Source organism: Terriglobales bacterium (assembly GCA_035561515.1).
In the GTDB taxonomy this organism is placed as follows: domain Bacteria; phylum Acidobacteriota; class Terriglobia; order Terriglobales; family Acidobacteriaceae; genus DATMXP01.
Map to the genome: position 1 here is coordinate 1 of DATMXP010000047.1, position 57671 is coordinate 57671.

Genomic DNA, 57671 nt, shown 5'->3' on the forward strand with positions numbered 1-57671 from the left:
TCTCCATATATGAAAACAAAGGACTTATAAGTCCTTTGAAATCATATACGTCGAGCCCGACGCTCGCGTAACTGCTTTGTTTTCTTATACGGAGGCAAAACAGGGGGGGAGGGGGGTATGGACCAGGGTATCCCTGGCCGATTAACTATCCTTGTCCACTGTCACTCCTACTCCACAGTCTGTGCACTTTCTGCCACACGCCGACGTCGCATCTCATAGAGTATGCTGCACATAGCAGCTTCTCTGTGACGTTTGAGCAGACAATCCGCCAGCCCGTTTCCGTTTCGGGCGTCGGCCTCCACTCCGGAGTTCCCGTCACACTGCGGATTCTGCCTGCTCCCGCCGGCACCGGCATCGTCTTCCGCCGCACCGACCTCGACGGCTTCGAAATCGAAGCCAACTGCCGCAACGTCGCCCGCGTCAGCTACGCCACCTCGTTGATGAAGAAAGGCGTGCTCATCTCCACCACCGAGCACCTGCTCGCCGCCTGCGTCGGCGTCGGACTCGACAACGCCATCATCGAACTCGACAACCTCGAACTGCCCCTGCTCGACGGCAGCGCGCAACCCTTCGTCGACCTCATCATGAGCGTGGGCCTCCGCCGCCAGCGACGCCCCCGCACTTACTACCGCATCCTCCGCGACATCGAACTCCACGAAGGCGATAAGTTCATCGGCGTCTATCCCGGCACCGGATACTCGGTCTCCTACGAGATCGACTTCCCCCACCCGCTCATCGGCAAAGAAAATTTTGAAGTCGAATTGAGCGACGGCCAGTTCCAGCGCGAGATCGCCGCCGCGCGCACCTTCGGCTTCAAGCACCAGGAACAGCAACTGAAAAACATGGGTCTGATTCGCGGTGCGGATATGACCAACTGCATCGTCCTCACTCACGACTCGGTTCTTAACGGCCCGCTTCGCTACCCGGATGAATTCGTCCGCCACAAGGTTCTCGATCTCATTGGCGACCTCGCGCTTCTCGGACGCCGAATTGTGGGACGAGTTGTTGCCAATCGCGCTGGACACGCAATGCACACAGCGCTCGTCTCGCGCCTGCTTAAAGACCCGTCATTCTGGGAAGAAACTACGGAAGAACACGTAATTCCGCCGTCTCCGATCGAACCTCGACTCGGTTCGTCAACGGTTCCGTAGCCGCTCCAAACCTCTCTGGAGCATCCAAGAAGCTGTTGACCAATAAAGAACCGCGGCAAATCTGCCGCTCGAATCTCGACATGAAGTTCTGGCAGTATTCATCAGGAAGTGTTCAAAATCGGAGGTGATGTGAAACGGTCAGCCTTGCGCATATCTGTAATCGTCATCGCACTCGTGCTGATCGGCGCGAGCTTCTTCGTGCGAACGTCGGCCGACGCGCGCCTTAGGTCCGCCGAAAAGACAGCCGTTGCTGAATCTGCCGCAGCCGCTGCGATCACTCGCCAGCATCACGACGTCGTCTCCGAAATCAAGGTTCGTCCCGGCACGAACTTCACTGAACTTCTGCTGTCCGCAAATGTCGACTCCGAGTCCGCAAGGCGCATCACCGAAGTCGTTCGCCCGGTATTTAAGCCGCGCTCGCTCAAAGCCGGTCAAAAGCTGGTATTTACGCACCGCTTCGATGGAGTCCTGAAGTCGATTCAGTATCGAACTGGTTGGGATTCTGAACTCCAGATCGCCAATCTCGGCCCGGACTTTACGGCAACCGAAAAGAAGCTGGAAGCGAAGACCGAAACTGTCGTCGTAAAGGGAACCCTCGAGAGTTCTCTATTCGAGTCGGTTCTTGACCTTGGCGAAACGCCGGAACTCGCCGTTCGACTGGCCGAGATCTTCGCCTTCGACCTGGATTTCTATAGCGATCCGCAGCCTGGAGATACATTCAAGCTGGTGTTTGAGAAGCGCACCGTTCCCGGCGATGACAGTCCTACTTACGGTCGCATCTTTGCCGCCGAGTACGTGAACGGAACGCATCCTTACACAGCCGTTCTATTCCGCGAGCCGAATGGTCATCCTGCGTATTACACGGCCGAAGGGAAGTCGTTGCAGAAGGCGTTCCTGAAGTCGCCGCTGAAGTTCGCGGCCCGTGTGAGTTCGCACTTTAGTCGTCGGCGGTTTCACCCCGTTGCGCACGTGTATCGTCCGCATTACGGTACTGACTACGCGGTTGGTGTCGGAACTCCAGTGCAAGCCATTGCCAACGGCCGTATTGCGTTCTCGGGATACAAAGGCGCGAATGGCAATCTGATCGTAATCAAGCACAACAACGGCTACGAGTCGTATTACCTGCATTTGTCGAGACGCTTCGTTCGCAACGGACAGAATGTGCAACAAGGACAGCGGATCGGGCTCACCGGAATGACAGGCCTGGCGAGTGGACCGCATCTGGACTTCCGCCTCAAAAGAGGATCGGCATTTGTTGACTTCGAACGTCTGAAACTGCCGCCTGCGAATCCGGTCGACAAGCACGACCTGCCCGCGTTCTACGCCGAGCGCGACAAATGGATGCCGATGTTGCAAGCGCCGGGCGTGCTCGAAACGCATCAGGCGAAGAACGTTGAGCCTGCAAAGCCAGCTTCCGCCGACTAACGTTTTCCGCAACTCTGGAGCGAACGGCTCATCCAAGGAGCATGTCTCGTCAGAACTTCTCTTCCGGTGCTCCCTGGGAGCCGCGCGTCGGCTATTCTCGAGCGGTCAAACTCGGTAATACCATCTTCGTCGCCGGAACCACGGCCACAAACTCCGAGGGTAAGATCGTCGGCGCCGGCGATGCCTACGTGCAAGCGATCCAGGTGCTCCGCAACATCGAATCAGCGCTTCAGAAAGCGGGCGCAAGCATGAAAGATGTGGTCCGTACGCGCATGTTCGTGGTCGATATCGAGAAGCATTGGGAGAAGGTTGGGGAAGCACACGGAGAATTCTTCCGCGACATCCGGCCTGTGGCGACGATGGTTGGAGTGACCGCTCTGGTGAATCCCGACATGCTCGTCGAGATCGAGGTGGATGCGATCCTGGAATAGAAAAGGCACCGGCCGCAGCCGATGCCTTCAAAGGATCGTCGTTCTGTTACTGTGCGGTGGTTTTTACGACATCGCCGACTTTGAAGCCGCTGCCGGAAACGATCTTGGCAATTGCGGACACGTCGTCAACATCGGTGACCTGCAGCACGCCTACCTGCGAACTCAAGCGACGCAGCACCTTTCCGGTTGCGGGATCCTTGATTTCTTTGGTGGTGCGTTCCACGGTGAGTTGCATTCCGTTCTGAACGCCGTTTTTTCCGCCGACATTCAGGATGATGTCGCCGCCCTCGACGGCGGCGATCAGGCCTTCAACGGAAATCACGCGTGCCTGGAGCCTGCTGTTGTTGGCAACGAGCCCGGTGCTGAGTTGTTCCGTGGCCTTGGTGACGGCTTCACCGATGATGGTCTCCTGGAAGTTGCTGCTGCCGAAGTCCACGCCGCCCGCGCCGAATCCACTCCAGCCACCGCCTCCGCCCAGCAGTGAAGTGCTCTGCCGCTGCGATTCCGCTTTGCCGTCCGCGACGCCGAGAATTTCGGCAGTGTCAATGTCGACGATGCGAGCATCGATGGCCACAACGGCCTTCGTCTTCTTTTGACCGAACCCGCCGAAGCCCAGTTTGCCCAGTCCTGCGCCGGCGCCGCCGACATTGGTGTTCTTCGTTTCGCCGCCGAACTGCGTGATGCTGCCGACGATGATCGCGTCCACCCCGAGCAGTTTGCCGAGTTTGGCGGCGCTGGTGGGATTGGCCCGGTCGCTATTGGAGAAGTTCTGTTCGGCCAGAACCTTATCGAGTGCCTTGCGCTCAATGACCGAATACGTCCCGTCTTTGACGAGGTACTTCACCAGCAGGTCGGTGATTCCTTTGCCCACGTCTATGTCAGATCCGAAGAGGGCAGCAACGCCGCTGTGCACCGTCCCGTAGTCAAAATCAAGAATTGCAACACGCTTCTTGCGTCCCTGGGGCGCCGTGGGAGATGCACCCGGAGTTGGTGCAGTTTGGGAGCTTACAGGAAGGCAAACCGCAAAGAGCAGAGCAAACAGCAGTAGTCGCTTCATAACAAGAGTTTCCTGAATGTGAATTTTGGGGGACGGGCTTTGAGAACTGCCGAATCTTAGGATGGGATATTCAAGTTGTCAATTAATGAACAGGTTAACCGTGGTGGAAGTCTCTCCGTTTTTGATGGGGCTGAAAGGGCCGCGCCAATGAACGCCAGTGAAGATCGATGTCCCAACAGCGGAAATATCTGGCCGCATCGGATGAAGCTAGCGATCTGAAACAGGAAAGGGCCCGTCCATTGTCAGACCAGGAGATCATTCGCAAAGCGCAAACTGGAGACGTCGAATCATTAGCCACAATTTTCGATACGCATCGCAGACGCGTTTTCAATCTCTGTTTCCGTATGTTGCGTGACCGCTCAGATGCGGAAGACCTTACGCAGGACGTATTTGTACAGGTGTTCCGAAAGATCCACACCTTTCGGGGGCAGTCGGCATTCAGTACGTGGCTGCATCGGCTGGCAGTCAACATGGTGCTGATGGAGATTCGCTCCCGGAAGACGCAGCGATATTCATTGATTCCGCTCGAATCGAAAAGCGACGAGGACGATTCGTTCCACGAGCAATTTGGCAGAGAAGATGCAGACCTGCGGGCGAGCCTGGACCGCATCACGATCGAAGATGCGTTGTCGGAGCTCCCGCCCGGATATCGGCTGGTGTTTCTCCTGCATGACGTGCATGGTTACGAGCACCAGGAAATCGCCGAGATACTTTCGTGCTCGATCGGGAACTGTAAGTCACAACTGCACAAAGCTCGGTTGAAATTGAGAAGAATGATCAGGAACGCGAATCGCGAGCTAGCTGAAGCGGCCTGACTGGCAAAGACTTCGGGGTGGGAAGCAACAGACTCAGGTAATAGAGCAGGGTCTCGGGTCCCTGCAGCATGTCGATGGTGGCAGTTGCGGAAGGCTGAGGGCCGCTGCCCAGATACCCGAAGTGTAGCCGTATGACGGGTATTCCGCCGGCGCGTGCGCTCAACGTTTTCAGGATCCCGAGGGATTCTTCTTGCGTCACCGTGGCGCAGAGAATGAGTGCGTCTATGTCGCCGTGGGCTATTGCACTGGCAGCGTGTCCGGGGCTCGAAGAGTGGGCGTCGTATCCGGCGTGCCGCAGAAGCGCGCAGTAGGCCTTATTCAATTCGGTGTCACAACCCACATAGAGGATGGACGAATTGGACGGCAACTGCCGCATATTTCAGGTACTTGGATCAGATGCAACATTTCCGGTGAGATAAATCTGCCAAGTTACGCCAGCAGTTGAGAGGGGCATCGGTTGGCGAGTGGAGAGTGTCTAACGCGGCAGAGCGAAAGGAAGCAGCCATACCAAACGGCACCAACCTTCCTTCTTTTTACTGACCAAAAACACTCCCTGCCACGTCCCCGTTCTCGCGAGAGAGCGGGGACGCCCGTCGTTTCCTGTTCGCAGATGTTATCTTCGTTCCCATGTTGCCTTCGCAACTTTCCGCGTTGCTGGAGCTTTACGCACCGTCGCTGGCGGGCGAGCATTTGGAAAAGCTCCAGACATATCTTGATCTTCTATTGCGCTGGAACGCCAAGATGAATTTGACGGCGATCCGCGAACCCGAACAGATCGTGATGAGACATTTTGGGGAATCGCTGTTTCTTGCGCGGCTACTGCCGCAATCCGCGAGGACAGTGGTAGACGTCGGCTCTGGTGCGGGTTTTCCGGGAATTCCTATCGCAATCGCTCGCCCAGAATTAACTATAACGTTAATCGAAGCACAACAGAAGAAGGCAATCTTCCTGCGCGAGGCGGTACGAGCTGTTCGAGCACAGGTGGAGGTCGAGAACAAGCGGATCGAGGAGTTTGCAGCGGCCAAGTCTGGTTTTGCGGATGTGGTTACGATGCGAGCAGTGGAGGCATTTGCCTCGGTGGTGCCGACGGCCGCACGCCTGGTTAGGGGTAGCGCGATGGGCAAAGAGCCGGGAAGATTGGCGCTGCTGGTTGGGATTGGTCAGGAGGCTGAGCTCCGGGATGTGCTTCCGAACTGGTCATTCGCAGCTCCGATCAAGGTTCCAAATGCCGAAAACCGCGTCATCTTGTTCGCTGAACCAAGATAGTTAACATCGCAACTGGAGTACGGAAGCGACCAACTTTTCTGTCGCGCGGCCCAAATCCATTGCCGAAACGGGCTCCACACCGCCTGTGTGGGAAGAGCGTCCCGTTTTTGGCAACGCCGCCAAGTCAGCGAGTGTGATTACCTCTGTGAAGCAGAATTCGTTTTCCACACAATTTCCAACGTGAGTACCACGATGGTCACAGTGGTCTGATTATGCAACGGCCCGCCGTTGGCGGAGTACCAAAGTGGGAATACTTAGCCAAAGCTCAGGGGCAAGGTGGGCTCTGACCGGCGGTTATGAGGGAATTCCAGGCATGACCTTGTAGGTACTTTCCACAGATTCTGCACAGGCGGGAATCTGATCAGTAAACCCCGTGAACCCAGTTGGTTAACAGCGATGTTCCACGTGGAACATTTCCGATTTCAGTCCGGTTTTTGTTCCACGTGGAACAATTTGCACCGAAAAGCGTCCTTGCGCCCTCTGGATGTGTCCAGTACCCTGAGTCTGCTTCCAGATTCTCCAAGAGCCCATGGGACGCATAATCGCAGTTGCAAATCAGAAAGGCGGCGTCGGAAAGACTACGACAGCCATCAATTTGGCGGCCTCATTCGCAGCCGCCGAGGTTCCCACGTTATTAGTCGATTGTGATCCGCAGTCGAACAGTTCGAGTGGCTTAGGCTTTCAGAAAGACCCCAACCGCCTAAGCACTTACCATCTCTTATCCGGAGATACTCCATCCCTACAGATCGTCCAACAGTCGGTTCTAGAGGGTTTATGGGTGATTCCCGCCAGTAAGGACCTGATCGGCGCCAATGTCGAACTGGTCGGTGTGGACGGTCGTGAGTTTCGGATGCGCGATGGCTTGGCCAGCCTGAGAGAGCAGTTCAAGTTCATTGTCCTCGATTGCCCTCCGGCACTCGATTTACTTACTCTGAACGCGCTTGTCGCGGCCGATTCCGTGCTCATTCCCATGCAGGCGGAATACTTCGCCCTGGAGGGCGTCAGCGAGTTGCTGGACACGATCGAGCGCATTAAGGAAAGCCTGAATTCCAACCTGGAGGTCGAGGGGGTGGTGCTTACTATGTACGACGATCGCACCAACCTCGCTCAACAGGTCGCCCAGGAGCTGAAAAACTACTTCGGGGACCGGTTATTCAGCACTACGATTCCGAGAAATGTGCGGTTGGCGGAGGCCCCCAGCTATGGAAAGCCTGCGCTTTCATACGATCCGCGATCCCGTGGTGCCGAAGCGTATATCAAGCTGGCAAAAGAGATCATGGAGAAGATCGTCGGCGTGAATACCCCGGCAGACACGGTTACGGCCGAAGAACAGCCCACCACATAGCCCAAAGGAAATGCCGTGATAGGACAGGAAATGAGTCAGGACAAGAAAAAGCAGGCCCTTGGCCGCGGATTGAGCTCTCTTATTCCCGCAGCACGCGCAACGGCAACGGTCGCTGCCCCCGTACAAGCTCCGGTCGTGACCGGCGAGGCCGTCCAGCAGATTCCGATTGCAGATATAGATCCGAACCCTTACCAGACGCGAATTCAGGTAGATGAGCACTCTCTCAATGAATTGGCGGATTCAATCCGGGTTCAGGGAGTGCTTCAGCCCGTAGTTCTGCGGCAGATTGCTGGAGCAAAACTCCAGCTCGTAGCAGGGCAGAGGCGCTTGCTGGCTTCGGAACGAGCCGGCAAGACGACTGTTCCCGCCATCGTCAGGCAGCTCTCTGACGAGCAGGCGATTGAACTGACGATCATCGAGAATCTACAGCGCGAGGACCTGAACCCTCTGGATCAGGCGGCGGCGTTTGAAAAGTTGTCGTCAAAGTGCGGGTTAACGCAGGAGCAGATTGCGCAACGGACGGGGAAGGATCGCGCGACGGTTGCGAACTACATGCGTCTGCTGCGGCTTCCGGATGAAGTGCGCGACTGGATCCGTTCCGGCGATCTGACCATGGGACATGCCAGGGCACTCATGGCTCTGGACCTTGCCGTCGAGCAGATCGATGCGGCCAAGCGGGTGCTGAAGGATGCGATGTCCGTGCGGCAGACCGAGCAACTGGTTGCTAAGTGGGGGCAGCCGGTAGAGAAGAAAGAGGCGCCGGTAAAGGTCATGGACCCGAACGTCAAAGAGGCGCAGCGCGAACTCGAACGGGCGCTCGGATGCCGTGTCATCATTGATGACAAAAAGGGAAGAGGCAAGGTAGTCATCCAGTACAAGACCCTGGAAGACTTCGACCGGATTGTGGAAGCATTAACGAAATAGTTAGTTGATTGCGGCGGCGTACCTGTGGTTATCCTTGTAGGCATTTAACTATTGCGTTATGTGGCAGCTGGGGAAACCTGTCTCGAAAACTAGATCCAGCCATCAGCATCTCGGGTAGCCGGCAACTAATTAAAGTTCGGCAATTACTTCGATTTCCACGAGCACATCCTTGGGCAGGCGCGACACCTCCACGGTGGAGCGTGCGGGACGGTGCTCTCCAAAGTGCCGGCCATAAACCTCGTTCATCTTCGCGAAGTCGTCCATGCTCTTCAGAAACACCGTGGTCTTCACCACGCGATTCAGGCTCAGTCCGCCAGCTTTCAGGATCGCCGCCAGATTTTTCATCACGCGATCCGTCTGAGCAGCAGTATCACCATCGATGACCTGGCCGGTCGAGGGGTCGATGGCGATCTGCCCGGAGGTAAACAGAAAACCCCCGACCTTCAGTGCCTGCGAGTAGGGTCCGATCGCCTGTGGTGCATCTTTCGTCGCCACAACTTCTGCCATGTACGCCTCCGTGAACTCGACATTATCGCAGATGCGCCGCACCGAGCCGCGTTACACTCACCACAATGGTTGACGATCCTTGCCGGATGACCCTGAAGGAAGCGTCGGAGGCGATCCGAAGCCGGCGCATTTCGCCGGTTGAACTGACGCACGCATGCTTGTCGCGCGTTGAGCGCGAGGATAAGCACATCAATTCGTTCATCACCGTCCTGCACGAGGAGGCGCTCGCCGAAGCGCGCAAAGCCGAAGAGCAGGTCGCATCGGGCGACTGGCGCGGCCCTCTGCACGGAATTCCCATCTCGATCAAAGACCTCATCAATTTGGAAGGGAAGCTCACGACGGCCGGCAGCCGGGTGTTTCTGGACAGGATCGCCATCGAGGATGCCGACGTCGTTTGTCGGCTCAAATCCGCGGGAGCCGTGATCGTCGGCAAAAACAACCTGCATGAATTTGCTTACGGCGGAAGCGGGGTGGTAAGTCACTTCGGCCCGGTCCGAAACCCGAGAGATCGGGCGCGGATAACCGGCGGATCTTCGTCGGGATCAGCCGCTGCGGTAGCGGCGGGGTTCTGTTTTGCGTCGATCGGAACGGACACTGCGGGATCGATTCGTCTGCCGGCGGCGTGCTGTGGTGTGGTTGGGCTGAAGCCGGCGTTTGGCCGTCTTAGCCTGGAAGGAATTGTCCCGCTCGCGTGGTCATACGATCACGTTGGCCCAATTGCCCGCACCGTGGAAGACGCGGAGATCGTGTTCAAAGCATTGGGGGGAACTGTTTCTGCCGAACGGAGGCCGCTCCGAATCGGAATCGCTCGAAAGTACTTCTTCGAAAACGCGGATGCCGCGGTCGTCACCGCAATTGAGAATGTTGTCGAAGCTATTGCGAAACACGTCGCGTCCGTCGTTGAGATCACTGTTCCCGTGGACGAAGACCGTACTGTTTCAGGTGCGGAATCGTGGCAGTTCCACGAAAAGTACGTTCGCGAATGTCCGAGTCTCTATGACCCGAGAACACTGACGAGGATCCGCTCTGGTGAACACTACTCGCCAGAAGCCATCGAAGAGAAACGCCGAGAACTCGAGCGCATACGTCGAAGCGTCCCGGATCTTTTCCGCAATGTAGATGTCATCATCACGCCTACTTCTCCGATTCTTCCTCCGACGTTTACGGAGATCGAAGCCAATCCGGACAGCCTTCGGCCGAAAGAGTTGCTGATGCTTCGCAATACGCGGGTGTGGAACGTCTATGGCGTGCCGGCGATCAGCGTTCCATGCGGCGAGATGATCGGTATCCAGATTGCGGGATTGGACGAAAGCACAGTGCTGGCCGCAGCCAAGCTGGTCGAGCGACTTCAGTAGGCGTAAGGCTCAACCTTCCACTTGTCGAAGACCTTGGCTTCCAGGAACAACTGGAACAACTCGGCATCGAGTTCGCCATCCTTCACGGCAAACCCGAGAATCTGAATGGCGCGCTCAGCGGTAACCGCCTTCTTGTAAGGACGGTCGCCGGCTGCAAGCGCGTCAAAGATGTCCGAGATGGTCATCATGCGCGTTTGCAACGGAATCTCAGGAGCCGAAAGTTTGTACGGATAGCCCTCGCCATTCATTTTTTCGTGGTGGCCTCTGGCGATCTCAGGAATGCTGCGGATCTCAGTTGTCCACGGTATCTGATTCAGAAAGTTGTACGTGTGCACGACATGCGATTCGATCTGGCGCCGCTCTGCGTCATTCAGGGAGCCCTTGCGGATGGAAAGTAACCGAACTTCTTCCGGTTGCAGTAATGGGAACTGCGAGCCATCCATGTCCGTGACCACGGTCTTCGCGATGTCGTATAAGCGATCGAAGCTGCCGTTCGGCAAAACGGTTGGCTCGTTGGAGTCACACACCATTGTGAACTGCTCATCCAAGCTGGCAATCACCTGCTTGAATTCGGCTTCCAAAGTTGGTTCGCTCGCGGCAAACACTTCTTTGCCTCTCTCGAGCAGCACTTGCAGCTTGCGACGCAGCATCTCGGTTTCGGCGGTCCGTTTCGCGAACTGAAACCTGCGGAAAATCAAATCGAGTTGCAGCGGGTAGAGCTTCTTCGCCTTTACCAGGACGTCTTCGCGAACGCCAACTTTGCCGAAATCATGCAACAGAGAGGCGTAGCGAATCTCCTTCATCTGGTCGCGAGTGAACTTTACGTCGCGATAGCGGCCACTTTCGCAGCGATCGACCGCTTCCGCCAGGGCGACCGTAAGATTTGCCACGCGGAACGAATGGCCTGAAGTCGTGGGATCGCGGGCTTCAATCGCGGTTACCGATGCCTTGACGAAGCCTTCGAATAGTTTCTGGATCGCCTCGTACAAACGGCTGTTCTCCAGCGCGACAGCGGCCTGGCTTGCAAGGGAGATGATCATCTCCTGCTGACGGACCGAAAATGGGACGATCTCAGCTGCTACAACCTTCACGGACGTAAGCCTGGAATCGAAATTCCGCTTGGCGTTCAGGAGTTGGACGACTCCGACGATCTCGCCCTTCTGGTTGCGCATCGGCACGGCAAGAATCGATTTGGTACGGTAGCCCGAGTCCTCATCGAACTTTCGGTTGATCTGGAAGGTAACGCCCTCGGGCATGTGATACGCGTCTTCGAGGTTGACGCTTTCGCCCGTAAGTGCAACGAAGCCGGCGATGGAATTCTCGCTGATCTCCATCACGGTTTCGCGGAACGGAACTGGGATACTGTCGTTCTGAGCCACCTTGAAGCGAAGGACCTTCCTGGTCGCCTCTCTTGGGTGGGCCGCCAGCTTCGCGCCGCCAACTTCGATTACCGGCTCTGTCGCTGCCGGGGTATTCGGATCGCGCGGAATCGGTTGATCTTCAACCAGGTAAAGCGATCCTGCGTCCGCACGGGTAATCTCGCGCGATTTCGCAAGGATCATCTCCAGCAGCTTTTCGGTATCGTGTTCCGCAGAAAGCGCCGCCCCGATCGCGTTCAGTTCCCGGATCTCTTTCGTCGCTCCCGCCAAACGCTCATTTACGTCGCGGCGCGTCGCCAGCAGGTGGATGTGATCGATGGCGTTGTCAATAGCACGCTCGACCAACCCGGGCGGCGTCATGACGGGAAGATAAGCGTATACGACTGCATCAGTCCGCGGATCGCGATATCGCCAGTCGGAGAGGGCAATTACGCGCACATTTGGCGCGCGCAACAGGGAGGCCTTTTCAGCGATCATCCGCTCGAGTGAGGTAACGACTACAGTCTCCGAATCGCGATCCTTGCCGAAGTCGTCGAAGTTCAGGCGCAGGTAGTGCTGCAGTCCGGCGAGCGATGCTTTCGCGACATCATCGCCTTCGAAGAACACTACCGCTGGAAGGTTTTGGAATCCGGTCTTTTCGCGAGGCGCTGATACTTTGGCCGTGGTACTCATCGTCCTGCCCGTACAAACAGCGAGCCGTCCTTCGGGGGTAGGTGGCTGAATGCGCGCTACTATAGCGCACCCGTAAGTCGACTGGGTAGTGTCGATCCTGTGGCGTTAGGACAATGCCTGCTTACGGAAGTCGAACGCCGGCCAAGATTTTGACTACTGGGTTTCCCGTCCGGAAAGCGCACTTGGGGCAGTTACGAACTGGTATATAATCCACGCCGCTCCCCCAAAGTTTTCGGAATACGTGTGCGCAATAGATGGCGCGCGACCGCATTCGTTTGGTCATTCCTGCACCGTACACGGGTGTTGCCCTTTAGGAGACGAATATGTCAACGCTGGATCATTCGCTGATCGGAGCTGCTGCTGCGCCTGCCAAAGAGCATGGCGAAGGTGAACCGCAGCACTTCTTACAGAGAATCAAGCTGTTCAGCGCTCTTTCTTCGCACGAATGCCAGGAAGTGGTGAAGCGGATGAAACGCCGCGATTTTCCGCCGCATGCGCTGATTGTCCGGGAAGGGCAACCCGGCAACTCCATGTTCTTTATTACGGCTGGTTTGGTCGAGGTTCGCAAAAAAGACCCGAACACCGGCATCGACTTCCTGCTCAGTGAGATGGGGCCGGGCCAGAATTTCGGTGAAATGTCACTGCTGACGGGGAAGCCACGCACCGCGTCAGTGACGGCGATTCAGCCCACCACCTGTGCGGTCCTCGAGCAGCCCGACTTTCAGAACGTGCTGATGCAGTATCCGAAGATCGGATTGGCGTTGACCACGATTCTGGCGGAACGCCTGGAGGAAGCGAATAAGCAGAGCGGCATTGAGTTTATCAATTTGGCGAAGCTGCAATTCGATCCGCGAGTACTGGCGCTGCTGCCGCAGCAAACGATGCTGCAGCACAAGGTCATCCCGGTGGCGTTCATCAACAACCGCCTCAGCTTGGCCATGGTGAACCCAAACAACATCCTTGCCCTCGACGATATCCGACGCGTGATTAAAGGCGTGATGATCGAGCCGCTGGTGACCACGGAAGATGATTTCAAGAAGTTCATGAGCGCTACGTATCCCACGCTCATGAAGAAAGAAGGCGCTGCGGAAGGAAGACCTCCGGACACGTTCGGCGGAGTCGCCGCAGCCGCGACCGCAAGTGCCGACGTGTTCGATCTACTGCAGTCGGACCTGATCCGTGATCTCCAGATGACCGAGGACACGACGATTTCGGCTGACAACAAGCAGGACCTGATGAGCGCCTCCGAAGACGCGCCCATCATCCGTCTCGCCAATTCCATTCTCGGCCTCGCGATTAAGAAGGGCGCCAGCGATATTCATGTTGAGCCCATGGAGAACAATGTCCAGATCCGCTACCGCCTGGATGGCGTTCTGCAAACGGTTCAGAACCTGCCGAAGAAAGTGCAGTTGGGACTTGTGTCGCGCCTGAAGATTCTGAGCAAGCTGGACATCTCCGAGAAGCGCCTGCCGCAAGACGGCCGCATCAGCGTGATGATGGAGGGCCGTCCGATCGATTTCCGCGTCTCGACGGTACCGGCGAAATGGGGCGAGAAAGTCTGCATGCGCATCCTCGACCGGCAGAACACCACGCTCGGTCTCGACAAACTGGTCACGCACGAAGGCACGCTGAAACTCATTCGCGAGTTGATTAATCAGCCGTACGGCATCATGTACGTGACCGGTCCCACAGGTTCGGGTAAAACGACGACGCTCTATTCAGCGCTGGCGGAGATCAACGATCCGGGCGTGAACATCTCCACGGTGGAAGACCCGATCGAGTACGACCTCCCGGGCGTGGTTCAGATTCAGACGAATAAGGACATCGGCCTGGATTTTGCGCGCGTACTGCGGTCTTTCTTGCGCCAGGATCCCGACATCATCCTGGTCGGCGAAACGCGCGACAAAGAGACCGCGCACATCGCTGTGGAAGCTGCGCTTACCGGACACCTCGTGTTCACCACGCTGCATACCAACAACGCCGCAGGCTCGTTCACGCGTTTGAACGAAATGGGAATCGAGCCGTTCCTGGTTTCCTCTTCCACGATCGGTGTTATGGCACAGCGCCTGGCGCGTCGACTGTGTTCCAAGTGCAAACAGGCTTATGTGGCAGACGACGCCACCTGTGAGTTCATGGGAGTACCGAAAGGCTCGACGCTCTACAAAGCCGTGGGCTGCGATCAGTGCAGCGGCAAAGGACTGCGTGGGCGCGTCGGCATCTACGAAGTGATGAAGATGAATCCCGAACTCCGCCAAATGGTCGCTAAAGGCGCTACTGCGGACGAGATCCACGCCGCAGCGCTTCGCTACGGGATGCTCGACCTGAAGACCTATGCCGGAAAACTGCTGCTGAACGGTGATACTTCGGTCGAGGAAATCCTGCAAGTCGTCAGCGTCCAGAACTGAATTGGTATTGAACCGTCGCGCCAGCGGTCCATGACCCCTATAACATCTGCGTTATTTGTCCAGCCAGTTGGACCGTGTCCGAGCTGATTTTTCGGCATTTTTAGCTGGTTTCCACAAGCAACTGGAGTACACTCGCGTCGGCCTTTCGGAAGCTGATTTTTCGCGCATCCGGCACACCTCATCCCCAAAAACCCTGATTTCCACAGCTTTCATGGCAAAAACAGGTAAAAAACCCGCTAAAAATGCGGCAAAACGCTTTTCACTGAGGAAATCGCTGATGTAACATGGCGTCACTTCGCACTTGAAGACAAGTTCTGAAGGAGGATTCATGGCAGCAGGCATGACAAAGACCCAATTGGTCCGCCATCTCGCTGAGAAGACGGGCACCAACAATAAGACGGCAGCGGCGTTCCTTATGACGCTGACTGACACGGCCATCAAAGAAGCCAAGAAGAACGGTATCTTCGTTCTCCCCGGCCTCGGCCGTCTGAAGAAGTCGCAGCGCAAGGCGCGTATGGGCCGCAACCCGCAGACGGGCGAACCCATCAAGATCGCCGCAAAGACGGTGGCGAAGTTCTATCTCGCGAAGTCCGTGAAAGACTCCATCGCTCCGCCGAAGAAGTAGTTCGCGCAGGATCGAAAAAGCCCGGCCTACTCAGGTCGGGCTTTCTTCTTTTCGTCCCACAAAAGCTTGTTCCAAATTCGTAACAGACTTACGAATTTTCTTGATTTCGAGAAATTTCCTCTAACCTATTCGACAACTGCGAAACACCCACCCAGACGCGGATGTGCTATTCCTTGCCGGCGCATCCGCGTCACCCTTTTTGCTCTACTTCCCCGCCTCGTTCTTGTAGACAACGCCGCCCTTCATCACGAACCGCACATTCTGTAGGACCGTAACATCCTTCGTCGGATCGCCTTCCACGGCGATGATGTCCGCGTACTTCCCTTTTTCGATTGTGCCGATGCGGTCTGACCATCCAAGCAGGTCCGCATCGTTCACCGTCGCCGTCTGGATCGCCTGCAGCGGAGTCATGCCCAATTTCACGTAAACCGCAAACTCATGCGCATTCAGTCCGTGCGGATACACGGCAGCATCCGTGCCGAAGGCAATCTTTACGCCCGCCTGCATTGCCTTCTGTGCGTTCTTTTGCGCCATTGCGCTCACCATCTTCAGCTTCTGTGAAAGGTAATCCGGCAGTCTGCGCGAACTGGCGTTCTCGGCCCACCAGTCAGTTAGATAAAGAGTCGGCACCAGGTACGTACCGTTCTTCTTCAGCGTGGCGATAGCGGCGTCGTCCATCAGGTGCCCGTGCTCGATGGAATCCACGCCTGCGTCTGACGCCCATCGCACACCCTCGGCCCCGTGTGCGTGTGCCGCCACTTTCCTGCCGAGCCGATGGGCATCGGCCACCAGCGCCCGCATCTCTTCCTGCGTATACTGCGAGGCATTCGGGTCGTCGCCCTTCGACACCACACCACCCGTCGCGCAAAACTTGATCACGTCCGCACCGTACTTGATGTCCTCACGCACCATGCGCTGTACAGCCGGCACTCCGTCTGCAACGCCCTCAGCCTGATAGTGAAACTGAAACGGCAGCAGGTTCTCATCGCAGTGCCCGCCGGTGATGCCCAGCGCAGGACCGCTCGCCAGGATGCGTGGCCCCGGCACGTCGCCTTCATTGATGGCGTCCCGCAGGGCAACGTCGGCGAACCCACTTGCCCCCACATTTCGAACCGTGGTGAAACCGGCTTCCAGCGTGACCTTCGCATTCTTGGCGCCGATCAACGCTTCCCGCGGCACGGAAACTCCAAGCGCTTCATAACCGAGCCGTGTGTTCTCGAACGTCAGGTGCGTGTGGGCATCGATCAATCCCGGAAGCAGCGTCAGGTTCGGCAAGTTGATGAGCCGCGCACCGGGCGGAACCGCACCCGCTGCTCCAATGCTTACGATCCTGTCTCCTTCAATCACGATCTGCTGGTTTGAGAGCATTTGTCCAGATTTCACGTCCAGCAGTTTGCCGGCGTTGATCACCGTTTTGGTCGGACCGCTTTGCCCCACGGCTAGCGATACCGCCACCAATAAAGACACCACCGCTGCCATGACTCTTTGCATCAATGTCTTAAGCCTCCGGGCCGGATAATGCCGCGAATTATACACGGGGCTGCTCTGCGAACAACGTCGGCACGCGTCCGGTTCAACCGCGAGTTCGGTCACCACACAAGGATTTTGCTGTAACCATGGCACGCAGGAATACAATCGTCCCGATGCTTTCCGACGCCGAGATTCTGCGGAAAATTGAGCAGCAACCGAAGCAAGCCGCAGGATACAAGCAGTTAGTCCGCGAACTGCGCGTCCACGGCGACGCCCGGCAGGAACTTCGCGAACGTCTCGCCGCCCTGGTCGGGCGCGGCAAACTCATCGCCGATTCCGAGCGCTTCTCTCTCCCGAAAGCCAAGCCTTCTCGCAACCAAATATTCGGACGCCTCAGCATGCACCGCGACGGCTACGGCTTCGTCATTCCGGAGAGCGATGAAGTCCGCACGCGAATCGAAGGCGACATCTACATCAGTCCGCATGGCATCGGCAACGCCATGCACGGGGATCGCGTGCTCGTTGAAATAGGTCCGGTGCGCAACGACGGCCGCGCGGAAGGGCGCATCATTCGAGTTGTCGGACGCGCGCACCCGACCGTCGTTGGCATCTTCCATTACGGGCGCAAGTTCAATTACGTCCGTCCCATCGACGAGAAACTTACGCAGGACATCATGATTCCGCCGGGCTTCGAGTATCCGCCCGACGAAGAAGAGCAGTCCGCGCCTGCGAAGAAAACGAAGGCTGACAAGTTCGAACGTCATCGCGTCATCGGCTCGGAAGCCAAGCGTTCGCTCCAATGGGATGACCTGGAGGGCGTGGTCGTTGATGTCGAGATCACCGAGTGGCCCACGCCGACGCAGCAGCCCAAAGGTCGCGTCGCAGAGATTCTCGGATACGAAGACGATTTCGGAGTCGATGTAGAAATCGTCATTCGCAAGCATCACCTCCCACACCGATTCCCGCTGGAAGTACTCGAAGAGGCGAACTCATTCGATCCCGTCATCACGGCGCGTGAAAAGCGCGGCCGCCGTGATTATCGTGATTTGCCAATTGTCACCATCGACGGCGAAACCGCTCGCGACTTCGATGATGCCGTGCTCGTTCGCAATCTCCCGAACGGCAATCTCGAGTTACATGTACACATCGCCGACGTGGCCCATTACGTGACGGACGGCACGCCCATCGACCGCGAGGCACGTTTGCGAGGAACCTCCGTGTACTTCCCCGATCGCGCTATCCCCATGCTGCCGATCGAACTCTCAACCGACATGTGCAGTCTGCGCCCGCATGTGGATCGCCTCGTTCTCTCCTGCGTAATGGAGATCGATCACCAGGGCGAAATCATCGGATACGAGATTAATGAGGGCATCATCCGCTCGGCTGAACGCATGACGTACACCGCCGTGCACGGCGTCCTCGAGGGCGATGCGAAACTGCGCGAGCGATACTCGAACCTTGTCGCCAATTTCGAACTGATGCGCGATCTGGCCATGATCCTGAATCGCAAGCGCCAGCGCCGGGGCTCTATTGATTTCGATCTTCCGGAGCCGGTCATCGATTTTGACGAGCAGGGCCTGATGCAGGGCATCACGCGCTCCCAGAGAAATGTCGCGCACCGCCTCATTGAGGAGTTCATGCTTGCAGCGAACGAATGCGTGGCCAGTTACCTGGAAAGCAAGGACATCGCTTCGCTCTACCGTATCCACGAGAAGCCCGATCCGAAGAAAGTATTCGAGTTTGAGAATGTCGCTACGGCATTTGGATTCTCCCTCGGCGTAGGTGCCCTGCCCGTGAAACGCATGGAAACTCGCGGAGATCGCCGTGACCGGCGCAGGTCTGGTCGCGATGCTCGCGTGATTGAGATCCCGGAAGACGTGCACATCACGCCGCGGATGTACCAGAAGCTCACGCAGAAAATTGCCGGCACGCCTACGGAACGGATCCTCTCTTACCTGATGCTTCGCTCGCTGAAGCAGGCGCGATATTCCGAAGAGAATGTCGGCCACTTCGCACTTGCGACAGGAACCTATACGCATTTCACTTCGCCGATACGCCGCTATCCCGACCTCATCGTGCACCGGATTCTCAAGCAGGTGCTGCGCGAATCCGCGGAACAGTCGGATGCCGGCGTTCCGGTGGGCATCGGCACTCCTTCCAGCCGGAAAGGAGCATGGGAGAGATCGTTCGAAGCACAACCTGACGGAAAACGTTCACCGTGGTCCACTGCGCGCGAGAACCGTCGCGACCAGCGTGGAAAGCGGCAGGAAGAACAAAAGGAACTATCGGGACCGATTGCAGTCGAAGAGTTGCACAGCATCGCGGAAGAATCCAGCGAGGCCGAGCGTCGCGCCGACGATGCCGAACGCGAGCTGATCGAATGGAAGAAGATCAAGTTCATGGCCGATCGCGTCGGAGAAGAATTCGCCGGCCTCATTATCAGCGTGACAAAATTCGGATTCTTTGTGGAACTGACCGACCTCTTCATCGAAGGTCTAGTTCCCCTCGCCACTCTCAACGATGACCGCTACGTCTATCACGAAAACACCAAGCAGATCATCGGCCAGCGGACCCGCAAGGCCTACTCGCTCGGCGACAAAATCAATGTGCTGGTTGACCGAATCGACCCGGTTCTCAAAAAGATCAATTTCGCCGTCGTGGAGCAGGAGCCGAGCCGAGCCCAGCGCCGGCATAGGAGAAGGTTGTGACCCTGCGGCCGGCGATTGCAGTCGTGATTTGGCTGCTCGCAATTGCAGCGCAGGCACAATGTAACGGCTTCAGTTTCAAAGGTCGCGTCGAGGCTGGACAGGATTTCGAAAAGCCAATCGGAAACGCTCTGGTGTTTCAACTGGAAGCCACTGAGTCCGGATGGATGATCTACGTCGTTCCGCAAAAGCACGCTGACGAAGCGGTGAAGCGTGACTATATCTATCCCGTGAATCCGCCCTTGCGCTCCAACCCGCTTCAGTATCTCCAACGGGCTTTCGATCAGTCAGCTAGAGAACTGCTGAGTCTCGAGCGAGACCTCCGTTTTGTCACCAACCAGTCTGACTTCGAGAAGGCCAATCATGCCGTGCAGGAAGCGCTGTGGCCCGGTTCGGCTGAAGGTGGGGAGCAGAACGCTGCGAAGTATCTGGAGCAGATGAAAGCCCTGCCGCTGGGATCGTTGCATTACAAACCTGTCGCGTTCCAGGTAAGTGAGGAAGATCGGCCAGAGTGGCTGGAATTCGAGATCACGGTGTCGGTTCCCGCCGGATTCAAAATCCCTGCCGGCGTCAGTCGCAGTTCGGTTTCGTGCCCACCTTCGCTGTAAACGCTTAGTCCCGCAGGTCGACCTGGCCGATGTCGACAATTGCGCGCAGCGAATATGCACCCTGTCCGTTCATACGGAAGCTCGGGAAAAATCCTCCATGACTGCGACGCCAGGCGCCAGCATTTACTTCTCCAATCTTGGCTGACGCGTCCAGCGTCTTGATCTGCTTCGGATCGGCGACCACCTTGATCTGCCCGATATTCAAGCCAAGACTCTTGTTCCCTTCCACATCTTCAACACGCAGCTCTCCCATGGTCTGATTGGCAACGAGGTTACTCTGCTTAGGGACATAGATAACGGCCTTGAAATCGTGTGAAGGGCCTTCGATCTTGACCTTGGCCTGCGTTCCCTTTACTGAGATCTCGGAGTGCGCGCCTGACGTATTCGGCTCCAGTTCCACCCAGATCTTGTTCTCCGCCGCTCCGCGAATTGTGAAGCTACCAACAGAAAGATCCAGAACTACTTCTCCGCCAGGCTGAAAGGCAGCCTCAAAAGTATTGGGCCCGTTCCTCTGCCAACCGAGGTAGAGCACCGCGCCGAAGCAAATAATTCCAAACAATATGAGTGCTGTCCTGCGAGCTCGCATCGGACCTCCGAGCGTACGACGGCTTAGACTTGATTACGAGGAAGACGTTCAGAAAGTTCCGAAATTAATCGCGGCGCCGCAAAAGACAGCTCGCCGTTTCCGGCACAAGAAGATTCAATGCATTCGGAAGCATGCGAATCGTAACCGGTAACCGGCCAACCCACTCGCCGTCGGCTTCGGCATACACTGTCTGTCGTCGCTGCCCTAGCCCGGCGTCCTTCGGCCGGCAGCTTACCTGGGAAGCATGGACCATCTCGATGTAACGGTCCTGCCAGTCTCGTCCCACCATTCGCCCTGTCACGAATCTCAGATAACGAGCGCGGCTCGACGTCTTGAACAATACCAACCGGATGTCGTCGCGAAGCAGGTCAGCACCCGGCGCCAGGTGCCGTAAAACTCCACCGAAGTCGAGGATACGCACGGCAAGCAATTGCGTGACCTCTTCTGAGCGATTCTTGTTTCGGTCAGTGTCGAACCAGTCCACCACAAATGGCTGGTACCCTCCTCTCGCCCACACCCGAAGCGACTCCCCGCAATACGCTGCCATACCCCATCGCTTCTTGAACGCAGCGTTCAGCCGGTAAAACAAGAAGGCATCGAGGCCGATCCCAGCCGCCACCGTGAAGTAACGCGACTCACGCTCCCGCGCTTTGTTCTCAAATTCGATCTGGCCGACGGCTATGCTTCGCACAGCCGCACTCGCCAGTTGAGTGGCCACTTTCGCGGGATCGCGCGAAAGGCCCAAATCACACGCGAGCGAGTTTGCGGTTCCGAGAGGGATGACGCCCAGCGCTGCTGGGGATCCCACCAGCCCCTGGAGTACGTCGTGAACTGTCCCATCGCCTCCGCAGGCAACAATGGTGTCAAAACCTTCTGAGATCAGGCGGCGTGTTTGTTGTTCGGCGGAACGCGGTCCGGTCGTGGCTTCCGTAAAGACCTCAATGCCAGTGGACCGAAGCACTGAGGCGGCCCGCTCGACGTCAGCTTGCCGCCGTGCCTGATTCTGTCCGGACCGCGGATTGTAGAGCAGTGCTGCTCGCTTCAACCTGTGACTATTCCTTCAGCGCAGCCAATACTTCGGCCGCGTGGCCTTCCGCTTTCACCTTACGGAACGCCTTCTTGATCTTCCCGTCGGGGCCGATGATGAACGTGCTGCGCTCGATGCCCATCACCTTCTTGCCGTACATGTTCTTTTCCTTCCACACGTCGAACGCCTGTGCGACTTCTTTTTCCGTGTCTGCCAGAAGCGGAAATGGAATGTCGTATTTGTCTGCGAACTTCTTTTGGGCCGCGGGAGAATCAGGAGAAATGCCAAGCACAACCGTGTTGGCCTTCTGGAACTTCTTGTATTCGTCACGAAACTCGGACGTTTCGACCGTTCAACCCGGCGTGTTCGCCTTCGGGTAGAAGTAAAGGACAACGGTTTTGCCCTTGAAGTCCTTCAGCGAAACCTTCCGGTTCTCCTGGTCAAGCAAAGAGAAGTCAGGAGCTTTATCATTAATGTCCATAGAATCCTTCCTCTTGGGAAGAAGATGATAAACCGTCTGGGTAAGATCTCGCTCGTTCTCCTGCTGGTGCTCGCAGCCAGCGACTTTCAATTCGCACAGCGGAGTAAGAAATCGCCGATGGGACCGAGAGCCGTTGCGGCCCTTGAATGGACCGGTCGCGGACTGCGCCTGGTTCCAATCAGCCTGCTTATCGACGGCAAGCTTTACGACGCCAGTCTCTACCGTGCCAACCCCGTTCCATTCGCGCTCGATTCCGGCAATGTGTACGAGGTACAACGTTCCGGAGAGCCAATCGGCGACTTCACGGTTTCTACCGCGGAACAGTGGGCCAACGGTGCGTGGGCGGGCAACGGGAAGTACGTGAGCGAAGCGGACCGTCAGAAAGAGGCGGAACGCCGCGCCAAAGTGAGTTCCCAGCCCAGCAAACCATTGCAGGACGAAGATGAAGGACCTCCAACCCTTCGCCGTGGCGGGAACAAATCTCCGGAGCCAAAACCGGAGGAGAAGCCTACCCCGAAAACCGAAGAGCCTGCCGCTCCAGCCAAGACCCCCGAGTTGACCGAGACCACGAACGACCCGGATCGTCCGGTACTTCGTCGTGGAAAGCCTGGCACCGAACAGGCCGAGAAGTTGGGCAACGAGCCGGTTCCGATGAAGGTGCCGGAAAAGCCTCCCGCAGGTCTGGCCAAGGTTCAGGTCGCTGTTTCCGATCCGGTGAATACCGAGTCGCGTCCGTACGCGTGGAGATGGGCCGACCAGAATGAGGAGGAGAAGATGCGCGCTGCCATCGAGAGGCTGGCGTTGTCGGAACTCCAGGGGTACACGGCACAAGGCAACCGGCAAAAACCAGGCAGGCTGGAAGACGTGGAGATCGCTGCCTTCGATCTGGAGTACAACAACTCGCCCGATGTGATCTTGTCGGCCAAGGCGCGTCCCGCGGCAGAGCCAGCAAAGAAGGGAGCTAAGTCCGGGAACCAGACGGCAAACGCTCCTGCCAACCTCGAGTACTACGTAACGGTCGTCGCGCGGGAAGACATCTACGGGCAACTGGTTAAGAGCTTCTCGATGGTCACCGACAGCCGCCACTTGGACGTATTTCCGCGGATGCACTTGATAGACGCAGTGGACATCGAAGGCAACGGCGCAGGCGAACTGCTGTTCCGCCGGATCTCAGACCGTGGAAGCTCCTTCGTGATCTACCGCGTGTATTCGTCGCGGCTGGACGAGCTACTTCGCGTTCCCGAACCGGTGTTGCAGTAGATCACATACGAATCAGTCCGCCGAAACTCAGGACGAGGTGTCCGAGCAGAATGCCGATCACGAGCCCGAGCGTGATGGCTGCGTGCTTCGACTCCAGCAGGTCAGTGATGACACCTGCGGTGAACACATATCCGAATGGCAGCGCGAGGACGTAGAAGCCGAGTCCGCCCTGATGCGGCAGGGCCATTCCGAGCAACAATACGAACGCAAACACTAACAGCGGCGATGTCGTGCCGAAGAAGCGCGCGCGCTTCCAGACAGCGTAGGTTGCCAGTGCGACCAGGAACAGCAGCAACGACGTCGGCTGGCGCAAGAAGTTGAGCATCACCCGCGAATAGACGAACGGATTCACATAAGCCTCAGGCATGAAGCCGAAGAGGCTTGAGGTCCGGATCCCGTTTACGAGTGCCTGCGCGTGGAAGCCATAAGCGGCGAACAGAACCGCAAAGCCGATCGCACATCCGGCAGCCATGATTACGGTCGCGGCTCCGCGACGTTCCGGAACCAGATACCACATGAACAACAGCGTCACCGGAACCAGGATGACGATGGCGAATTGCGCAGCGCTGCCAAGTCCGATTGCAGTTCCGAGCAACAGGATCCGCTTCCAGTTCCAGAGCACGACTTCCCGCGGAGCGTAAAGAGTGTGTGCGAGGCCGATGGCGGTGAAGACGAGCCCAAACGCGCCCCAATCGGCGATCACGCTGGACTGAACCGTGGAGGCGCGAACCACCGCGAGCGGCGAGAACGCGTAGAGCACGAGCGCGATGTAACCGGCGACGTTGCCATAAAGACGTCGCGCGACGTACCAGAGCGAAGCTCCGAACAGCGCGCCCATGAACATGAATGGCATTCGCGCGAACCATTTCCAAGTGGTCGGGAACGATTCGTGCGTGGCTTTTGCCCAGAGCAACGGGAACGATGCGGCGAGTGCGGTTGCGGGCGAAGGCTGGTCGTTGGAAGTGATCTCCGCGCCGCGCCATTGACGCTGGCCTTGCAGGACGTAAGTAACTTCACGCTCGGTAAGCGGCGCTTTGGCGCAGAACCAGACACATTGGGCGAGAAAGAGGAGCAACAGGAATCCGGCGACGAACTGCGGCGATCCAAAGCGCTCGTGCGTAAAGAAGCGTGTCATTGGGAACTAGAAGTTGTATCACGTCAGGAGGCGACGCACGAAGAATCGGTCACGACGTATACTTCCACAGCTATGAGCAACAACGGCAATCTCAACCCGGAGTTTTCGACGCCGAACGATGCGCAGCCGGCTGCGACCCAACAGTCAGTGATCAGGAAGATTTTTTTCGGACCGAATGGACTGCGGGCCGGGTGGCGATTTGCGATCTACGTGGCGCTGAGTTTCGTGCTGGGGTACGTTTTTCGATATTTGCGGCAGGCGGTGTATCCGTTGCCGAAGCGGGTGCCGGGGGAGGGGCTCGAACCGGTGCGAGAGATCATCGTGCGCGGCAGCGGATTCCTGGTGGCGGCCGTGGCAGCGTGGATCATGGCGCGGATCGAGCGGGAGAAGTGGGAGCATTACGGGCTACCGGTGCGGCGCGTGTTCAGCCTGGACTCTTTTGTCGGCCTGGTATGGGGTTTCGTGGCATTGACGTTCGTGATGGGCGGGTTGTGGCTGGCGGGCGCGTACCGGATTGAGGGGCTGGCGCTCTCGGGCGGAGCGATCTGGAAATTTGCGGCGTTGTGGGGGGTGATGTTCCTGATCGTGGGACTGCTGGAGGAGTTCACGCTGCGCGGGTATCCGTTGTACACGCTGGCGTCGGGCATGGGGTTCTGGCCGGCGGCGATTTTGACTTCGGGGTTGTTCGTGGCGGCGCACCTGGGGAATCCGGGCGAGACCTGGATGGGGCTGACGGATGTTTTCCTGATCGGCGTGTTTTTGTGTTTGACGCTGTGGCGGACGGGGGACCTGTGGTTTGCGGTGATGTTCCACGCGTCGTGGGACTGGGGGCTGACCTATTTTTACTCGGTGCCGAACAGCGGCGCGACCGCGACAGGACACCTGTTCAACGTGCAGGTGCAGGGACCAAAGTGGCTCTCGGGCGGGAGCGCGGGGCCGGAGGGCAGCATTATCAACTTGTTCTTCGACCTGCTGGGATTCGTGGTGTTCCTGGCGTTTTACCGACACCGTAAATGGGTGGGGATGAACGACCGGCGCAAGACGGTGCAGACTTCGGCGAGCGTGACTCTCGACGCGTCGGCGTTAACGGGAAACAGCTAGCAGACCCTGACCACCATATGTTGTATTTGCCGGGATTTCGCTTGAGGGTACCCCCCACCCCCTCCCAAGTTACAAAACAAAGCACTTGTACGACGGACTATGAAAACAAAGCACTTATAAGTCGCTGATTTTGCAGCTAGTTACATTATCAATTTGATAACAAAGAACTTAGCTGTGGGTACAAGATGTTGTGTTCTGCTCACTGCTTTTAGCTGTCAGCTATTGGCTCTTAGTCGGCAAATTCATTACCAACATTTTCAGGATAGCAATTTGGGCGGGGGCAACAAGGTTTTGAAATTTATTTTGCGAGTGTTTTCAGGAGTTTGCGGGGAAAAGGGCGTCGTGACCCCCTTGACACGCTCCGAGCAGGCAGTGCCGAACAGAACAAAAAAGATAACCACAGAGACGCAGAGACACAGAGAGTTGAATGGGAAAGAGTTCGGTGTGAACGCCGGCGGTAGTTCCGGGGACAAGAACCCTCCGGGATCGGAGTGCGGTGGTCTCCCACCCTTCGGCTTCGCTCAGGGCAGGCTCTTAACGTCCCCCAATACGAGACGTGAAGGTGGGGCACGGAAGCCGTATAGCTAGTGCGTTAGGTGTGCCACCAACCCGGTTTTTCCTGCGCGTTGTGATAGCTACGATGAAGACCGATGCAAGTATCCTGAACTCCTGCATTTGTTGGCAGAGCCAAAAAGTTCAGATTGACAATCGCGGGATTGCTGCCGAGGATTAAATTTCAGCAATCAGGTTCGATAATTTACCGGCTCAACACAACATGCCAAGATCGAATTGGAGCAGAGAGGAACTGATCATTGCGTTCAACCTTTACTGCAAAACGCCGTTCGGTCGAATTCACATTCGTAACCCGCACATTATTGAACTTGCTCGAGCACTAGGACGCTCACCTTCGGCAGTTTCGTGGAAGTTAGCGAACTTTGCGAGATTGGATCCGTCCTTGAAGCGTCGGAATGTTTCGGGAGCAAGCCATGGGGCGAAGCTTGAAGCGATCATCTGGCAAGAATTCAGTAATGATTGGGACAGACTGGCCTTCGAGAGCGAAGAACTTCTGAGTAGACTCTCACCTTCTTTAGCTAGCAACTATATCTTTGAGGATTTTCCAGAAGGCATATCGCGTCCGACAACTGTTCTTGCACGTGTAAACCAATCTTTTTTCCGGTCAGCCGTACTTGCTGCTTACCGATGTCGTTGCTGCATTTCCGGTTTGGACGTTTCCAGTTTGCTAAATGCGAGTCATATTGTTCCGTGGCGCGACGATGCCGCGAATAGAACAAATCCAAAAAATGGCCTCTGCCTCAATGTGCTACATGACAAAGCGTTCGACCGCGGACTTCTCACGATAACGACTGACTATAGGGTTAAAGTCTCTCCGGCATTACCTAGAACATGTACCGCGGAAGATCTATTTTTCAAGTATGAAGGTCGGGAAATTTCCTTACCTGAACGGTTCTTGCCTGACCCGAGCTTCTTGGAGTACCACAACAGGCATGTCTTCCAGCCCTAAGAGTTGATCTCCATGAACTTGAAATTAACTTACCTTTACCGGGACGCTGGCAACTATAAGTACTGGGCCGAAGTCATTTTTGGAAACAGGTCCGCCATGTCGCCTGACAGAGCGCACGCTGCGTTGCGAGCGCTATTTCTCATGGATGAGCTATTTGTAGCCGATCAGATTCGACTAAAGGAGCTATTCCCATACCACGAGCATCCTACTGAAGACGACCACTGTTTCCACGAATTGTTTTCTGTCGAAAACACTGAGGCGGATGTTACTGACGCTTTGGATCGAGACTTCCTCGATTTACTTAAAGAGTCGGAACGCGCTAGCCACCAAGGCTGGCGGGGCTTCTCAGTATCTTCGATAGGCAGAGTTTACTTTGTCTTTTAGTCGAAACTGGCTACTCCCTCGTAGGCCGGTTGCGTTACTTATCCGCGTGGCGTCCCGATTCTAATGCCGTTGATCTCCCACAGTTTGGGAAACGTGCCGGTGGAGGTGAAAGCCTGGCACGCTTTGACCGGGCGCGCGGGATTGCGGTGCTGCGTACCGCCTCTGAGAGGTTACTACCATGCCAACCCCGGGTTTCGTGCGCAGAGAGCGCGCACTCCACCCGGGGCTAATGAATGACGTCCGCTACGGCTGGTGGCCCATCCATCACACGGAGTTTCCGTGCCCCAACTTCACGTCCCGGTGTTTTGGGGACGTTAAGGTGGGAGTCCACTGCACTCCGCTCCCGGAGGGTTTGGTCGTGATCCCTGCGTCTCACATGGGTTAATCGATGGGACAGAGACATATTAGTACCCTACTGGCAGTGATTTTGCTCTCACGCTCGCGTGCTGTCCATTCCGATTCGATCTCGACCGGCCCGATTTCCCGAAACAGTGATGCGGCAAGGAGGAGTCAACACTCGAAGACTCTTGCTAGCGTGAACGTCGGTGGAATCCCACATCTGCCAACTGCAGGCAGATGCGGGGCACCAGGCTAATGGGGGTAACATTGGCTTCTCACGCCGGGGAAGGTACCATTTCAGGAAAAGTTGGACCGCAGCAGGTCACGTTCCTGCTTATTGGAGATCGTAAGTGGCTGAACAACTAAACCGTACCGAGCAGCTTGCCGAGCGCCGTAGCGCTCGCAACTGGATCGTGTTCGCTGTGTTCCTTGTTATCGGGATCGCGAGCATTACACGCGGGTTTTATCGGCAATACGACTGGCTAGGCATTTTCCTGGGAATGGGAGTCATTGGATTTGGGTATTCACGATTGCGAAGTGGTGCACATGGCTGACAGAAGTAATCGTGTCCGGGAGACACCTAGGAAATAAGCGGCACATCAGCGGCTCCGACCATTTGTATCGTACGATTTATGCCTGAATTGACTGATACCTGTTCCCACTTCAACTGTGGAATCCCAGATCTGCCAACTGCCGGCAGATCTGGGGCACCAGCGCGCACTCCACCCAGGGCTAATGAATGACGTCCGCCACGCGGGCTGGAATCGTGGTGCGCGCTAAATTCATCCTCATCCCCAACGGGCGTTGTAAATGGAAACGCACCCCGCGTCTGTGGGTAGGTGAACACGAAACGCGGGCCATTCGGCCTCACGCACCATTATCGTCATCGTTCGAACTGAGAAAACAAAAAAGAGAGGATGAGCATTAAGCCCATCCTCTTTGCGCTTTTGCACCTTTTGTAAAAGGTAGCTGAGCGCGAGTTTGGTATGCGGAGCGGTTTGGCTGCCCCGCACGCCTCACTATGGGGGTTACACCCTTAGAATGTGAACTTCACCAGGAAACGACCCTGGAAACCAGGATTGAAGGTTGACGGCTGACCATAGCGCGGATCAAGTCCGCCGGCTTCCGACACCATTCCCTTCCAATCGAAGCCCTTGGTGAGATCCACATGGCGAAGATCCAAGCCAACTGAATCCACCAGTTCTTCCTGGTTGTAACGGTCCATGGTGTAGACATTCGTCTTCTGGTTGAAGAGGTTGATCATGTTCATTTCGAACCGCAACGATTTCTTCTCGCCAACCTTGAAGGTATGAGCAACCATCAGGTCGGTCTGCGTGAAGACAGGCGTGCGGCCCATGTCGCCACGGCCTTCCACGTACATCGGAATGCCGTTCATGGTGTTCACCTGCGTCGTCATCGGTGTGCCACTGGTAGCGCGGAAGAACCCGCCGACCTCGGTCCCAAACTTGAATGTCTTGGAACCGTAGAACTTCAGAACGTGCGGGCGATCCGTTGGCAGGCGACCGTACAGGCCGTCGTTTCCGTGCGCGTCGAACAGAGCCTCATCCAGATCGAAGTAACGGTTGGCGTTGCCACCGGAACGGAAGATCTGGGAGAAGAAGGCCTGGTTTCCGCCGAACGCGTAGCCCAGAGTCGCAGGACGAATTTCGTCCGTGCTCTGCAGTCCGGAGTAGTTTCCGTAGAGACGGCTGTACACGTAGCTGACGTTGAAGAGCATGCCTGCACCGAAGCGTCGCGCCAACGACAGTTCCATCGCGTCGTAAGTGCGGACTGCCTTCGGCATGGTAACGAAGCAGTTGCCGTCGATTTCAATCGGGCAAGCCAAACCGCCGGACAGAGCCACGTTGTTGCGGCCTTCTCCAGGGTTGCCGTAGTTGTACACTTCGTCGCCGTTTTCGATCTGGCCCATGTCCTCAATGGTGCGGTTCAGCTTGTTGCGGACATAACGGCCGGTGAAAACCATGCTCTCTTTCAGTTGCCACTCGATGCCGGTGTGAACCGTGTCTGAACTCATCGGCTTCGTGGCGGGATCGATTCGGTCGAATCCGGGCACGCGACGATCACGGAAGGTACCGGGCCACAGGTTCTGTCCCGGCATATTGTTGAGGTTGAGAGCCCAAACCTTCGCGGGATCGAGCACGCCGTCGGTTTCAACTTCGGTGCCCAGGGTGCGATAGAACACGTGCCACAAATCGCCGCCGAAGGTACCGCGCGCCAGGTCGTACTTGGTCCAGTCGTAGAACCGGCCCCAGCCCGCCGACAACTTGACTTTGCCGTTGCCGAACAAATCAAAGCTGCCGCCGATGCGAGGTGCGATCTTGTCGCCCCAGCCGAACTCGAGTGCGTATTTCTTGATGTCAGGCCGGAACGAAGGAATGATTTCCTTTTCGAAACGTACACCCACGTTCAGGGTCAAGCGGTTGAGCAGCTTCCACGAATCCTGCACGTAGACGTTGGTGATGTTGGAACCGGCAGAACCGCGCGTCGCACCGTCGTGCACGGCGTAATAGCCATACTTGCCCGTGTAATCGACGCCGCAAATAGCGCAGATGTTGTCGGTATAGACGCCATCCTGCATGCTGTTCCAGTAAAGAACCACGCGTCCATTCGGCCCATAGTTAGAGTTATTTACGTTATTGACGTTCTTCGCGGTACCGATGCCGAACTTAAAGTTATGCTGTCCGGCAAAACGAACCATCTGCGTCAGGTCGGCCTGGATGTAAGTACGGGTAGTAAGGTCATGCACCACCTGACCGCCAGCCGGACTGGTGTAATTGCTGGCCAGCCATAGGCTTTGAGGTACTCCCGCGCCGCCCGAGGTAGCATCCGTCACTCCGGTCGGCGAAGTGTTATACCAGAATTCGCCCTGCGGAATAACGCCCGTGTCTTTGTAGTTGAGGTAATAACGGCCACCCTTCACGCTCAGAATGGTGCTATTCGTGGCAGTGTAGTCCACCTGTCCGGTGTAGCTCTGCTCTGGCTGAGAATAGCCAAGGAAGCTATTCGTCCTCATGTCTTCAAGGCTACTTGTACGGGCATTCGCCTTGTAATCGTTGTAGCCGCTGATTGTGCCGGTGGAATGAGTAGGCGTGTAGAGCCACGTGAAGTTCATGCGCAAACGGCTCGTGGGCTCGAACGAAAGCTTGCTGAACCAATTGATCTGGTTCGCGCTCGCCTTCATTGTGCCGGTGCCATCGATGAACTCAGCGTTGCGGCTACGCTGCTGCCAACGCGGTGATGCAGCCGTATAAAAGAACAGCCGATTCTGAATAATTGGTCCGCCGAGAGATCCACCGAACTCGTAGTTGTCGTTCTTGTCCTTGGCGTCCTGGATATATTTGAAGGTGTCTCGGTTGTTTGGTTCGATCTGCATGCGCTCGACCGGACCAGCGTTCAGTTTGTTGCCGAAATAGTAGTAGTGCAGGTCACCATGGAAGCTGTTGCCTCCCGACTTGGTAATCGCGCTGACTACGCCACCCAGGGCGCCGCCGTATTCTGCATCGAGTCCGGTGGTCTTTACCTGGACTTCCTGGATGTAGTCGAACGTTGCACTCTGACGCGCCGAACCGTCAATCATGCTGTTGGTGGCAACTCCATCGATGTAATAGGAGTTTTCCGCACCGCTGGCGCCGTTAATCTGGAATCCACCTTCAATCTGGCCCGTATTGACCGAGGGAGAGAACACGGCAACGCCGGTAAAATCGCGACCTTTAGGCAGGCTCGCGAGCTCTTCCGCGGTGACGTTGTGCGCGATCATCGTGCTGGCCGTGTCAATGAGTGGCGCCGCGCCGGAGACTTCAACCGTCTCTCCTTCGCTGCCCACCTTCATGTCAGCCTTGATGTTGGCGGTCTTGCCTACCAGCACCACGATGTCTGGCATTTCGACTGTGACGAAGCCTTTTTTCTCTACCCGGACTCTGTAACGCCCAGGTTCGACATCAGTCTGCGTGAATGTTCCGTCTCCACGCGACTTCAATGTCAAGGAGCGGTTCGTATCCATGCTGGTGATTACGATCGTGGCATCGGGCAAGACTGCTCCGGATGCGTCCATAACCGTTCCGGTGATGTTGCCGAATCTTTCCTGTGCCACTGCCGGTGCGGAGAACAGAACCGCGCAAAAGCAAAGTAAGACGAGAGCAGTAGTAGCTGCTGAGTATTTTTGGAATGCGTTCACGGAACCCCCTTTCGCGTTTAGGGGCGATGGAAGCGTCTGCACAGGCACCTGACCACACTCGCGTGAGCGACCGGCCGCCGATGGCCGCCTTCCATTCGCCATTGACGTTCGCCTTCGCAACGAATTGCGAAGACAGTTGTATTTGTCTGTTCGCGAGGTTCAGGGACGCCCCAGAGATTCTTACTGCCATCCGTATCTCTGGACCTGGCGGACTTCAAGACTTCTTGAAGCTGTCGCCGGCCTGAATTGCAGAGCGTGCTACGCCGACGGCGTTATTGAATGAACACTGTAAAGAGAAGTGTCACTCAAAGTGACTGCAAACACCTAACCAAACATGGACTCAGCTTCAATGCTGATTCGAAAGCACTTATGGTTAGAACAACGGCGGTATTCCCAAAACGGGTTCCAGTTCTTGTAGGTGCCCGCGCGTCGCTATGGAAACGCGTATGGAAACACGGCTCACATGGGACGAATAACTGCATCGGTTGTTAGGGAAAGGTCTCTAACGCAAGACCGTAATCGAGTTCCATCTTGGGAAACGACAGGGCTTCGGATAACCAACGTGTCATACCGCAGGCGTTATAGAGTCCCAAATCGGAACTAACGTTAGGGTTTGGTGGTCATCTTTTAGGCCTTTTTGTGTTCCTTGAGCATCATTCCGCCGAAGAGCAGTGAGAACGAGAACAGCGAGAACGCGACGAAGCCGGGGATGAAGCTACCGGTGGCGTCGCGGAGTGCTCCGGCGATGAGTGGGGCGAAGAATGCCAAAAGGTATCCGACGCTGAAGAAGACGCCGTTGAGGACGGCGAGTTTCTGCGGGGTGATGTCGGGGATTTCCATGGCGAGCGTGGTGAGTGGCGCAACCCAGAGGAAGAGTCCGATGCCGAAGATAACGGCGCTGATGGAGAGGATGGCGACGTTGCTGGTGAGGAAGAGTCCGAAAGCGGCGCATCCGGTGAGGAGGCCGGCGGCGAGAATGAAGGGCTTGCGGCGTCCGGTGGCCTGAGCGAGCAGGCCTCCGATGATGGCGGAGGGGATGCCGACCATGTTGGCGAGTCCGGTGAGTTGCGCGGCGCGGGTGGGGGCGAGTCCGAGCGACTCCTTATAGAAGGTGGGGAGCCAGGTGTTGAAGACGAGGTAGACGCAGAGTGGTCCGGCGGCGGCGAGCGTGAGCCACCAGGCTTCCTTCATCTTGATGATCTCGAGATATCCGGCGGTGGCGCTGACCTTGGTTTTGGGGGCGGGGTAGCGGTCCCGTCCGAAGAGGAGCCAGGCGACAAAGATGGCAGCACTGATGACGGCGTATGCGGTGAGCACGTGATTGCGTCCGTAGGACGAGGCCAGCGGGATGGTGATGAAGAGGGACAGGGTGATGCCGGAGTTGACGGCGACGTAGTTGAATCCGTTGACGATGGCGAGTTCGCTACGCGGGAACCACTGGAGGACGGCGGGTCCGAGCAGGGTGACGACGATCGCTCCGCCGATTCCGAAGACGATACGGCTGGCGACGAACTCGGTGAAGTTTCCGGCGAAGGGCGTAAAGAGGCTGGCGCAGATGCAGAGATTGCCGATCAGGAGGGAGCGAGCGACTCCGAGGCGGACGGCCATGATTCCGGCAACGAAGGGGAGGAAGATTTTTGCGAACGAGACGGAGGAGATGACGAGTCCGGTCTTGGCGTAGTCGAGGGCGAACTGAGCCTGGATGTCCTTAAGGAAGGGCGAGTAGCCGATCCAGGAGAGCCCGAACACGAAGTAGCTGAAAAACAAGAGGATTTCGATGAGGAAGCGGTATGACCGGGGTTCGTGGGCGGCGGCAGTGGCAGACGCAGGGGCGCTCATAGTTGGGCGCAGTATTTCATAAGGAGGACGGGAGTGTCTGTGGCAGAAGTTTTTTGAGAATTGTGAATCCGGGGGGAACTGGGCACATCTAAGACTTTGATAAGAGTTATCGTTTGATAACAATTCCCAATATGGAACAAAAACCAGACTTCCGGAAGCTGTGCAAAGAGAGCGGGTTGGCACTGACGCACCAGCGCCAGGTCATCTTTAACACGCTGGCCGAAATGCATCATCCGAGTCCGGAAGAGGTTTACGACGAAGTCAAGAAGGCGATTCCTTCCATTTCCCACGCGACGGTTTACAAGACCCTGCACACGTTTGTGGAGCACGGGATCTTGCGCGAACTGAGTCCGCATCACGGGACGTTGCGCGTGGATATGGGAACGGAGCCACATCATCACCTGATCTGCATACGCTGCAAAACGGTGATGGATGTGGAGCCGGAGTCGGTCGGACCGGTGAAGGTGATGGGTAAGCTGCCCAAGGGTTTCAAGGTGGAGCGGGTCGCCGTGGAGATCCAGGGGCTATGCGGGAAATGCGCGAAAGCAGGGATCGGGGAGTAAGCCGCAGATCCAAACCAGTTTCGTTTCACAGCAAAACTTCATTAACAAATTCAGAGGAGAAAAAGCATGTTAGGTGTAGGCGAGAAGTTTCCTGATTTTTCCGTGACAGCAACCGTGAGCGCGGAAAAGGACCTCAACAAGGCGTTTAAGACGATCACCGGCGAAGACTATAAGGGCAAGTGGAAGCTGTATTTCTTCTGGCCGAAGGACTTTACGTTTGTGTGTCCGACGGAAATCGCGGGCTTCGGCAAGGCGAACAAGGAATTCCAGGATCGCGATTGCCAGATTCTGGGCGGATCGACGGACAGCGAGTTCGTGCATCACGCATGGCGGAACAACCATCCGGATTTGAAGGACCTGCCTTTCCCCATGCTGGCGGACATTAAGCGTGAACTGACGGGACAGCTTGGCATCATCGACGAGAAGGCCGGCGTGGCGCAGCGCGCGACGTTCGTGGTGGATCCGGAGAATGTGATCCGGTTCGTGTATGTCACTGACCTGAGCGTAGGCCGCAACCCGCAGGAAGTCCTGCGTGTGCTGGATGCGCTCCAGACGGATGAACTCTGCCCCTGCAACTGGCAGAAGGGCGAGGAAACGATCCACGTCTAAGAGAAGTGGTTAGTTGGGTCCGGGTGGGTTGAGCGAATCAACTCACCCGGAAAGTTGAGAGGACGGAAATGAATCTGGAAGCTTTGTTGGATACGGTTCCCGCGTACGGGAAAGATTTGAAGTTGAACTTTTCGACCGTGGTTGGACAGCAGCAGGAACTGACGCCGCAGCAGGCGTGGGGTACCGCCGTGGCGAGCGCGTATGCGTCGGGCAATGCGGAGTTGCTGCGAACGATCGTGGAAGAGGCCTCGCAGAAGATGTCAGCGCAGGCCTTGGATGCCGCGAAGGGCGCAGCGACCCTGATGGGGATGAACAACATCTACTACCGCTTCCTGCACCTGACGTCGAACGAGAAGTATCGGACGATTCCGGCTCGCCTGCGGATGAACTTCATCCGGCAGCATGGCGTGGAGCATGTGGACTTCGAGTTGTGGTGCCTGGCGGTATCGGCGATCAACGGCTGCGGCGCTTGCGTGGACTCGCACGAGAAGGTCGTTCGCGACAAAGGTTTGGAAGAAGAAAAGATCGTGGCAGCGGTACGAATCGCGGCAGTAGTCCATGCACTGGCGAAGTCGTTTACCGCGGAAGCCGCACTGAAGGTTGAAGCACCAGTGCTGGCGTAAGTTCTCATCTCACTGCAACGTAGTTTCAGCCCGCGTAAGAAGCGGGCTTTTTTGTTGGTCGCGTATGGAATTCCGTAGCGCAAGTCTTCTCAGAACTCCAAATAACGTAGCGGTGATCGGATGTAACCCGGTGTAACGGTCCTGCTGATGATCGTGAAGCCGGTGGGATGGAATGACGGTGATGTCGTTTCAGCCCAAGCTTATTCCCTTTCACCACAGGTATTGAAGAAGTGAACAGCGGTTGGTGTTGCGACTGCACTTACCGATGATGACCCGCGACAGTTTTCCGGAGTGAGGCCGGTGACGCGGAGCTTACATCGGTAAGGAGGAGATATGCAGAATCGCAAATCGCGGTTCGCCGCCTGGTTGGGCGTGCTGGCGTGCATGATGCTGTTGATGACCCCGGCGTGGGCGCAGTCCACCATCTCGGCCGGCAGCATTCAGGGCACAGTTACAGACCCGAGCGGAGCGGTGTTATCAAACGCTAACGTTACCATCAGCAATGAAGCGACGGGGCTGAAGATTACGAGGACGACGACGGATTCGGGAGCGTTCAACTCCGGTCCGCTGGCGCCGGGCAATTACACGGTTCGCGTGGAGACCAAGGGTTTCCAGGCGATGGTGATCCCGGTGACGGTACAGATCGGCAGCACGAGCGCGGTAAATCCGAAGCTGCAGGTCGGCTCGGAGACGCAAACAGTGGAAGTGAGCACATCGGCGCTGGCGGTGAACACCGAACAGGCGACAGTGCAGGGCGTGCTGAATACCGAGCAGATCGAGAACCTGCCGGTAAACGGACGCAACTTCCTTGACCTGGCGCAGCTTGAGCCGGGTGTACAGATCCAGGATGGCGGCAATTTCGATCCGACGAAGAACGGATTTTCCTCGGTGTCGTTCGGCGGACGCGCAGGCAGAGCGGCGCGCATCACGGTGGACGGTATCGACATTTCCGACGAGAACGTCGGCACAACGACGCAGAACCTCTCGGCCGGCGCGATTTCAGAATTTCAGATCAGCCAGTCGACGCTAGATCTTTCGACGGAGCTGACCTCCTCTGGCGCGGTAAACGTTCTGACGAAAAGCGGAACCAACAACGTGCATGGAGACGCCTTCTACCTGTTCCGGGACAAGAGCGTCGGCTTTGCAAACTTCCCCGCAGGTTATGACACGCCGTTCCAGCGCAACCATTTTGGTGGCAGCCTGGGCGGTCCGGTGGTGAAGGACAACCTGTTCTTCTTCGTAAACGCCGAGCGCGTGAAGCAGGACCAGTTGAATCCGGTGATTCCGTCGCCACAGTTTACGGGTGTGCCTCCGGGATACCAGGCTCCCTATCGCGACAGCGTCATGATGGGCAAATTGGACTGGAATGCTCCGCATGGCGTGCGCCTTTTCTACAAGTTCAATTACAACTACAACTCAACGACGCGGTCGGACCTTCCGACATATCAGCCATTCTCAAACAAGAACAACACGCCTTCGCACGGTGTGGGAGCTGATTTCAGTACGGGCAACTACATCCACAGCATTCGCTATGGATACTTGCACTTCCACAACCAGATTGCCGATGCGGTGAACGGGAATCCAAGTGTTTACAACCCGTTGGCAGAGTGGGGCATTGCGGGCCGCATTGGTGGGTTCGGAACTCCGATGCGCTTTGGACCAAATCGTTTGGCTCCGCAGGAAACGATCCAGAGAAACCATCAGATCAAGTACGACGGCAGCCGCCTATGGAAGAACCATCTATTCCGTTACGGTGTGGATTACAACAAAATCGGCATCGGCGGATTAGCTTCGTTCTACGGTGTTGCTCCGGAAGCTCGAACGAGCAACTCAAGCGCGGCACAGGCGTTGGCCGATAGCGGACCCTTTGCAGGCGGCCGCAGCAATCCGCTGAACTATGCACTCACGGCGGTGGTACTTGGGAATGGCCTGGGCTTCGGGTCGGAGAATCCGGCGTACGGGTTCCCCGGCGGCGGATTCTTCCCGCATCGGTTCGCCTTCTACTTTGGCGATTCCTGGAAGGTGCGTCCGAACTTCACCCTGACGGCGGGCGTGCGATACCAGCGCGAGTCAGGACGCACATCGAGCGATCTCGATCCGGTGACGTGCGACCAGATCGACTCCTCTCTGTTCTCCAGCGTTCCGTGCACCGGCAGCCAGCAGTTGCTTGATCAGTGGGGCGCGGGTTTCGGCGACCGTGTACATCAACCGAACAACAACTGGGGCCCGCAGCTCGGGTTCGCATGGGATCCCAGCAGCAACGGCAAATTCGTGATTCGTGGTGGTGGCGGTATCTACTACGAGAACACGGTGATCAACAACACGCTGTTCGACCGGGCGGAACGACTGACATCCGGGTTGTTCAACAACGTGCCGCTGGTTTGCGGCGTGAATGGTAACGCGCTTCCGGTCCCAGGCCTGGGCACAGTCACGAGCTTCCCCTACAACGGTGGAACGGTGAACATCGCAGATATGTGCAGCCTTCGCATGGGCGAGGCGGCACCCCAAATTGCCGCGCTGCAAGCGTGGTATCAGGCGCAAACACTAGCGGCTGGTGCGCAGGGTAATGCTTTGTTCGTCGGCAACAACCTTGGCGCTTTCGCCGGTGTGGTGGATCCGCACTTCAAGACCCCTTACTCAGTGCAGATGAACCTTGGGTTCCAGCGGGAGATCCGCGAGGGCCTGGTTCTGAGTGCTGACTTCCTGCGCAACGTGGGACTCCGGTTCCTGATGCCGGTGGAAGCGAACCATGACGGCGATGTCCGGTTCTTCAACAAGACGGCTGCACAGAACGCGATCGACGCGACGTTGGCCCACTATGGAGTGGCGACCATCGACCAGGCGATCGCAGCAGGTGCAACGATTGCCGACTTCGCCGACAACGGTCTGGACCGCGGAGCGACGTACCTGGCCGGCTTCCCCGCTTCGGCGTTCGGTCTCGACCCGAACAACGGGGCGGCATTTGCCGGAATCAACCCGGGCGTTGGCACCGGCGGATTCCTGACCTCGACGGGACGTTCTACTTACACCGCGTTGCAGATGAAGTTGATCCAACGCGCGACGAATCCGCTGCCGGGCATCGCGCAGACGCACTTCCAGGTGTCGTACTCGCTTTCCCGGTTCAACAACTCGATCGGAGCGGACCAGGACTTCGGTGCCGGAAACGCTGCACTCGACAACGCAGTCCCCTCCCGCTACTACGGACCTTCGTCATTGGACCGCACCCACCAGTTCTCGTTTGGTGGTTCGTTCCAGATCAATCGCGGGCCGCAGATGAGCTTCATCGGCCACATCTACTCGCCGCTCTCGCTAACGCCACTGGTTCCGGTGGATCCGACAGGAGCTTCCGGAGAAATCTTCCGCACGGACTTCACCGGTGACGGAACGGTCGGCGATGTGCTGCCGGGCGCGAACGTCGGCACGTATGGCCGCGACGTGAACGGATCGGGGATCAACCGACTGATCGACGCTTATAACTCGGGCGTGGCAGGCACGTTGACTCCGGCGGGACAGGTGCTGGTGCAGAACGGGTTGTTCACGCAGAGCCAACTGGTTGCGTTGGGAGGCGTTGCACCCACAATCAATCGCGCTCCTGAAGATCAACTCGGCCTGGGCTGGCTTAAGACGGTTGACCTGCGACTGAGCTGGCCGATCAGCTTGACGGAAAAGGTGAAGCTGCATCCTTCGTTCGCAGTGTTCAACCTGTTCAACTTTGCTAACTACAACACGAGCACGGCGCAGATCATGACGCCGCAGCTTGACGGCGAAGCGCCCGGCATCAGCGGCACTTCGAAGTCTAACGTGGACGCGATCAATGCGCTGCGTGCAGGAATCGGGACGGGCGTGAACTCGTTCGCGGCTCCGCGGCAGATGGAGTTTGGCCTGCGCTTGACCTTCTAAGAGCCACGCTTGGCCGAAGCCTTTCGGCGTTGAGGTGGTCAAGGCCCGCTCGAACATGAGCGGGCCTTTTTTCGTGCGCTGAAAAATTGCAGCGAAGTTGGTGCTCACGCACATGTGTGATTAAGTCTCTTTGCGGATTTCATTTCTGCACAACCTTTGAGACAGTTAGAAACCTGTTACTTGACAGATTTTTTCCTGCGGTTATGAAAGAACATCACCGACATTCAAGGGAGAGTGCAAGGACGCTTACGAGCAAGTTGGAACTGTGCTAGTATGCGAATCGGCTTCACGATTAAGAGCTGCTCCGGAAGAGAGAGTAGCGATTCTGTGGTCGAGCGCAACGCGTCGAAATTCCTGAGATCGGTGCGCCAACAACCTTGACAAATTTCTGGCCGTGAAACAGGAGCACGCCGACGAGGCGAACGGTAAGTATTCACGGCTGCAAGCCCGGGAATTTCCGGGTGCATTTATACAGAGGCACGCGATGGAGCGTGCACGGGAATTAATAACTATGTCCGTTTCCAGTTCTGCAACCGCCGCAGTTGATCCCTGGGTTCAAATCCTTAGCGCACTAGAAAAGAAGATCAACCGGCATTCGTACGACACCTGGCTTAAGCCCACGCGCTACAGCCACATGAAGGGGAACATCATGTTCGTGCGAGTTCCTACGCAGGAATTCGCGAACATCGGGGACCGCTACGGGGACCTCATCCAGGAAGCGATCGACAACCTGGGCTTCGACTTTCAGGACGTGCAATTCGTTACCGTACAGGAAGAATCGCCAGCGGCGAAGACGCCGATCCGGCATGATGGCGGATTGAGCGCAGCTTCCGCAACGGCGAGCGGGCAGCAGCTTGCCGGCGTTTCCGCGAAGCAATCGAGATTCGATTGGGATTCAGCAGCACAGCTTAATCCTCGGTATACGTTCGATGGTTTTGTGATCGGCTCCGGCAACCAGTTTGCTTCAGCGGCGGCAAAGGCCGTCGCGGAAAATCCCTCCAAGGCTTATAACCCGTTGTTCCTGTATGGCGGCGTTGGCATGGGCAAGACGCACTTGATGCATGCCATCGGGCACGAGATCAAACGCCGTAGCCCGCAACAATCGATCTGCTATCTCTCGAGCGAGCGCTTCACGAACGAAATGATCAACTCGCTCCGCTACGACAAGATGACGAGCTTCCGGGACAAGTTCCGGAACGTGGACGTGCTGCTGATCGACGACATCCAGTTCCTGGCACAGAAGGAACGCACGCAGGAAGAATTCTTCCATACATTCAATGCGCTGCACGAAAGCATGAAGCAGATCGTGATTGCCAGCGATCGTCCGCCGAAAGAACTGGCGGAGATCGAAGACCGGCTGCGTTCGCGCTTCGAGTGGGGATTGATTGCGGACATCCAACCGCCGGATCTGGAGACGAAAGTAGCCATCCTGCAGAAGAAGGCGGAGGGCGAGCAGATCATGCTGCCGCAGGATGTGGCGCTGTTCATGGCGTCGAACATCCGGTCGAACATTCGTGAGCTGGAAGGCGCTCTAATCCGGCTTAAGGCGAAGTCCTCGCTGGAAGGTCGCGAGATTAATCTGCCTTACGCGCAGGAAGTGCTGCGGAACTTCATCGATTCGCAGACGAAGAAGGTGACGATCGAGTCGATACAGAAGGCGGTCTCGGAACAGTTCGGTATGAGGCTGCCGGAGATCAAAGCGAAGAACAACGCGCGAGCGGTGGTCTATCCGCGGCAGATCGCAATGTACCTGGCGAAGCATCTGACGGAAGCGTCGCTGCCGGAGATTGGACGTCAGTTTGGCGGAAAGCACCATACGACCGTACTGCACTCGATTGAAAAGATCGAAGAGCAGCGCAAGACTGACAAGGACTTGAACCGGCTGCTCAACAAGCTCGCCGAAACACTCAGCAACTAAATTCGTGGTAGGTACGAAACCGGCGCTCTTCGGGGCGCCGGTTTTGTTTTAGTCGCGTTCTCGTTCGCGCTTGCGGCGAGGACGGGTCTTGATCCAGATGGGCGTGCCTTCGAATCCGAAGGCCTGACGAATCTGGTTTTCCAGGAAACGCTCGTAAGCGAAATGTAGCTTTACGTCCTTGTCGGTGAAGAGGATGAAGGTTGGCGGGGCGACCCGGGCCTGGGTCATGTACATGATCTTCACGCGGCGGCTGATCGGAACAGATGCGCGCTCGAAGTCGACGCTTTCGATGAAGCGGTTCATTTCACCGGTGGTAACCCGCTTGCGGCGTTCGGCGGCGACGCGCTCGATGGTCTCAAAGATTTTCGTTACATTCTTGCCGACGGTGGCCGTGGTGAAGATGACTGGGGCGTAGTGCAGGAACTTGAGTCCGGTGCGGACCTGCTGCTCGTACTGGCCCTGGTCGGCGGACTTCATGGCTTCGCGAACGCGCGAGCGGACCTTTCGCTCCAGACGGTCGGCTTCGACCGTGCCAGCCTTGTCGCGGAGTTCCTGGGCGCGGCGAAGTACGAGGTCCCACTTGTTGACGATGATGATGACAGAGCGTCCGCTCTCGTGAGCGTAACCGGCGATGTTGGCGTCGAGCGCGGTGACGCCTTCGGAGGCATCGATGATGAGGAGCGAGACGTCGGCGGCTTCCATATGCTTGCGCGCCATTACGACGGAGAGCTTCTCGGCCATCAGGTCAGTCTTGCCCTTGCGACGGATACCGGCGGTATCGATGAAGCGGAACTTCTGGCCATCGCGCTCGACGAGTTCGTCCACGGCATCGCGGGTAGTGCCGGCAATCGGCGAGACAATGGCGCGCGAGGTGCCGGTGAGCAGGTTGAGCAGCGTGGACTTGCCCACGTTGGGGCGACCGATGATGGCGATCTTGGTTTCTGAGGGAAGCTCGGTGTTTACAGGAGCCTCTTCTTCGTCGGTTTCGGCGCGACGAGGTTGCGGCAAGGCGGATTCCGAATCGATCTCGCGACGGTCGGCGGAAGCTTCGGGCATCGTGTCGGTTTCAACAGGGGCGACGCTGTCCGGAATGACTTCGAGTACGGCTTCGAGCAGCTCGGCGACACCGTTGCCGTGCTCGGCGGAGACTGGAAGCAGGTTCTGGATGCCGAGGCGGCGGAAGTTTTCGGCGTACGGCTCGAGTTCGACGTTGTCGACCTTGTTCACGGCGAGGAAGAGCGGCTTGCCGGTCTTGAGAAGAAGGCGCGAGAGCTCCAGGTCGGGCTTGGCGAGCTCGGTGCGCGAGTCGACGACCATGACCACGGCATCGGCTTCATCGAGAGCGACTTTCGCCTGGCGGTAGATCTCGGCGGGAATGAGTTCCTTATCCTCGGGAATGATGCCGCCGGTGTCGATGACGCGCAGGCGGCGTCCGTTCCACTCGGTGGTGCCGTAGATGCGGTCGCGGGTGATACCGGGTTCGTCTCCGACGATGGCGCGACGGCGTCCAATGAGGCGGTTGAAGAGCGTGGACTTGCCGACATTAGGGCGTCCGACGATGGCTAGGGTGGGAAGATGACGGGTTAGGTTGGTGTCTTGCATTCGAGTTGCACAAAAATAGGAGAACCGGCCGATATCGCGTTCTCCCAACAGCTATTATAGATATTCACTCACCTTGGCGACTCCGTCCCAACCCGCGACGTTTACCCTGCACGGCTTTTTTGCGCCGGGAGGGCTGCTTTCGCGTGCGCATCCGGCGTACGAATACCGACGTGGGCAGCTGGAAATGGCGAAGGCCGTTGAGCAGGCGCTCGAAGAGAAGCGCCACCTGATCGTGGAGGCCGGAACAGGCACGGGCAAGACATTGGCGTACCTGTTGCCGTCGTTGCGATCGGGCAAGCGGGTGATCATCTCCACCGGCACGAAGAACCTGCAAGAGCAGCTTTTCTATAAAGACGTTCCGTTTCTTCAAAAGCACCTGGGCGAGTTGAAAGTCTGCTACATGAAAGGGCGGAACAACTATCTGTGCCGGAAGAAGCTGTACGAACTCGCGGACCAGCCGATCCTGAGCGGGCTGGAGGAAATCGATCACTTCCGCGCGATCGTCGATTGGGACAAGACGACCACGACCGGCGACAAGGCCGAACTGGCGGTGCTGCCGGAGTCGTCGCAGGTATGGGACAAACTGGATGCTCGTGCCGACACCTGCATCGGCCAGAAGTGTACGTATTTTGACCGGTGCTTTATCACCGAGATGCGGCGCAAGGCCCTGGAGAGCGACATCATCATCGTGAACCACCATCTGTTTTTCGCGGACCTGGCGATCAAGATGGCGGCCGATGAGGCTCCGGACGTGGGCGTGCTGCCCGATGCGGCGGCGGTGATCTTCGACGAGGCGCATGAGCTGGAGGAAGTGGCGTCAAGCTACTTTGGGGTGGGCGTAAGCACGGCGCGGATCGAGGAACTGGCACGCGATACGGAAAACGCGGTGATCAAGGCGAAGGCGATGTCCGCGTCGATGACGCAGGCATTGAAGTCGTTGAGAGAGCGCTCGCAGTTCTTCTTTGCGCTGCTGCCGGAGAATGACAATCGGTTTGCGTTCGAAGGGCGTCGCGACTTTCTGGAGCACAACGGAGACGAGTATCTGGGATTGCAGAATGCCATCGGGCGTATTGCGGCGGAGCTGGAGCTGGTGAAACCGATCCCGGAAGAGGCGCAATCGCTAAGCCGCAGGGCGAAGGAGATGCAGATGCAACTCGGCTTCCTGATGGAAACCGAGGACCGGAATACGGTGTTCTGGATTGAGCGTCGAGGCGGATTTAAGAACGGGACGCAGAGGGGCCGCAAGCCAGAACGGAATCCGTTAAGCCGGCAGCATGTCTTTCTCCAGGCGACGCCAATTGATGTGTCGGCGATCTTGCGGCAGGTGTTGTTTGAGAGGCTGGACACGGCGATCCTCACATCGGCGACGCTTGCTGTCGGTGGCGGTTTTGAGTATCTGCGCCGGCGATTGGGCGTGGACAACGCACGCGAGCTGATTGTGACTTCGCACTTCGACTACGAGGCGCAGGCGCTGTTGTACATCCCGCCGGATTTGCCGGAACCGAATGCACCGCATTTTGCTGCCAAGGCGTCGAATACCATTCGCCGGATTCTCGAGCGTTCGCAGGGACGCGCCTTCGTGCTGTTCACCAGCTACGCGCAGATGCGTGAAGTGCACGACCGTTTGCTGGGTGAACTGGAGTATCCGATGCTGTTGCAGGGTACAGCCCCAAAGACGGCGCTGCTGGAGGAATTTCGGACTACGCCCAACTGCGTGTTGTTTGCGACGTCGTCGTTCTGGCAGGGTGTCGATGTGCAGGGCGAACAGTTGAGTTGCGTCATCATCGACCGCCTGCCGTTTGCGGTGCCGAGCGATCCGGTGGTCAAAGCGCGTGTGGATGCGATCAATGACGATGGCGGAAACGCCTTCTATGACTACCAGGTGCCGTCGGCGGTCATTACGCTGAAGCAGGGTTTTGGACGGCTGATCCGGTCGTTGAACGATCGTGGCGTGCTGGCGCTGCTGGACAATCGGATTCTGAAAAAGCCCTACGGCAAAGTCTTCCTAAGCAGCCTGCCTCCCTACAGGCGAACCACAAATTTGAGCGACGTGGAAGCGTTCTTCTCGTAACTTCCGGATATCTCTTTCATTCCAGTAGGGCAAGGCCACCGCAGGTTAAAATGGGAGTGTGCGCAAGTACTGGGAAACTCCGCTTTCTACGCCGCCCGCTCCTCCCCAGGCCCGGGTGCCGGAGTCGTTCCATATCGGAAACGTGCGCATTGCTCCAGCCACGGTGCTCGCGCCGATGGCCGGCGTCACCGACACCGTTTTCCGACGCTTCATCCGCAACGTAAACCTCAAGCCCTCCGACGACCACCTGCTCACCGGACGGGAGTCCGGATGCGGGCTCATTATGACGGAGTTCACCTCGGCGGACGGCGTGGCTCGCTCGCGGGTGGCCAAGGCAAAACGCTATCTCGCGTTTTACCCCGATGAGCATCCCATTTCCGCCCAACTCTTTGGATCGAACCCGGAGACAATGGCGGACGCCGCGCGTCTCTGCCAAGACTTCGGCTTCGACATCGTGGACCTTAACCTCGGGTGCCCCGCCAAGCGCGTGGTGAAGTGCAACGGGGGCAGCGGATTGCTGCGCGACCTTCCGCAAATCGGGAAGATTTTTGAAGCCATCCGCAAGGCCGTGACGATTCCATTTACGGTGAAGTTCCGCGCCGGGTGGAATGACAGCGAAATCGTTTGCGTGGAGTTGGCGAAATTAGCTGAAAGCTGTGGACTGCAAGCAGTCGCCCTTCACGCGCGTACCCGCGAACAGGGCTATGCCGGAAATGCGCGCTGGGAGTGGATTCAGCATGTGAAGGAAGCGGTGAAGGTCCCAGTCATCGGCAATGGTGACATCCGCTGCCCCGAAGATGCCGCCACCATGGTTGCGCAGACCGGGTGCGATGCCGTCATGATCGGGCGCACAGCCGCGTCCAATCCGTGGATTTTCCGCCAGATTGCACAGTACAACGAAACCGGGCGCTACGATGAACCGACCGAAGCCGACCGCTATAACATGATCCGGACTTATTTCGAAATGCTGATCGCCGAAGGTAACGGCGGCGGTGTCGGCAAAATGAAACAGTTCGTCTCCTGGTTCACTCACGGCGTGCGCAACGGCAGCCAATTGCGCGCAGCCGTTTATGAAAAGCATAACGAGAACGAAATCCTCGACAACGTGAACCGGTTCTTCGAATCCATCCTCAGCACTCCTGCCCCGTTGTAATCATGTGCAGCAGATCGCAGATTTGCTGAAAAAGCCTGAAGCAAATTTGCGAACAGTTGCACCACGCCTGTGGCGAATCCCCGTTGTGCGGAAAAACTGGCTACGAACGCCGTGTTTCACCTTGACTTGCTAAAACTCCAGTGGTAACTAGTTTCGTCCTTGCGCATTGTTGTCGCCGCGAACAATCTACCGCTCGCGCGATGTGCAGGTCCAAAGCTTGAGTGTTCGGCGAATTGTCTGTCTGTAGCGGGAGCTGCAAATCAGCTGAATCTGCATAACTGAACCTCCGTCGGAAAGGAACCAAATTAGCCTCATGAACAAGCATCGCGATTCTGTTAGGCGCCGCCGCGGAGATTTAGTTCGTCTGTCAAACAATCGTGTGAGTTAACTGTTCACTAGAGAGGAACACGACCATGAGCAGTGTCCGTAAAGCCGTTGTCATCGCCTTTCTGTTGCTGCTGGTACCTGCTGCGTTTGCACAGGCCACCGGCGCAATCGATTTCACCTCGAATCTGCAGCGCATAGACGGATTTGGCGCTGCCATCGCATTTCAGCGTAGCAACCTGATGCACGGCTTAACGGGCCTGACGCCGGAGAACCAGGCAAGGTTGATGGACCTACTGTTCAGTCAAAAGCGCGGCATCGGGCTCAGCATCGTACGTTTGGGCGTGGGCTCTTCGCCAACTGCGGAACCCTACGACAGCATGCACTCCATTCAGCCAGTCGATCCAGGCGGACCAGATGCTCCACCGCAGTATGTATGGAACCACGACGATGATGGCCAGGTGTGGGTCTCGACCCAGGCGTCTTTGTACGGCGTGCGGCGTTTCCTGGCGTCGCCATGGAGCGCGCCCGGTTACATGAAAACCAATGGTACAGACAAGAACGGCGGGAGTCTGTGCGGGCTGACGGGGACTACTTGCGCGAGTGGTGACTGGCGGCAGGCGTATGCCAACTACCTCGCACAGTACCTTAAGTTCTACCAGCAGGAAGGCCTGCAGATCACGGACTTCTCGCTGCAGAACGAACTGAACTTCACGGCGACCTACGCGTCCATGCGGTACACAACCGGACAGGCGGTCGAGATGATCAAGATTCTCGGCCCGACGATCAAGGCAGCAAGCCCGACCACCAACATTGTTTGTTGCGAACCAGCACAATGGAACTCAGGACCGGCATACAACAGCGCGATCCTTGCCGATCCCGTGGCAAGCAGCTATACGGACATTTTTGCCGGACATGAATACGGCAGCGCTGCGAGAACGCCTTATGCCGGGGGTAAGACAGTCTGGATGACCGAATGGGGTTTGAACGGAAGCACTTGGAACGCCGCCTGGGATCTGAATGAAACGCAGTCGCGAGCTTTTGTGCTGGCGAACGACATCATGGATGCTCTGAGACTTGGAAATATCAATGCCTATGTCTATTGGGTCGCAGGTTCACTAGGCGCGACTAGGGCGTTTGTTCAGATTCCCAATCCAGGCCCTGACTTCGTGGTTTCCAAGCGGCTGTACGCGATGGGAGCGTTCAGCAAGTTCATCCGGCCGAATGCATACCGAGTGTCGGCGAACACAACCAACAGCAATGTGAAGATCACGGCCTTCCGGAATGCCAGCGGCAGCAAGGTGATCGAGATCATCAACAATGCAACTACCCCAATTCAGGGTACCTATACATTGGACGCGGGCTCAGCCGATGCCGTTCCCACGACCTATGTGTCGGACGAGACACACGACATTGGGGAAGTAGGAAATGCGACCATCAGCGGTACAACGTTGACAGTGACCCTGCCGCGGCGCTCTCTCACGACGATTGTTCTGCCGCCGCAAAATATTGAGGGCACTGAGCAACTGGCCGCGACCACGACCCTGAGCAAATTCGGTGATGGCACGTATCAGGCAACAGTGAAGATCACGAACAAGGGAACCGGCACGATCGAGAATGTGTCGCTAACGTCGGCACTCCTGGGCGCCGCCACCGGGACGACCTTACCGGAATCGGAACTGCCGCAGTCGCTGGGCAGCATCGCGCCCGGAGGATACATGACGACCAGCGTCACATTCCCCGCCAGCGCTGGCCCGTCAGGTTCGGCGTCGGTAGCCCGATTCACCGGCACGTATGACGGCGGAACCTTTTCCACCGGCCTGCGCGTCATGCTGCCCTAGTTAAAGTACGTCTACTACTTAGCCCAGCCCTATTCGGCTGGGCTTTTTCTCGGAAAAGAAAAAGGCACCGCCTGGCGGAGCGGTGCCTTCGCATTGCCTGACGCGCGCTTACCTGACGGCCACCTGATTGGGTGTAGTCAGATGGTTCTCGACGGAAAATCCGCCGAAGACCTGTCCGGCGCGCATTCCGGCAATCGTCTTGTCAAATTCCGAATCGACCTTTCCGTACAAGCCGATCTTGCCGCGATCCACGATGATCTTGATCGGCCGAACCGGATCCAACGCGTACTTCGAGAGCGAGTTGTCGCCGTAGATCGCTCGATACAAGCGAGCCCGGAGCTGGTCGTCGTAGGGCGAAGCCGGCAGAACGTTCAGGTTATTCACCACTTCCTTCACGCCCTTCATGCTCTGTGCTTCGGCCAAAGCCGAGTTGTACGCCGGGTAGTCCATCACCTGTCCGCTGAGCGTCACCACGCCATCCTTCACCGCCAGGTGAATGGCATTAAACGCGTTGTCTGCCCAGCCTACCCGGTCGTGGGCCAGCCTCTTCGAAAGCTGGTTAAACAGCTCCGAGTCGGGAACAGTTGACGTGACTTCGATCAGGTTACGAACGCCGTTAACCTGCTTCGAGCTCTTGCGAACCTGTTTCGCGGCATCGAGTTTGTCCTTAAGGGTTTGTACCTTTCCGGTCAGGGTCACAATGCCGTCTTCCACCGTGGAACGGACGTTCTGGAAATCAGAATCCTTCTCCAGCTTCTGCACCACGCTGGCCTGAATCTCCGAATCGTAGCGACCGGCGGCAGTCGTGCTCGCCTGGGCCACTGGGCCGAGCGTCATCAGAGCCGCCAGAGCGACGACGGGAGCCATGTTCTTCCATTTGTCTTTCATGGTCGTCATCCTCCTAACTAACCAGTTGGTTAGTCACATCTTGTTAGATGTAACCCGGTGCCAAAAGATTCGACTCGCAGCCCCGAATCGGGGGTTCCGCTTTGCGACGGGCTCACCATTTTTAGACATTTCCCCTGGCTTAAATTGTCAATTTGAGATGCGATTTCGTCCCCTCGACTAGCAGAATCAATCACTTAGCTGTGGCGAGCTGTATGCAGCTAAAACCCGAAAGGAGCTCGTCTGAGGTGTGCATATGAGCAATGGTGAGAACCCGGTCGATCACGGCCTGCTCTTCTTCTACGTTTGCTTTGCGAAGTTCATGGGCATTGAGTGCCCGTTCCAAGACTTGAAATCTCAAAGCGAAGCGCAGGCCACCCAGTTTGTCAGCAAAATCGACCAGCGCACCACACCGGTTGATCTCCGGCGATTCCTCCAGCAGGAAACGAAGCTAGGCGAGCCCGTCCTACGCCTTTTGGCGAAACACTTTCTTCACCAGCACGCTTCGGACAAGCTCTTCCTTGTGGTTGCCGAATACCTGTATACGGCATCACCCGAGTGGTTCCACAGCCAGGCGACCGTCTCGATGGCGGAGGTGGCCGAGGTTCTGGAGCCGGTTCTTGGACAAGCAGGCGAGCTGCCCGCCTGGACACCGGAGTTGGAGAAGCTGATCGAGGAGCTATCGGCGTATGAACATCTCCACGACCTTGCACGTTTCGACCTTTTCGACCGCGGCCGCAAACTGAAAGCCAGAGTTTCCGCCGCGGGCATGAACACCATGGGCCTGGTGACGTTTGCGCGTTTCAACTATCTGCTTCGAAAAACGTTCAGCCGCTTATGGGACGCCGAAGTGTGGTGGATTGAGCAGGCGCTGATCGAGTTGGAATCCCGGGCGGAGTTCTTTATCGATTGCAGCGAGATCGGGCTCTCCCCGATCGTGCCGACGAACGAGCTGTTCGAAATGGTATGCGAGTGGAAGCGTCCCTCGTTCAACGATTACGCAAACGACGTCACATATCAGAAGGTGCAGAAGATCCGGCAAATTTTGGAAACAGCGCTTCTGCCGGAACCGGCTTAGGAAAGCGCTTCCAGCCGCATACCCAGCCACTCGCAGAGCTTTTCACGGTTCGACGTAGAAACGGACTCAAAGCGGAGTCCGGCCCGGCCCATCGCGTCTTTCCAGACAACAATCGCGCGCAGGTCGAACTCTGGTTGCACCCCTGGAAGCGAAAAGCGAGCCTTCACCAGCCCGTTGATCTGAAGCTCTCGCTCGGACTTAAGCGCCATCCCGCCTTCGCTGATATTCATGGCAGTCGCGCGAATGAGCGTCGTCTCGTCGGGGCTGATCTCGACCGTGGTGTCCAACGGGCAGCGAAAATAGCGGCGGCGCTCCTGCATGATGAGGCCGTAAGCGGCGCGAAGACTGCTGCGCGCACTCTCCAGCGTTATCGGTTTTTGCAGTGCCAAATTAGCGCCACGGTCAAACGCGGCCGGCAAACCCATGTCGCTCGATACGATCGCGAACGTTAACGACCGCACGTTGCTAGGTGATTTGCGGATGGACTCCAGGAAGTCCGGCGCGCCTTGCACATCGCAATCAACGATGAGTGCGTCAAATTTGTGGTCCCGAATGTCCTCGGACGCCCAGGAAGCGCTCGAATATAGCTCCACACCAATGCCCAGATCCTGAAGTGCCTGTTGGAACACTTCGGTTAAGTCTTGGTCTTCGGTGAGTAACAACGAGCGGACGTCCATTGCTTTGAATAGTAGCTCAATTTGACGATAACTGCCTGAGTACTAAAGTGAGGATGCGAAATCCGAAACATGCCCATGGAGAACGAATTCCGTCCAGCACGCTACAATACGAATATGGTGAGAAGGATGCTGTTCCTCTTCGTCGCCTTGCTTGCGGTGGGCTACCTGCCCGCTCAGCAGGCGAAAACGCCACCTCAACCGCCAAAACCCGAAGTGCCTGTGATTTCCGGCGACTTGGGAGAGTGCTCCGCCGCGATCCGAGTTACCGATTCACGCCAGAAGCCGGTTTCTAACGCAAAGGTTGCCATCGAGATTCGATACGGGTTCGCGGGATTTCGCAGAACGACCCTGGAAATTTACACGAATTCCGATGGGCGGGCGTTGGTGAAAGGCCTGCCCGAAAACCCGCGTACCCCGCTAACCTTTGAGGTCTCCTACCAGGGACGCACCACCGCGCTCGTGGTGGATACAGAGCGCCGTTGCCAAGGCGAATACACGTCGGTGCTGCCGGATCGTCCGCGTCCGGTCGAGAAGGAATCCGAACCGGAAGAATCCAGCGACTCGGAATAGGAGCAGGCGGGGCGGCCTACTCCTGTTCTTCAGGCCATGGTACGAATCGGTCGCAGAGCGAATCGTCCCACGATGGGATTCACCACGCGCTCGAAATCCTCGTACTTCATGCGTGCCAGCTCGTTATGAGTGCCCGCGTTAAAGGAGATTTCCTTATCTTCCGCCAGCCGCTCTTCCACGTATACCGGCACGCCGTAGAGATTGCCGAAGGGTGGCATCGCGCCTAAATCGCAATCGGGAAACCTCATTTCGAAATCGGTTTCCGCCGCCAGGCAGACTGATTTCGCCCCGCTCAGTCGTTTCATCGCCGCCAGGTCCAGTTGGCACGAAGCCGGCAACACCGCCATGGCGAGCTGAGTATCCAGCTTCACCATAACTGTTTTTGCCATTTCATTGCCGGAGACGTGTGCGTAGGCTGCCGTCCCTTGGGCCGTGTATGACGTTGGGTGGACGATGGTTGAGTAGTAGATATGGTTGGTGTCGAGGAATTCTTTGACTCTGCTCGCTCGCATATTACTCCCCCTTCGGGTTTCGGGAGTGCCGGGTCGGCCGAAGCGGGAGATACGATGATATGGCTGATACATCGTGTCTCTTCGAACTCCGGCCCAGACGGGAAGCAGTTCACTCCAGTACGAAGATGTTCTTCTTCGCGCACATTTCCTTCAGGATCTTCGGCCACACCGTCACGCTGACCTCCCCTAAATGCGCCTTGCGCAACAGGAGCATGAGCGTGCGCGACTGGCCGATTCCGCCTCCGATCGAAAGCGGGATAAGGTTGTTGATAATCGCCTGGTGGTACGGGAATTTCAGGTTATCCAGCAGGTTTGTCATTTCGAGCTGCTTGCGAAGCGTGTCGGCAGTCACGCGGATGCCCATCGACGAAAGCCTGTGTCGACGATGCGTAACGGGGTTCCACACCAGGATGTCACCATTGAGACCGTGCGTTTCCTTGCCGCTTTCGGCGCTGGTATCGGTGATCCAGTCGTCGTAATCGGCCGCGCGGTTCTCGTGTGGATAGCCGTCCTTCAATGGCCAGCCGATGCCGATGATGAAGATTGCCGGCGCATATTCGCGGAGGACCCTGGTCTCGCGCTCTTTCCGCGGAAGGCCGGGATACATCTCCAGGATGTCTTCGGCATGCAGGAAGGTCAGCTCGTCGGGCAGGTTCGGATAGCGAGGGTCTCTGAGCTGCGGGAACATCTCCTGCGCGAACTGCTCCGCGCTCGTGATCACTTTCCAAAGGCGGCGCACCACGAGTTCCAGGAAACGCAAACTTCTCTGATCGGATGAGATCGCGCGCTCCCAATCCCACTGGTCTACGCAGCAGGAATGGTCGTGATCAAGGAAGTAGTCCTTCCGGACCGCTCGCATATCCGTGCAGATGCCCTCTCCCAAACCGCATTTGAACTGCTTCAATGCCGCCCTCTTCCACTTGGTCGCGGCCTGTACGACCTGGGCATCGATGGAATTCTTGCCATGGTCGTTTGCAATATGGAACTGAATGGGCGTGTGCGACCCGTCGCGGTCGAGCATGTCGTTGATGCCGGACTCGACATCCACGATTAAGGGCACCTGAACCATCAACAGGTTCAGTTCCCGGCAGAGGTTGTCTTCGATATAGCGGCGCAGGTGATGAATCGCTTCCTGCGTCTCGCGGATATTCAAGATGGATTTGTAATCCCTGGGCAGTACCTTTTCCAGCTCGGCGTAGTCCGCAATGTCTGTGCCGGCTAGATCGGGTTTTTTCTCGAGAACGGCGGTGGTTGACATGCTGGACGCTCCTTGGGAACAAGGCCTGTTCCACATTGAGCGGCTCCGGCGGGTGAGCCGTTACGAGGCAAGCAAACCACACGGCCTGAATGGACGCAGTTACACGGGTCACGTGATGTTGTGCCGAGAGGCGCACGGAGGAGTGAGCATCGCGGGCAAAAGACAGAAGGGGGCGCCATTCGGACGAAAAGTCTCTACAGTTCCGCGAGAACGCGATACTCTGGATGGCAGGCTCATGATAATCGATCTGTCCCACCGGCTTGAAGACGGAATGCCAGCGTATCCCGGCCTGCCAACGCCGAGATTCAAGAAGTTCATGTCGCACGACCAACCTGCCCAGCAAACTCAATATGCTGAGGGCACCAGCTTCGAAATTGCCCAGTACGAGTTCGGCGGCAACACTGGCACCTATGTTGACGCGCCTTTTCACCGGCATCGCACGGGAGATGACTTCGGGCGTTTGCCACTGAGCAAACTGGTGAACCTCCCCGGAGTGCTTGTGCGCACGAACGGCGACGGCCCGATTGGGGCTGAGTACTTCCGCAACATCGACGTGGACGCCAAGGCCGTTCTGATTCGAACTGACTGGTCAAAGCGGTGGGGGAAGGACTACTTCAAGTCCGGGCCGTACGTTACGGCTGATGCCTGCGATGTTCTGGTGCAAGGTGGTGCGACGCTGGTGGGCATCGATTGCGCGAATATCGACAACATGCAGGATCCCGCGCGTCCGGCCCACACTATCCTGTTGGCCGCCGGCATTCCGATCGTGGAGCACCTGCGCTCGCTCGACAAGCTTTGCAGCAAAAACTTCCGGTTCTTTGCTGCTCCTCCGGCCATTGCCGGTGGAACATCGTTTCCCGTGCGGGCTTTCGCGATTTGCGAGTGATTTTCTTCGCGTCCGCCGGGTCTATAGCGTCATCTGATTCGTATGGAAAAGGTGAATATCGCGCAGAAGCTGTCGCTGTTTTCCGACTATTACTCCCCCAAGGTTGTCGGCGAACTGAATGACGCTCACGTGAAGCTGGTGAAGGTGAAAGGCGAGTTTGTCTGGCACCACCACGACCGTGAAGACGAGATGTTCTTCATCATCAAGGGCTCGCTCCGGATGAAGTACTTTGACGGCGACAACGAGCGCGAAACCGTGGTGAACGAGGGCGAGTTCATCATTGTGCCGCGCGGCGTGGAACACAAACCTGTGGCCGACGACGAAGTTCACATTATGCTGCTGGAGCCGAAGTCGACCCTGAACACGGGCAATGTGAAGAACGAGCGCACGGTGGAAGAGTTACAGAGGATCTAGTCAGCTTCAATTCTAGTCAGCTTCAATTACGAACGCGTTGCCGCGTCCGCGTTCCCTGCCGTCGGATGGGGAATTCACAATCTGCACCGATTTTGCATTGGAGTCGCCGGCGATCGCCATCACGCTGGATCCGCCGCCATCGGTGTTCATGGCGACCTGGCAACCGAGTTCCACCATCAGGTCGGCGAGTTCTTCCAGGTTCATGCCGACGCTCAGCTTCGGCTGGCGTCCGTCCACTACGGTGAAAATCACTTCTTGCTGGTTGTAGCAGACGGCGGTTCGCGGATGCCGCTTCCGGAGATTCTCCCCGGGCTCACCTTCGACTGACCTTTTTCCATCACGCACTAGAACCGGGAATCCGCCAATGGCGTGGTGTACGGGTCTTCCCTCTACTGTCGCCGTGATCTTCACTTTGACGCGATCGTTCCGCCGGATCTTCGCCAACGTTGTGTCCTTCGGCAGAACGACAGTGAGTGCGTCTCTCGGAACCAGAGTGTCAGTTCTGGCGTCGTTTAAGCTCGTCACTCGGCCAGCAATCTCGCGATCTATCGGAAGCGGTCCTGTCACGGAAAGTCGCCCGACAACGAACGACTGCACCGGAATTCCGGTGGTTAGTTGTGATCGAAACTCGCTGGTCAGCAGCAACCCTGCTTCCGGGCGGCCCAGTGGTTTGTTCATGTTCGCAAGCTGGAACTTTGCGTGACCTGCCCGTACTCTGACGTCGAACTTAGGCAGCCCAATTACCGGCTCTCCGTTTTTGGCGAGTGCGATAACCGGCCACTTCCCATTTGCGCCGGTCCAGATATGTCCATCTACAACCGACAAGCCGATGGAGACACCCATGTTGCCTGGGGTTGTGAAGTCGTAATCACCGTTGACTACGGCAATCACCTTCTTGCCCTGCGCCGTTTCGCGGTTTGCGAGCACCGTCGGACGTTCGCGGACCATCTGTCCCGATTCATTCCGGGCGGCAACGGCCCGAATGTGCGCCTTCGAATTGCGCTTCACTCGCAGCACGTGAATAGACCACGGCTCGCCCTGTGGTGTTGAGCGGCAGAGTTGCCGATAAGTAACATCCGCCGCGAGCGTCCGTTCGGAGGCGACGCAGGTGTGCTCCTGGGCCGGAACTGCTACCTGTGTGTAAACGGATAAGGGAAAGAGGAGGAGAGCAAACGAAAGGAATCGTCTCATCGTTTTGCAGCCGATGCCTCGCCGTGACCCGTCTTGCCCTGGAGCAAGTCGATCATGTGCGGCAGCAGATCGAGCACCGCTTCAAGCGACTCGACCGCGCCCTTCGGACTGCCGGGCAAATTCAGGATCAGCGTGTTACCACGGGTGCCGCACAGACCGCGGCTCAACGCAGCGAGCGGGGTATGCTTCAGCCCCTGCGCCCGCATCTGCTCGGAAACACCTTCAATGAGTTTCTCGCAGACCTCCCGCGTAACCTCCGGCGTGATGTCCCGATGTGCGATGCCGGTTCCGCCGCTGGTCACAACCAGGTTGGCGCGGGGCACTGCGTCGAGAATGGCGTCCTTGATCTGCGCCCGCTCATCCGGAACAATTGCGCTCCCCTGGATGTGAAAGCCGGCAGCGTCGAGCCGGTCTGCAACCGCCGGACCGGAAAGGTCTTCGCGATCACCGGCAAACGCCGAGTCGCTCACCGTGATTACAATCGCTGTGCGCATTCGCTATTCTGCCTCTTCCGCGTCGCGGTTCGCTTCATCGAGCAGCCGCAAGCCTTCCATCAGCAACCCTTGTGTTGATCGCGTCACCGTCTGCTCGCTGCTCTGGCCTTCGAAGTCGATCAGGAAGTTCCCGGCTGTCCAGGTCAGGACTTTGTACACGGCCTCGTCGCCCTTCAGGTCGCCATAAGTGCCGTGATTGATCTGTCCCTCGGTGAAATAGAGCTCGCAGCGCTCACCGGCATTCGTCAATTGCAGCGAGCATGTCTTGCGGCCGAGTTCCAGCGACTGCAGCAGATCGATGACGTTCATCTGCGCAAGCGATCCGCGCAGAACCGTCTCGCCGGGGGCGTCCTTCGCCATCTTCTCCAGGGCGATCTTGTCGAGCACGCGCTTGACGCGCGCCACGGCTTCCTTGACGAAGAACGGCTTCTCGACAATGTCCTCGACCGAGTCCTGCATACCGCGTAGTTTCTCCGCGATATCAACACGCGTCGCCAACACGATGACAGGAATTCTCGATGTCGCCGGCTGCGTCTTCAGCTTCTGCACGAGCTGGCGTCCATCCAAACCGGGCATGTTGTAGTCGGTGATGATCAGGTCAGGCTGACTCTGCTCGGCAGCGGAGAGCGCGTCGTCGCCGTTGTCAGCAACGGTGACCGGCGCCAGTTCCGCCAGTTCATGACGAAGCAGTCCCATGATCATGGGATTGTCATCCACCAGCAAGATTTTCAGGTTTCCAGCCATCGTTGATCAGCGTTTGCGGCGGTAGTCGCCGCTTTTGCCACCGGACTTCTTCTCCAGCACAACCTGCCGGATCTCGATTCCCTTATCGAGCGCCTTGCACATGTCATACACCGTGAGGGCGGCGACACTGGCGGCGACCAGGGCTTCCATCTCCACGCCTGTAACCGAGGTGGTCGTTACTTCCGAAGCAATAGCCACGCCATCGTCGCATAGCCGCATAGTGACGTCAACGTGCGAAAGCGGCAGCGGATGACACATCGGTATCAGGTCGGAAGTGCGCTTCGCAGCCATGATGCCCGCCAACCTCGCGACTTCCAGCGGGTCGCCCTTGGGATTCTTCGGCAGTGCC

General features: G+C 57.2%; 48 protein-coding genes (1 of these 48 running past the window's edge). 27 read left to right on the forward strand and 21 right to left on the reverse strand.

Going from position 1 to position 57671, the window contains the following annotated elements; genetic code table 11:
• The first annotated feature begins 245 nt into the window (after positions 1-245).
• The 3 genes from lpxC (at position 246) to VN577_21165 (ending at position 3007) form a co-directional block, all read left to right on the forward strand.
• Positions 246-1151, forward strand: coding sequence for a UDP-3-O-acyl-N-acetylglucosamine deacetylase (gene lpxC, locus VN577_21155; protein ID HWR17352.1), 906 nt, complete (start codon positions 246-248; stop codon positions 1149-1151).
• Positions 1152-1280: 129 nt separating this feature from the next.
• Positions 1281-2576 (forward strand): M23 family metallopeptidase, encoded by a 1296-nt coding sequence (locus VN577_21160; protein HWR17353.1) that lies wholly within the window; start codon positions 1281-1283, stop codon positions 2574-2576.
• 41 nt (positions 2577-2617) lie between these two features.
• A complete protein-coding gene (locus VN577_21165; GenBank protein ID HWR17354.1) occupies positions 2618-3007 on the forward strand; it encodes a RidA family protein in 390 nt (129 codons plus the stop codon).
• Positions 3008-3053: 46 nt separating this feature from the next.
• Here the strand turns inward: VN577_21165 and VN577_21170 are convergent, their stop codons facing one another.
• The gene (locus VN577_21170; GenBank protein ID HWR17355.1) at positions 3054-4064 is read right to left on the reverse strand and encodes a CsgG/HfaB family protein; all 1011 of its coding nucleotides are present in this window, start codon (positions 4062-4064) and stop codon (positions 3054-3056) included.
• Between the two features lie 167 nt (positions 4065-4231).
• On the opposite strand from VN577_21170, the gene VN577_21175 reads away from it, so the two are divergent.
• Positions 4232-4879 carry an RNA polymerase sigma factor gene (locus tag VN577_21175; protein HWR17356.1) on the forward strand — a complete coding sequence of 216 codons (648 nt, stop codon included), beginning with the start codon at positions 4232-4234 and terminating at the stop codon, positions 4877-4879.
• Here the strand turns inward: VN577_21175 and VN577_21180 are convergent.
• Entirely contained in the window at positions 4842-5255 is a 414-nt protein-coding gene (locus VN577_21180) for a hypothetical protein (GenBank protein ID HWR17357.1), read from the reverse strand. The genes VN577_21175 and VN577_21180 overlap by 38 nt on opposite strands.
• Before the next feature lie 251 nt (positions 5256-5506).
• Between VN577_21180 and rsmG the strand changes: the two genes are divergently transcribed.
• The 3 genes from rsmG to VN577_21195 all read left to right on the forward strand — a co-directional run bounded on the left by rsmG (position 5507) and on the right by VN577_21195 (position 8414).
• Positions 5507-6145, forward strand: coding sequence for a 16S rRNA (guanine(527)-N(7))-methyltransferase RsmG (gene rsmG, locus VN577_21185; GenBank protein ID HWR17358.1), 639 nt, complete (start codon positions 5507-5509; stop codon positions 6143-6145).
• A gap of 529 nt (positions 6146-6674) precedes the next feature.
• Complete coding sequence (locus VN577_21190) at positions 6675-7490, forward strand: ParA family protein (GenBank protein HWR17359.1); 816 nt, start codon at positions 6675-6677, stop codon at positions 7488-7490.
• Positions 7491-7520: 30 nt separating this feature from the next.
• Entirely contained in the window at positions 7521-8414 is an 894-nt protein-coding gene (locus tag VN577_21195; protein ID HWR17360.1) for a ParB/RepB/Spo0J family partition protein, read from the forward strand.
• 129 nt (positions 8415-8543) lie between these two features.
• Here VN577_21195 and VN577_21200 read toward each other — a convergent pair whose 3' ends face one another.
• Entirely contained in the window at positions 8544-8921 is a 378-nt protein-coding gene (locus VN577_21200; GenBank protein HWR17361.1) for a RidA family protein, read from the reverse strand.
• Positions 8922-9007: 86 nt separating this feature from the next.
• Here VN577_21200 and VN577_21205 point away from each other — a divergent pair, with 86 nt between their 5' ends.
• A complete protein-coding gene (locus tag VN577_21205; protein HWR17362.1) occupies positions 9008-10276 on the forward strand; it encodes an amidase in 1269 nt (422 codons plus the stop codon).
• Here the strand turns inward: VN577_21205 and VN577_21210 are convergent.
• Positions 10270-12327: an HD domain-containing phosphohydrolase gene (locus tag VN577_21210; protein ID HWR17363.1), complete on the reverse strand. Its 2058-nt coding sequence runs from the start codon at positions 12325-12327 to the stop codon at positions 10270-10272. The genes VN577_21205 and VN577_21210 overlap by 7 nt on opposite strands.
• A 323-nt stretch (positions 12328-12650) precedes the next feature.
• Between VN577_21210 and VN577_21215 the strand changes: the two genes are divergently transcribed.
• Positions 12651-14732 carry an ATPase, T2SS/T4P/T4SS family gene (locus VN577_21215; GenBank protein HWR17364.1) on the forward strand — a complete coding sequence of 694 codons (2082 nt, stop codon included), beginning with the start codon at positions 12651-12653 and terminating at the stop codon, positions 14730-14732.
• A 51-nt stretch (positions 14733-14783) separates the two neighbouring features.
• On the opposite strand, the gene VN577_21220 is transcribed toward VN577_21215, so the two are convergent.
• Complete coding sequence (locus VN577_21220; protein HWR17365.1) at positions 14784-15074, reverse strand: hypothetical protein; 291 nt, start codon at positions 15072-15074, stop codon at positions 14784-14786.
• Between VN577_21220 and VN577_21225 the strand changes: the two genes are divergently transcribed.
• Positions 15061-15357 carry an HU family DNA-binding protein gene (locus tag VN577_21225; protein HWR17366.1) on the forward strand — a complete coding sequence of 99 codons (297 nt, stop codon included), beginning with the start codon at positions 15061-15063 and terminating at the stop codon, positions 15355-15357. The two genes, VN577_21220 and VN577_21225, sit on opposite strands and share 14 nt — an antisense overlap.
• Positions 15358-15561: 204 nt before the next feature.
• Here VN577_21225 and VN577_21230 read toward each other — a convergent pair whose 3' ends face one another.
• Positions 15562-16848, reverse strand: a complete 1287-nt coding sequence (locus tag VN577_21230) for an amidohydrolase family protein (GenBank protein ID HWR17367.1) — start codon at positions 16846-16848, stop codon at positions 15562-15564.
• Positions 16849-16973: 125 nt separating this feature from the next.
• Here VN577_21230 and VN577_21235 point away from each other — a divergent pair, with 125 nt between their 5' ends.
• Positions 16974-19535: an RNB domain-containing ribonuclease gene (locus VN577_21235; protein ID HWR17368.1), complete on the forward strand. Its 2562-nt coding sequence runs from the start codon at positions 16974-16976 to the stop codon at positions 19533-19535.
• Complete coding sequence (locus VN577_21240) at positions 19532-20140, forward strand: hypothetical protein (GenBank protein ID HWR17369.1); 609 nt, start codon at positions 19532-19534, stop codon at positions 20138-20140. Before VN577_21235 ends, VN577_21240 begins: the two co-directional genes overlap by 4 nt.
• A 4-nt stretch (positions 20141-20144) precedes the next feature.
• On the opposite strand, the gene VN577_21245 is transcribed toward VN577_21240, so the two are convergent.
• The 3 genes from VN577_21245 to bcp all read right to left on the reverse strand — a co-directional run bounded on the left by VN577_21245 (position 20145) and on the right by bcp (position 22234).
• On the reverse strand, positions 20145-20726 hold the full coding sequence (locus VN577_21245) for a hypothetical protein (GenBank protein ID HWR17370.1): 582 nt from the start codon (positions 20724-20726) through the stop codon (positions 20145-20147).
• 64 nt (positions 20727-20790) lie between these two features.
• Positions 20791-21771, reverse strand: a complete 981-nt coding sequence (locus VN577_21250; GenBank protein HWR17371.1) for a diacylglycerol kinase family protein — start codon at positions 21769-21771, stop codon at positions 20791-20793.
• A 7-nt stretch (positions 21772-21778) separates the two neighbouring features.
• A complete protein-coding gene (gene bcp, locus VN577_21255; protein HWR17372.1) occupies positions 21779-22234 on the reverse strand; it encodes a thioredoxin-dependent thiol peroxidase in 456 nt (151 codons plus the stop codon).
• Between the two features lie 24 nt (positions 22235-22258).
• On the opposite strand from bcp, the gene VN577_21260 reads away from it, so the two are divergent.
• Positions 22259-23494, forward strand: coding sequence for a hypothetical protein (locus tag VN577_21260; protein HWR17373.1), 1236 nt, complete (start codon positions 22259-22261; stop codon positions 23492-23494).
• 1 nt (position 23495) lies between these two features.
• On the opposite strand, the gene VN577_21265 is transcribed toward VN577_21260, so the two are convergent.
• A complete protein-coding gene (locus VN577_21265; GenBank protein HWR17374.1) occupies positions 23496-24629 on the reverse strand; it encodes a hypothetical protein in 1134 nt (377 codons plus the stop codon).
• Between the two features lie 72 nt (positions 24630-24701).
• Between VN577_21265 and VN577_21270 the strand changes: the two genes are divergently transcribed.
• Together VN577_21270 and VN577_21275 are read left to right on the forward strand one after the other, a co-directional pair.
• A complete protein-coding gene (locus VN577_21270; GenBank protein HWR17375.1) occupies positions 24702-25730 on the forward strand; it encodes a CPBP family intramembrane glutamic endopeptidase in 1029 nt (342 codons plus the stop codon).
• A gap of 2595 nt (positions 25731-28325) precedes the next feature.
• Positions 28326-28529 carry a hypothetical protein gene (locus VN577_21275; protein HWR17376.1) on the forward strand — a complete coding sequence of 68 codons (204 nt, stop codon included), beginning with the start codon at positions 28326-28328 and terminating at the stop codon, positions 28527-28529.
• 482 nt (positions 28530-29011) lie between these two features.
• Here VN577_21275 and VN577_21280 read toward each other — a convergent pair whose 3' ends face one another.
• Both VN577_21280 and VN577_21285 read right to left on the reverse strand, forming a co-directional pair.
• A complete protein-coding gene (locus VN577_21280; protein HWR17377.1) occupies positions 29012-32170 on the reverse strand; it encodes a TonB-dependent receptor in 3159 nt (1052 codons plus the stop codon).
• Between the two features lie 627 nt (positions 32171-32797).
• Positions 32798-34009, reverse strand: coding sequence for an MFS transporter (locus VN577_21285; protein ID HWR17378.1), 1212 nt, complete (start codon positions 34007-34009; stop codon positions 32798-32800).
• Positions 34010-34140: 131 nt separating this feature from the next.
• On the opposite strand from VN577_21285, the gene VN577_21290 reads away from it, so the two are divergent.
• From VN577_21290 to dnaA, 5 genes are all read left to right on the forward strand, one after another.
• A complete protein-coding gene (locus VN577_21290) occupies positions 34141-34572 on the forward strand; it encodes a Fur family transcriptional regulator (protein ID HWR17379.1) in 432 nt (143 codons plus the stop codon).
• A 66-nt stretch (positions 34573-34638) separates the two neighbouring features.
• Positions 34639-35181, forward strand: a complete 543-nt coding sequence (locus VN577_21295) for a peroxiredoxin (protein ID HWR17380.1) — start codon at positions 34639-34641, stop codon at positions 35179-35181.
• Positions 35182-35249: 68 nt separating this feature from the next.
• Positions 35250-35804, forward strand: a complete 555-nt coding sequence (locus VN577_21300) for a carboxymuconolactone decarboxylase family protein (protein HWR17381.1) — start codon at positions 35250-35252, stop codon at positions 35802-35804.
• Positions 35805-36137: 333 nt separating this feature from the next.
• Entirely contained in the window at positions 36138-39704 is a 3567-nt protein-coding gene (locus tag VN577_21305) for a carboxypeptidase regulatory-like domain-containing protein (GenBank protein ID HWR17382.1), read from the forward strand.
• A 511-nt stretch (positions 39705-40215) separates the two neighbouring features.
• Positions 40216-41622, forward strand: a complete 1407-nt coding sequence (gene dnaA, locus VN577_21310) for a chromosomal replication initiator protein DnaA (GenBank protein ID HWR17383.1) — start codon at positions 40216-40218, stop codon at positions 41620-41622.
• A 48-nt stretch (positions 41623-41670) separates the two neighbouring features.
• Here the strand turns inward: dnaA and der are convergent, their stop codons facing one another.
• Positions 41671-43224 (reverse strand): ribosome biogenesis GTPase Der, encoded by a 1554-nt coding sequence (gene der / locus VN577_21315; protein HWR17384.1) that lies wholly within the window; start codon positions 43222-43224, stop codon positions 41671-41673.
• A gap of 184 nt (positions 43225-43408) precedes the next feature.
• Between der and VN577_21320 the strand changes: the two genes are divergently transcribed.
• From VN577_21320 to VN577_21330, 3 genes are all read left to right on the forward strand, one after another.
• Positions 43409-45295, forward strand: a complete 1887-nt coding sequence (locus VN577_21320) for an ATP-dependent DNA helicase (GenBank protein ID HWR17385.1) — start codon at positions 43409-43411, stop codon at positions 45293-45295.
• Between the two features lie 58 nt (positions 45296-45353).
• Positions 45354-46448, forward strand: a complete 1095-nt coding sequence (gene dusB / locus VN577_21325; protein ID HWR17386.1) for a tRNA dihydrouridine synthase DusB — start codon at positions 45354-45356, stop codon at positions 46446-46448.
• Between the two features lie 413 nt (positions 46449-46861).
• Entirely contained in the window at positions 46862-48613 is a 1752-nt protein-coding gene (locus VN577_21330) for a glycoside hydrolase (protein HWR17387.1), read from the forward strand.
• A 108-nt stretch (positions 48614-48721) separates the two neighbouring features.
• Here the strand turns inward: VN577_21330 and VN577_21335 are convergent, their stop codons facing one another.
• The gene (locus VN577_21335) at positions 48722-49501 is read right to left on the reverse strand and encodes a BON domain-containing protein (protein HWR17388.1); all 780 of its coding nucleotides are present in this window, start codon (positions 49499-49501) and stop codon (positions 48722-48724) included.
• Between the two features lie 253 nt (positions 49502-49754).
• Between VN577_21335 and VN577_21340 the strand changes: the two genes are divergently transcribed.
• A complete protein-coding gene (locus VN577_21340) occupies positions 49755-50576 on the forward strand; it encodes a hypothetical protein (GenBank protein HWR17389.1) in 822 nt (273 codons plus the stop codon).
• Here VN577_21340 and VN577_21345 read toward each other — a convergent pair.
• A complete protein-coding gene (locus tag VN577_21345) occupies positions 50573-51253 on the reverse strand; it encodes a PilZ domain-containing protein (protein ID HWR17390.1) in 681 nt (226 codons plus the stop codon). The two genes, VN577_21340 and VN577_21345, sit on opposite strands and share 4 nt — an antisense overlap.
• 126 nt (positions 51254-51379) lie before the next feature.
• Between VN577_21345 and VN577_21350 the strand changes: the two genes are divergently transcribed.
• The gene (locus tag VN577_21350) at positions 51380-51823 is read left to right on the forward strand and encodes a hypothetical protein (GenBank protein ID HWR17391.1); all 444 of its coding nucleotides are present in this window, start codon (positions 51380-51382) and stop codon (positions 51821-51823) included.
• Between the two features lie 29 nt (positions 51824-51852).
• Here VN577_21350 and VN577_21355 read toward each other — a convergent pair whose 3' ends face one another.
• Together VN577_21355 and VN577_21360 are read right to left on the reverse strand one after the other, a co-directional pair.
• On the reverse strand, positions 51853-52335 hold the full coding sequence (locus tag VN577_21355; GenBank protein ID HWR17392.1) for a YbaK/EbsC family protein: 483 nt from the start codon (positions 52333-52335) through the stop codon (positions 51853-51855).
• A 109-nt stretch (positions 52336-52444) separates the two neighbouring features.
• Positions 52445-53593, reverse strand: coding sequence for a hypothetical protein (locus VN577_21360; protein HWR17393.1), 1149 nt, complete (start codon positions 53591-53593; stop codon positions 52445-52447).
• Between VN577_21360 and VN577_21365 the strand changes: the two genes are divergently transcribed.
• Together VN577_21365 and VN577_21370 are read left to right on the forward strand one after the other, a co-directional pair.
• The gene (locus VN577_21365; GenBank protein ID HWR17394.1) at positions 53592-54479 is read left to right on the forward strand and encodes a cyclase family protein; all 888 of its coding nucleotides are present in this window, start codon (positions 53592-53594) and stop codon (positions 54477-54479) included. The genes VN577_21360 and VN577_21365 overlap by 2 nt on opposite strands.
• A gap of 42 nt (positions 54480-54521) precedes the next feature.
• Entirely contained in the window at positions 54522-54893 is a 372-nt protein-coding gene (locus VN577_21370) for a cupin domain-containing protein (GenBank protein HWR17395.1), read from the forward strand.
• Between the two features lie 12 nt (positions 54894-54905).
• On the opposite strand, the gene VN577_21375 is transcribed toward VN577_21370, so the two are convergent.
• The 4 genes in view from VN577_21375 to moaC are tightly spaced (at most 6 nt apart) and all read right to left on the reverse strand, a layout consistent with a single transcriptional unit that may run on beyond the window.
• Positions 54906-56084 carry a phosphodiester glycosidase family protein gene (locus VN577_21375; GenBank protein ID HWR17396.1) on the reverse strand — a complete coding sequence of 393 codons (1179 nt, stop codon included), beginning with the start codon at positions 56082-56084 and terminating at the stop codon, positions 54906-54908.
• Entirely contained in the window at positions 56081-56578 is a 498-nt protein-coding gene (locus tag VN577_21380; protein ID HWR17397.1) for a MogA/MoaB family molybdenum cofactor biosynthesis protein, read from the reverse strand. The genes VN577_21375 and VN577_21380 overlap by 4 nt, the downstream gene beginning before the upstream one ends.
• Positions 56579-56581: 3 nt before the next feature.
• Entirely contained in the window at positions 56582-57322 is a 741-nt protein-coding gene (locus tag VN577_21385) for a DUF4388 domain-containing protein (protein ID HWR17398.1), read from the reverse strand.
• Between the two features lie 6 nt (positions 57323-57328).
• Positions 57329-57671 carry the 3' portion of a cyclic pyranopterin monophosphate synthase MoaC gene (gene moaC / locus VN577_21390; protein HWR17399.1) on the reverse strand. Its footprint extends 128 nt past the window's final position, so only the last 343 of its 471 coding nucleotides appear in the window; its start codon lies off the right edge, out of view; the stop codon is at positions 57329-57331.

Bases quoted from the DNA above. Each gene is read 5' to 3' on its own strand.
- der (HWR17384.1), bottom strand. From the start codon at position 43,224: ATGCAAGACACCAACCTAACCCGTCATCTTCCCACCCTAGCCATCGTC.
- dnaA (HWR17383.1), top strand. From the start codon at position 40,216: ATGTCCGTTTCCAGTTCTGCAACCGCCGCAGTTGATCCCTGGGTTCAA.
- VN577_21245 (HWR17370.1), bottom strand. From the start codon at position 20,726: ATGCGAGCTCGCAGGACAGCACTCATATTGTTTGGAATTATTTGCTTC.
- VN577_21320 (HWR17385.1), top strand. From the start codon at position 43,409: ATGGCGAAGGCCGTTGAGCAGGCGCTCGAAGAGAAGCGCCACCTGATC.
- VN577_21265 (HWR17374.1), bottom strand. From the start codon at position 24,629: ATGACACGCTTCTTTACGCACGAGCGCTTTGGATCGCCGCAGTTCGTC.
- VN577_21220 (HWR17365.1), bottom strand. From the start codon at position 15,074: ATGCCTGCTGCCATGAATCCTCCTTCAGAACTTGTCTTCAAGTGCGAA.
- VN577_21200 (HWR17361.1), bottom strand. From the start codon at position 8,921: ATGGCAGAAGTTGTGGCGACGAAAGATGCACCACAGGCGATCGGACCC.
- VN577_21175 (HWR17356.1), top strand. From the start codon at position 4,232: ATGTCCCAACAGCGGAAATATCTGGCCGCATCGGATGAAGCTAGCGAT.
- VN577_21290 (HWR17379.1), top strand. From the start codon at position 34,141: ATGGAACAAAAACCAGACTTCCGGAAGCTGTGCAAAGAGAGCGGGTTG.
- VN577_21165 (HWR17354.1), top strand. From the start codon at position 2,618: ATGTCTCGTCAGAACTTCTCTTCCGGTGCTCCCTGGGAGCCGCGCGTC.
- VN577_21360 (HWR17393.1), bottom strand. From the start codon at position 53,593: ATGTCAACCACCGCCGTTCTCGAGAAAAAACCCGATCTAGCCGGCACA.
- VN577_21225 (HWR17366.1), top strand. From the start codon at position 15,061: ATGGCAGCAGGCATGACAAAGACCCAATTGGTCCGCCATCTCGCTGAG.
- VN577_21375 (HWR17396.1), bottom strand. From the start codon at position 56,084: ATGAGACGATTCCTTTCGTTTGCTCTCCTCCTCTTTCCCTTATCCGTT.
- VN577_21355 (HWR17392.1), bottom strand. From the start codon at position 52,335: ATGCGAGCGAGCAGAGTCAAAGAATTCCTCGACACCAACCATATCTAC.
- VN577_21190 (HWR17359.1), top strand. From the start codon at position 6,675: ATGGGACGCATAATCGCAGTTGCAAATCAGAAAGGCGGCGTCGGAAAG.
- VN577_21180 (HWR17357.1), bottom strand. From the start codon at position 5,255: ATGCGGCAGTTGCCGTCCAATTCGTCCATCCTCTATGTGGGTTGTGAC.
- VN577_21295 (HWR17380.1), top strand. From the start codon at position 34,639: ATGTTAGGTGTAGGCGAGAAGTTTCCTGATTTTTCCGTGACAGCAACC.
- VN577_21170 (HWR17355.1), bottom strand. From the start codon at position 4,064: ATGAAGCGACTACTGCTGTTTGCTCTGCTCTTTGCGGTTTGCCTTCCT.
- VN577_21370 (HWR17395.1), top strand. From the start codon at position 54,522: ATGGAAAAGGTGAATATCGCGCAGAAGCTGTCGCTGTTTTCCGACTAT.
- VN577_21305 (HWR17382.1), top strand. From the start codon at position 36,138: ATGCAGAATCGCAAATCGCGGTTCGCCGCCTGGTTGGGCGTGCTGGCG.
- VN577_21205 (HWR17362.1), top strand. From the start codon at position 9,008: ATGACCCTGAAGGAAGCGTCGGAGGCGATCCGAAGCCGGCGCATTTCG.
- VN577_21335 (HWR17388.1), bottom strand. From the start codon at position 49,501: ATGAAAGACAAATGGAAGAACATGGCTCCCGTCGTCGCTCTGGCGGCT.
- VN577_21300 (HWR17381.1), top strand. From the start codon at position 35,250: ATGAATCTGGAAGCTTTGTTGGATACGGTTCCCGCGTACGGGAAAGAT.
- VN577_21330 (HWR17387.1), top strand. From the start codon at position 46,862: ATGAGCAGTGTCCGTAAAGCCGTTGTCATCGCCTTTCTGTTGCTGCTG.
- VN577_21210 (HWR17363.1), bottom strand. From the start codon at position 12,327: ATGAGTACCACGGCCAAAGTATCAGCGCCTCGCGAAAAGACCGGATTC.
- VN577_21340 (HWR17389.1), top strand. From the start codon at position 49,755: ATGAGCAATGGTGAGAACCCGGTCGATCACGGCCTGCTCTTCTTCTAC.
- VN577_21365 (HWR17394.1), top strand. From the start codon at position 53,592: ATGCTGGACGCTCCTTGGGAACAAGGCCTGTTCCACATTGAGCGGCTC.
- VN577_21350 (HWR17391.1), top strand. From the start codon at position 51,380: ATGCTGTTCCTCTTCGTCGCCTTGCTTGCGGTGGGCTACCTGCCCGCT.
- VN577_21380 (HWR17397.1), bottom strand. From the start codon at position 56,578: ATGCGCACAGCGATTGTAATCACGGTGAGCGACTCGGCGTTTGCCGGT.
- VN577_21260 (HWR17373.1), top strand. From the start codon at position 22,259: ATGATAAACCGTCTGGGTAAGATCTCGCTCGTTCTCCTGCTGGTGCTC.
- VN577_21230 (HWR17367.1), bottom strand. From the start codon at position 16,848: ATGCAAAGAGTCATGGCAGCGGTGGTGTCTTTATTGGTGGCGGTATCG.
- VN577_21345 (HWR17390.1), bottom strand. From the start codon at position 51,253: ATGGACGTCCGCTCGTTGTTACTCACCGAAGACCAAGACTTAACCGAA.
- VN577_21235 (HWR17368.1), top strand. From the start codon at position 16,974: ATGGCACGCAGGAATACAATCGTCCCGATGCTTTCCGACGCCGAGATT.
- VN577_21270 (HWR17375.1), top strand. From the start codon at position 24,702: ATGAGCAACAACGGCAATCTCAACCCGGAGTTTTCGACGCCGAACGAT.
- VN577_21285 (HWR17378.1), bottom strand. From the start codon at position 34,009: ATGAGCGCCCCTGCGTCTGCCACTGCCGCCGCCCACGAACCCCGGTCA.
- VN577_21385 (HWR17398.1), bottom strand. From the start codon at position 57,322: ATGGCTGGAAACCTGAAAATCTTGCTGGTGGATGACAATCCCATGATC.
- VN577_21195 (HWR17360.1), top strand. From the start codon at position 7,521: ATGAGTCAGGACAAGAAAAAGCAGGCCCTTGGCCGCGGATTGAGCTCT.
- rsmG (HWR17358.1), top strand. From the start codon at position 5,507: ATGTTGCCTTCGCAACTTTCCGCGTTGCTGGAGCTTTACGCACCGTCG.
- VN577_21215 (HWR17364.1), top strand. From the start codon at position 12,651: ATGTCAACGCTGGATCATTCGCTGATCGGAGCTGCTGCTGCGCCTGCC.